Source organism: Streptantibioticus parmotrematis (assembly GCF_019890615.1).
GTDB classification, from domain to species: Bacteria; Actinomycetota; Actinomycetes; order Streptomycetales; family Streptomycetaceae; genus Streptantibioticus_D; species Streptantibioticus_D parmotrematis.
Genome location: NZ_JAINVZ010000012.1, coordinates 1 through 57671 on the forward strand (window position 1 = coordinate 1; position 57671 = coordinate 57671).

The window sequence follows — 57671 nt, forward strand, 5'->3', positions numbered from 1 at the left end:
CGGGCGCGCGCCCCCCCCCCCCGCCCCCCCCCCCCCCCCCCCGCCTCACCCGCGCCGCCTGAAACCCCCAACCCGCTGACAGAACTGACACAACCCCCCACCCGGGCCGCTGACCTGCACAAACACCCAAGATCACGACTGTGACAAAACCTCCGGAAACTCTGACAGAACCCCGGCCCTCGGTCACCACCACCGGTTGACACAACCTCCGCCTGGAGGTTCTGTCAGAGTTTTTTGAGGTTTTGTCACGACACCCGAAACCACCAAACCCGCAGGTCAACCCGCCTTCGGCGAGGTTGTGTCAGTTCTGTCAGCCAAACCAGGGTTTCCGGCACGCCCCTCCGCCCGAGGAGACACCGTGCCCACCGCACAGCCCAAGATGCTGAAGCTTCCCGAAGTCCTCGCCGAACTCGACATGTCCCGAGCCGCCTTCTACCGCATGCGCGCTCGCGGCAAGGGGCCGCGGACCGTGAAGTTGCCGAACGGCCAGATCCGCGTACGCCGGTCGGAACTGGACCGGTGGCTTACCGCCCACGAAGAACTCATCGCCTGATCACACACGTCACGGGCCCCGCACCATCCTGCGGGGCCCGTCCTTGTCGAAGGAACCACGTTGCTGACCTACGACGTGCGTATCTGGGGTATCCGGAAGCGCAATAGCAAGTCCGCCCCGTTCCAACTCCGCTGGCTCGTCGGTGGCGAGCGTCACCAACAGCCTTTTTCCACGAGCGCCCTTGCTGACGGCCGCCGCGCCGAACTCAAGGAAGCGGTGCGAAGGGGAGAGCAGTTCGACACCGAGACCGGCCTGCCGGTCTCGGAGCTGCGTGAGCGGAACTCTCCGACCTGGTACGAACACGCCTGCGTTTACGCCATGATGAAGTGGCCGAAGGTCGCCGCGAAGCACCGCGCCAACATCGCCGAGGCGCTCGCGACCGTCACGCCGACCCTCGTGGCTCCCGCCAAGGCGAACCCACCGCCTCGGATGGTCCTTCGCCAGGCTCTCCTGTCCTGGGCCTTTCAGGCTGCTCGCGATGAGCACGGCCAACCGATCCGTGACGACGACGGAGTTCCGGTACCGCGAAAGGACCGCCAGGAGCCGCCACTGGAAATCGCGGAAGCACTCGCGTGGATCGCCCGGAACTCCCTCAAGGTGGCCGACCTCAATGACTCGGACGCGCTGCGCCGCGCACTCACCGCCTTGTCACTCAAGCTCGACGGCACCCAGGCCGCAGAGAACACCGTGAGGCGAAAGCACACGGTGTTCAGCAACGCCCTCCGCTATGCCGTCGAACGCGACCTCCTGAAGGCCAATCCGTTGGCCCGGATCGACTGGGAGCCACCCGCCACGGATGACGAAGTGGACTTCCGCTACGTGCCGAATCCACGGCAGATGAAGGCCCTGCTGGAAGGGGTCCGGGAACAGGGAGCACGCGGAGAGCACCTGTACGCGTTCTTCGGGTGCATGTACTACGCCGCCATGCGCCCGTCCGAGGTCTGCCAACTCGTGAAGCGGGACTGCAAACTCCCCGAGACCGGCTGGGGCGAACTCATCCTTCACAAGAGCCGTCCCGAGGTGGGCGCGGCCTGGACGGACGACGGCACGTCCTACGAGATCCGCGGACTCAAGCGCCGGGCCCGGAAGTCGACGCGCCCGGTTCCGATCCCGCCTGTCCTGGTGGCCATGCTGCGCGACCACTTGAAGACGTACGGGACCGCGCCAGACGGACGCCTCTTCACGGCCGTTGAAGGTGGCCGCGTCCGGTCGACCGAGTACACCGAGGTCTGGCAGGAAGCCAGGGTGCACGCGCTGCCGGAGGAGGAGGTGGCCACTCCGCTGGCGGACGTTCCGTACGCCGCGCGGAAGGCCGGCATCTCCCTGTGGATCAAAGCGGGGGTGGATCCGGTGGAGGTCGCACGCCGCGCGGGTCACAGCCTCGCCGTGCTCTACAAGTTCTACGCGAGGATCCTCCGCGGCTGGCAGGAGCGCTCGAACGAACTGATCGAGGGCGAGTTGAACGGAGGGGAGTAGTCGCAGGTCGGCCAGGCTCGGAAGCTTGGCCGCAGGTTGGCCGCACACGCTGATCCACGGCGGGATACGGGCGGTACGAGGTGAGACAATGAGCAGGTGGGCGGGGGTCCCGGATTGCTCCGGGACCCCCGCCCACCTGGCAAAACGTCTACCTGCGCGGAGGGTGTGGGATTTGAACCCACGGTGGCGTTGCCGCCACGACAGTTTTCAAGACTGTTCCCTTAGGCCGCTCGGGCAACCCTCCCCGTTCCGGACGTGCCGGAACGGGGACAGCCTAGCCGGTTCGGGCGGGGTCAGTCGCTGTCGCCTTTGCGCTCGCCGAGGGTGACCGTGGTCGTGCTGGTCTTGCCGCCGCGCTCGTACGTGACCTGGACCTGGTCGCCCGGGCGGTGCTGCCAGATCGCGCCGATCAGGGTCGGGCCGCTGTCGATCAGTGTGTCGCCGAACTTCGTGATGACGTCGCCCGGCTTCAGGCCCGCCTTGTCCGCCGGACCGCCCGCGGTGATCGCGGAGCCGCCGTTCGCACCGCTGGTGGAGATCTGCGCGCCCTGGCCGTCGTAGTTCATGTTCACCGACATGCCCATGATCGCGTACACCGGCGTGCCGGTCTTGATCAGCGTGTCGGCCACGTAGCGGGCCTCGTCGATCGGGATGGCGAAGCCCAGGCCGATGCTGCCGGACTGGGTCGTCGTGCCGCCGCCGAACGGGTCGCTGCTGCCGCTGTTGGTCGACTGGATCGCGGAGTTGATGCCGATCACATCGCCGCTGGCGTTCAGCAGCGGACCGCCGGAGTTGCCCGGGTTGATCGACGCGTCCGTCTGGAGCGCGCTCATGTACGACGAGGGCGAACCCTGGCCGTCACTGGAGGCGACCGGGCGGTTCTTGGCGCTGACGATGCCCGTGGTGACCGTGCCGGACAGGCCGAAGGGCGCGCCGATCGCGATCGCGGAGTCGCCCACCGCGACCTTGTCGGAGTCGCCGAGCGGCAGCGGCGTCAGCTTCACGCCGCCCGCGTTCTTCAGCTTGACCACGGCGACGTCGTAGCCCTGGGCGCGTCCGACGACCTCGGCGTCGTACGTCTTGCCGTTGGAGAACGTGACGGTGAGCTTGCCGCCGTTCGCCGCCGGGGCGACCACGTGGTTGTTGGTGAGGATGTGGCCCTGGGTGTCGTAGACGAACCCGGTGCCCGTGCCGCTCTCCTGGCTGCCGCTGGCGTTGATCGTGACGACGCTGGGCAGCGCGCGGTTCGCTATGCCGGCGACCGAGGTGGGCGCGCGGTTGAGGTCCTTGGGGTTGGCGCCGGCTGACACCGTCGTGTCGCCGTTGCGGTTCGCCGCCCAGTAGCCGATGCCGCCGCCGACGCCGCCCGCGACCAGCGCGGCCACGATGACCGCGGCCACCAGACCCGCCGCGCCGCGCCGGGGCTTCGGCTCGGGCGAGGGGTTGAGCGCGTAGGCGCCGTACGGGGCCTGGGGGCCCTGCGGACCGCCGTCGTACGGCCCCGCGGGGGCGACGCCGGGGGCCGGGGGCGCGGAGAAGGCGGACGGCCGCACGGGCGGCGTCTGCGCCGTCGGCGCGCCGGCCGGGTCCTGCGGGGCGTTCGCGTACGGGCCGCCCTCGGGAGTGCCGGTCCCGGGGGTGCCGGTCCCGGGCGCGTTCGCGGCGGGGGGCGTCGGCTGCCCGTCGGGGACAGTGGGCATCTGAGCGGTCTCGCGAGGCTGCTCCGAGACGCCCGGCTCGCCCTCCGCGGGACGGGCCGTGCCGTCCTGACCGGAGGCCGGGAGGCCGCCCTCGTTCTCGGTGCTCACAGCTGTGTCTCCTCGAAGATGCGCGATCGGTCGGTGAGTTGGGACGGTACGGGACGGCGTGCGGGGCACACCGTCCCGGGGGAAAGGTAGCCGTGGACAGCTTTTCCCACGGGGTGTCGGACCACCGTAAGCAGGGCGCGCGCCCTCGGCCCGGTTCTTTTAGATCAGGCAGTTCGGGCATACCAGATATCTCGGGCAAGTCGCGCGTGTTCGGGCTGCGCCCGGGTCCGTCCGGCGGTGGCACCATAGCCCGGTGAGCTATGCGTACGCCGCCGGGGAGGCCCTGCCCGCCGCCGCCATCCAGGTCGTCGCACACCGCGGCGCGTCCCAGGAGGAGCCGGAACACACCCTGGCCGCCTACCGCAAGGCGATCGAGGACGGCGCCGACGCGCTGGAGTGCGACGTACGGCTCACCGCGGACGGCCACCTGGTGTGCGTCCACGACCGCCGCGTCAACCGCACGTCCAACGGCCGCGGCGCGGTCTCCGCGCTGGAACTGTCCGAACTCGCCGCCCTCGACTTCGGCTCCTGGAAGGGCGGCTCCGACGGGACGACGGACGACCTGACGGACGGCGGCGACGACGACGGCGACGACGGCGAGACGCCGGACTGGGAACGCTGGACGGCCGACCCGGCGGAACGCAGCTCCGTCCTGACCCTGGAACGCCTCCTGGAACTCGTCGTGGACGCCGACCGCCGGGTCGACCTCGCCATCGAGACCAAGCACCCGACGCGCTGGGCGGGGCAGGTCGAGGAACGGCTGCTGGAGACGTTGCGGCGCTTCGGCCTCGACCGCCCGGGCGGCGGCGAACGGTCCGGCGAACGGTTCGGCGAACGCTCCGGAACGCGGCCCGAGGTGCGGGTGATGAGCTTCTCGCCGCGCTCCCTGCGCCGCGTCCGCATGGCGGCGCCCACACTGCGGACCGTCTATCTGATGAGTTACGTACTGCCGCGTTACCGGGACGGACGGCTTCCGGTCGGCGTCGGCATCGCGGGCCTCGGCGTTCGCGTGCTGCGCGCCAACCCCGGTTACGTGGCGCGACTGCGCAGGGCGGGACACCGGGTGCACGTGTGGACCGTCGACGAGCCGCGCGACGTGGAGTTGTGCGTACGGCTCGGCGTCGACGCGATCATCACCAACCGCCCGAAGCAGGTGCTGACCCAACTCGGCCGCACGGCTTGACCGCGCCGCACGGCTTGACTCCGCTGCCCGCCGCCGGTGCCTGCTGCCGGCCGTTCATCGCCTGCCACCCGCTGTCCGCCGTTCATCGCCTGCCGCCTGCCGCCCGTCGTTCATCACCCGCCTCCCGCCGATTCCCTTTTCCTTCCGTGGGGCGAGTCCGTTTTCCCTCCGTAGGGCGACTCCGTTTTCCTTCCGCTTCGTGCCGCGGGAGCACTCCGGCGCGTTCGGTCGTGTTCGGCCGGTGAAAGTGCGCCAACGGAATGTGAATGGCCTGTTTCCGGTCGAGTCCCCCGGGGCATCCAACTCGTGGCGTGGGGTGAAGGAGGTAGCGGGGGTGGCGTTCGTGGTAGCCGAAGAGGTGCCGACGTCCTCGGCCATGGCTCTGCCCCATGGCCCGGCGGGCGTGGGGCACGCGCGACGACGACTGCGCGAGGAGCTGTGCCGTCGTGGCGCGCCGGACACGGTCGTGGACGACGCGGTTCTGATCATTTCCGAACTGCTCAGCAACGCGTGCCGGCACGGCAGACCGATCGACGACGGCGACCGGGAGCCGGGGATACGGGCCGCGTGGCGGTTCGACGGCGACGGCCTGCTCACCCTTGAGGTGACCGACGGCGGCGGTCCGACCCGTCCCCTGCCGTCCTCCCCCTCCCTGACCGCGCGCGGCGGCCGCGGTCTCGGCATCGTCGGCACGCTGTCACTCGACTGGGGCGTCAAGGACGCACCGGGCGAGGTGACGGTCTGGGCGGTGCTCCCGGTGCGCGGCCGTCACGCGCGGCGTGAAGGCGTCGCCCCGCGCGGGGTGTCGTCGCTGCTGGGCGCGGTCCCGGCGGAGGCGCTGCCGGAGGCGGACGGATTCGCCGACGCGGAGCTGTTCGGCACGGCGGTCGCCGACGCGCTGCCGCGCTTCGGCGGATTCCTCGACGATCTGGGCTGACCCGGCCACGACCTGGGCCGACCCGGACCCGACTCAGGACCGGGCCACGCCCGGAGGCCGCGAGCGGCACGCTCCCGCCTCCCGGCCACCGGACCGCGTCTGCGTCGTACGGGCCCCGCGGAGCACTAGGCTCACGCCGACACGTAACGCTCACGCGGGAGACACCCAGTCATGGCCAAGAAGCGCACCCACACCAAGGACCGCAGTCCGGCAGCCCAGCGCGGTGACGGCCGGATTCCGGTCGTCGGGGCGCGCGAGCCCTGCCCCTGCGGTTCCGGCCGCCGCTACAAGGCCTGCCACGGCCGCGAGGCCGCGCACGCCGTCACCGAGCTGGTCCGCCGCCCCTTCGAAGGGCTGCCGGGGGAGTGCGACTGGGTGGCGCTGCGCGAACTGGTCCCAGCGGCCACCGTCGAGCTGACGCTGAAGGACGCGCTGCCCGAGGGCGTGCCGTCGGTGACGCTGGCGACCGTGCTGCCGATGGCGTGGCCCGCGTTGCGCCGCGACACCGGCGAGGTGCTGCTCGGGCTGCAGAACGACACCGCCTCCGGTGACCTCAGCCGCGACCTCGGCGGCACGCTGCGCCGCGCGCTGACCGCCGAGTCCGGCCATCCGGTCGAGGCCGGTCGGCCCGACCCCGCCTCGCCCCGGTTGCAGGATCTGCTGGACACCTCCGTGCCGTTCACGCCGCAGGTGCACACCGGGTTCGAGTTCTGGCTCGGTGGTCCCGAGGAGGCGGCGAACGCGACCGGCGAGGTGGCCGCCTCCCTGGAGCGGGCGAACGAGGCCGCGCTGCCGACCGTGCGGCTGACCGGAGTTGACGCCGCGTACTGGTGCGCGACGCCGGAGAAGAACCACCTGCGCTGGGTCATGCCGCAGCCCGAGGAGCAGCTGCTCGACGCACTGGCCCGGCTGCACGTGGCCGGCGCGTCCTCGCTGGGCGACGACACCCGCCTGGTCGGCTCGTTCCGGGCGCACGGCCTCATGGTGCCGGTGTGGGACCTGCCGGTGAGCACTCGCGCGGACGAGATCGAGAAGCCCGCCGCCGCCTTCCACGAGCGGCTCGGTGAGGCGCTGGGCTCGACCACCGCGCTGACCGCCGAGGAGCGGCGGGCCCGCAGCGGCCTGGCGAACCGGCAGATCACCTTGAGCTGATCGCCTTGAGCCGATCACGCTGGGCCTGAGCCGATCACCTTGAGCCGATCACGCTGAGCCGGTGACCCTGAGCCGATCACGCCGAGCCGGTGACCCGGAGCCGGACCGCCGGGGGCGCATCACGTCCACCACGACGTGATTCCCGTCACAGGGCGTCAATTTCCCCGTCGAATACGGTCTTTGGGGTCGTCGGCGAATTTGCGAACGGCCCATCTCTTGTTACCGTTGATTGGAGCCCGGTCGCTGGTGCATCCCCCGTCGCCAGCGACCGGGCCTTTCCATGTCCGGGCGCGTTGGACCGTACCAGCGGTCGCGCCGGTCCCGGAACCGGAGTTCACAGCATCGGCACAGGTCATGCCCCCGGTGGGCGCGCGGTGACCGTGCGGGGCCTGGCGGTGGTGCGCGGCGGCGCCGAGCGGGAGCATCGCGGCCAGTGCCACGACGCTCGCCAGGGCGGTCATGCGCAGATGCGGCGCCTGTTCCACGGTGACCACCTGCCCGGCCTCAGGGGGAGCTTGGTGATCAGAACATAACGGGCACGACCCCGCCGTTCCGCCGATCATCACGCCGCCGCCCCGCGCCGCACCGGCTCTCACACTCGTACGAGTGAATCGTCAGTACGCGAGGCGGTTCTCGTCCGGCTCCCGGGTGCCCGCCGCCACCAGGCTGTCGACGACGACCTCGATCCTCGGCAGCCATGGCGCGGAGCCGCCCGGCCCCGGCTGCGGGGCGCGCTCCCAGCCGACGCCGCCGGAGGCGATCCGCGACGGCGGCAGCACCAGGTAGCCGCCGCGTCCGTGGTACCGCAGCGAGGAGGGCACCCACTCGTGCCGGTCGAGCAGCTCGCCCAACTCCGCCAGCTCATAAGGCGCGACGAGCAGCGCGCAGCGGGTGGGCGTGGCGACGACCGGGCCGAGCCGCACCCCCATCCGCTCCAGGGCGCGCAGCGCGCGGACCCCGGCGGTGGCGGGCAGGCTGACCGCGGAGACCGTCCCACCGGTGGCCAGCAGTACGGGCGCGTCGGGCCGGCGGGTCCACCACCACTCGACCATCCGGGCGTCCGTGGTGGCCGCCAGCAGCCCCGGGTCGTGCGGGTGCGCGCCGGGGACCGCGCAGTCAGGGTGCGGGCAGGCGCAGACGTGCGCGGGCGGGCCGTCGCCCGGCGCGTCCGGCGTCGCGTCCTCCTCGGGCGGATAGGCGGCCGTGCGCTCGCGCTCCGCGCCGCGTGCGCCGAGGGCCTCCGCGCGCCGGTCGAGCCCCACCCCCGGCAGTACCGGCCACTGCCACCGCGTGGCGCACAGCAGCGCCGTGTCCAGCGGCTGCGACCCCTTCTGCCGCCTGGACCCCATGAACCACCTGCGTCGCCTTCCGAGGATCTCGCGCATCAGCGCTCGTTCCTTTCCGTGAACGCTTGGATCTGCCCGTTACCGCTAACCAGTACCGCGACCAACCAGTACCGCGACTCCCCCATGAGGGCAGCACACCGCCGTGCAAGGCAGCGCATCACGCCGTGGCCCGGGCGTGAAACGTGGCGGGGGGTGGCGCTCACATGGCTCTTGACTCTCAGTGGCGCTGGATCGTCCATGGTTCCGCAGGTGTAGCGGGCCCCGCCTCGCCGCCAGTGAACCGGCCGTCTTCGTGTAGGACGCGCGGGCCGGGCAACGGGTTCCTGCCACTTGGCCGCCGCTTCGGTTCCGCGGCGCAAGCCCGCCCGTACCGGCGCGGAATGCCCGCCGGTCCGGCCGGGGCGGCCGACCGGGGTGCCGGAACAAGGACCGGACCGGTCGGGTGGCCTCGCTGCCTGTCCCACCTCGTACGTACCCGCCGACGCGGATATGACGCGCTGTCGAATGCCCTCAGTCGACCGCGAATTGACGTCTGAGGAGGCTGTTTTCGGTCATCGTACGCCTGTTGGCGCCCAGATCGCCCCCGAGGCGCGTGGTGTGCGAGACACCCCTGTGGCTACCTGCGCAATCCTGGACATGTCCTCTTCCATGCGTGTACAAGGGAGGTATTGATAGCGGCGCAACATGACATGGGGGTTTGCGATGCTATTGACGGAAAAGGGCAGTTCGCCGACGACCCCGACCGGCGCCTTGAAATGCCGTGAAAACAGGAGAAATCCGGGCATCCCGTGTGGTGTGCGGATTCATCCGGGAAGTCCCCGCTCATGACCGCGGCCCGCCTTCCGAAAGTGGCCGGAATCGACCAGGCCATTAGCGATGTCGCAGACACTGACGCGCGTGCGAAGGCGCAGCGGCCCGATCACGAGGCCGGTTCCCCGGCCGACCCCGTCCCCGCACCGCCCCCCTCCGCCGCGACGGCCAGCGGAACCGTCCTGGTCACCCGCACCGTGCCGGCCCCGGGCGGCAGTGCCGGGGCGCTCGACGACTTCGCGGAGATCGTCCGCCCGTTCGAGCAACTCGCCGTGATCCAGGACCGGCTGGCGTCCTGGGTCTCCGACCTCACCACCCTGCACGAACTGACCGAGCGGCTCACCGCGACCACCACCCTCGACGCCGCACTGCACGAACTGCTGCGCACCGGCGCGAGCCTGGTGGGCGCCCGCCGCGGCCTCGTCGTGCTCCACCCCTCCGACGGGCTCGGCCCGCGCACCTCGCTCGGATTCGGCCTGCTCCGTTCCGACCTCGGCACCATCGAGACCGTGCCGCCCGACTCCGCCGTCCACGGGCACCTGCTGGACAGCGCGGCCGACGACGCGCCCGACGAGATGATCCACCCGGACCTCGCCGACGAGCAGGGGCTCGACGCGCGCCACCGCGAGGTCGCCGCGCAGCTCGGCTTCGCCGCCAGCTACGGACTGCGGCTGGCCACCGCCTCCGCGCGCCTCGGCGCGGTCGTCTGGCTCTACGACGAGCCCGCCCGGCCCACCGACCGCCAACGCCACCTGGTGGGCCTGTACGTGCGGTACGCAGCCGAGCACATCGCCCGCCGGCTCGACCTGGCCAGGGCGCTGTCCACGGTCGCCGTCCTGCGCGAGGAACTGCTGCCCAGCAGGCTGCCCCGGGTGCCCGGAGTGCGGATGGCGGTGCGGCACCGCACGTCCGCGCACGGCGGCGGCGACTGGTACGACGCGCTGCCGCTGCCCGAGGCGGCGCTCGGGCTGTCGGTCGGCAGCGTGACCGGCTCCGGGCCGAGCGCGATCGCCGCGATGGGCCGACTGCGCGCGTCACTGCGGGCGTACGCGGTGATGGAGGGCGAGGACCCGGTCGCCGTGCTGTCCGACCTCGAACTGCTCCTGCGCGTCACCGAACCGGCCCGGAGCGCCACCGCGCTGTTCGCCTACGTCGAACCGGCCGCCCGCAGGCTGCTGCTGGCCGGAGCCGGGCACTGCCCCCCGCTGGTGGTCGGCGAGCGGCGGGCGGAGTACGTGGAGACCACGCTGTCCGCGCCGCTGGGGATGCTCAGCTGCTGGGAGGCGCCCAGCGTGGAGTTCACCGCGGCCCGTGGCGAAACCGTCCTGCTCTACACCGACGGGCTGCTGCACCGCACCGGCGAACCGGTCGACCGGGCCTTCGCGATGCTGCACGCCGCCGCGGCCAACGCCCCGCGCTCCGCGCTGGAGGACCCCGAACTCCTCGTCGACCACGTGCTGCGCGCCTGCCTGCCGCCGCGCGACGACGCGGATGCCCGCGATCCGCTGGGCGGTGCCACGGGCGAGGACGACGTGGTGCTGCTGGCGGCGCGGTTCGACTGAGCCCGGCCGCACAAGAACTCAGGGCGCCGCCGCCCCCGAGCCTTGTCGTCCCTGGTGGGAAGCGGTTTCCGGAGAGTTATCCACAGGGCCGGCAAGGGGCTTCTCGTACGCGCTTACGATGGGGGCGTCTAGTGCGAGGAGGCATTGACGTGGCTGAGGACCGAGCCCAGGAGACTCCGGAGACCCCGGAGGGCGACGAGCCCATCAAGCAGCGCAAGAACGGCCTGTACCCGGCCGTCTCCGACGAGCTGGCGGCTTCGATGAAGTCGGGCTGGGCGGACACCGAGCAGCGCGACCTGGAGCCGATCGCCCAGGCGCCGCACACCGCGCGTCGGCGCGCCGCGCTGTCCGCGCGGTTCCCGGGCGAGCGGCTGGTGATCCCGGCGGGCAACCTGCGGACCCGGTCCAACGACACCGAGTACCCCTTCCGCGCCTCGTCGGAGTACGTGCACCTGACCGGTGACCAGACCCACGACGCCGTGCTGGTGCTGGAGCCGACCACGACCGGCCATGACGCGACCGCCTACCTGCTGCCGCGTTCCGACCGGGAGAACGGCGAGTTCTGGCTCGACGGCCAGGGCGAGCTGTGGGTCGGCCGCCGCCACAGCCTGGCCGAGGGCGCGCAGCTGCTCGGCATCCGCTGCGAGGACGTGCGCACCCTTCCTGAGCGGCTCGCCGCCGCCACCGGTCCCGTCCGCGTCGTACGCGGCCAGGACGAGGGCATCGAGGCGGCGCTGACCGACAAGGTCACCGCCGAGCGCGACGAGGAATTCAAGACCTTCCTGAGCGAACTGCGCCTGGTCAAGGACGAGTGGGAGCTCGGCGAGCTGCGACACGCGGTGGACTCCACCGTTCGCGGCTTCGAGGACGTGGTGAAGGTCCTGGACCGCGCCGAGGCCACCTCCGAGCGGTACATCGAGGGCACCTTCTTCCTGCGCGCCCGCGTCGAGGGCAACGACGTCGGCTACGGCAGCATCTGCGCCGCCGGCCCGCACGCCACCACGCTGCACTGGGTGCGCAACGACGGCCCGGTGCGCTCCGGCGACCTCCTCCTGCTGGACGCGGGCGTGGAGACCACCTCCCTCTACACCGCCGACGTCACCCGGACGCTGCCGATTTCCGGCACGTACACCGACCTCCAGCGCACGATCTACGACGCGGTGTACGAGGCGCAGGAGGCCGGCATCGCCGCCGTGCGCCCCGGCGCGAAGTACCGCGACTTCCACGACGCCGCGCAGCGCGTGCTCGCCACCCGCCTGGTCGAGTGGGGCCTCGTCGAGGGCCCGGTCGAGCGTGTCCTGGAACTCGGCCTCCAGCGCCGCTGGACCCTGCACGGCACCGGCCACATGCTCGGCCTCGACGTCCACGACTGCGCCCGGGCGCGCACCGAGTCGTACGTGGACGGCACCCTGGAGCCGGGCATGGTGCTCACCGTCGAGCCGGGGCTGTACTTCCAGGCCGACGACCTGACCGTCCCGGCCGAGTACCGCGGCATAGGCGTCCGGATCGAGGACGACATCCTGGTGACGGAGGACGGCAACCGCAATCTGTCCGCCGCCCTGCCCCGCCGCTCCGCGGACGTCGAGGCCTGGATGCGCGACCTGCGCGCCTGATCCCCGGGCCCCCGCGCAACGGGCCGGACCGCCGCCGCCTTCGGGCATCGCGCGGTCCGGTCCGCCGCGCGTCAGGGCGCCTCGGCCGGACGGCGGAACGTCTTCGTCAGAACGCCTCGACCGGGCGGCGGAACGTCCTCGGCCCCGCGCGTCAGGACGCCTTCAGCAGCGCCCCGTCGCGCCACTTGAGCACCTTGTCGAAGCTCACGACCGCGCCGCGGCCCGGGCGGTTCTGGAACTGCACGTGGTCCACGAGCGCCTCGATGAGGAACATCCCCCGGCCGTGCTCGGCCTGCTGGGGCCTGCTGGGCAGCGCCCGCACCGGACGCCGCTCCAGGCTGGGGGTGAACCCCGGGCCGGAGTCGATCACCTCGATGCGGCAGCGGTCGCCCTCGATGTGCGCGGTGACGCGGTAGTCGCCGCCGCTCGTCCCCGCGTGCTCGACGGCGTTGGCGCAGGCCTCGGACAGGGCGACGCACAGGTCGTAGGAGATGTCGGGGTCGACGCCCGCGGTCTCCATGGTGCCCAGCAGCAGTCGGCGGGCGAGCGGCACGCTCGCGGCCTCGCGCCGCAAGTGCAGAGACCACCAGATGCTCATGCTCCAGCCTCCCGAGCCCAGCTCGACATACGGTTACGTATTGCCGCGAAGGCCACCCGGTAAGCGTGGTGTTGACGGGATGCCGCTCATTCGGCGGATGCGTGGGCCCGGCGTACGGGAGTAAAGGGACACCGCACGCGCACCCGCGCGAGCCGGGCACCCTGCCGTAAGGGGGCCTGGGGGCGGGTGGGATGATGACGCCCGCCATGTCTGCCCCCTCGCGCGCCGCCGCCGATCTGCGACTGATGAGGGCCGCGGTGTTCGCCGCGGTCTGCGTCACGCTGTCCGCGGCCGGGCACGCGATGGCCTCCGGCGGGCCGATACCGCTGTGGACCCTGCTGGCCGGCTGGGCCGCGGTGTTCGCCGTGGCCGCCTCGCTGGCCGGGCGGGAACGCTCGCTGCCCGGGATCGCGGCACTGCTGCTCGTCGGCGAACTGGCGTTGCACCTGCTCTTCAGCGCCGGCCAATGGTGCGCCGCGAGCGCGTCGAACGCGGTCGGCACGGGCGGGGGCCAGTCGCAGCGGGTGATGGCGCTGGCCGCCCGGCTGGTCTGCCACGCGCAGGGGCTGCGCCTGACGCCCGATGACGCGGAGCGGCTGCTGCGGCAGGCCGGGATCGACCCGTCGTCGGCGCTCCCCTCACCCCCGGCCATGCCCGGTATGCCGTGGATGTCCATGGCGCCCGGAGGTTCGGGCGCGCACGCGGCGTGCGGGATGTGGACGCCGTCGATGCTGCTGGGCCACCTCGCCGCCGCGGTCATAGCCGGCTGGGTGCTGCGGCGCGGTGAGGCCGCGTTGTGGCGCCTGGTGCGGCTGGCCGCCTCCGGTGCCGCCGGTGCGCGGGCCGTGCTGCCGCGGCTGCGCGACGCGTTCGCCGCCGCGGCCGCGCTGGCCGCGCTGCTGGCGGGCCTGTTCGCCGAACGCCGCGCCGCTCGCGTCCGCGCCGCGGGGGAGACCCCGCGCCGCCCGCGTTCCGCGGCGCTCCAGCACACGGTGATCCGGCGCGGACCACCCGCCATGGCCCTCGCGGCCTGAGCGCAGCCGCCCGCGGACCCGTACTCCACCCGATCGGTGCGAGTGACGACGTACGTCCTGGGGACCGGCCGCCGCACTCGCCGCGCGCCTCGTGCCACCCAGGAAACCCGTCACCCACGACCCGTGGAGTCCGTTCCCCATGAGCATTCCGCGCACCCGCGCGTTCAAGCGCCTCTCGGCCGTCGCCGCGGCCACCGGCGCGACCGTCCTGCTGGTCGCCGCCCCCGCGTTCGCCCACGTGACCGTCTCGCCGACGACCGCGCCCAAGGGCAGCTACAGCACCGTGGCGTTCAAGGTCCCGAACGAGGAGGACAACGCCGACACCACCAAGCTCCAGGTGTTCTTCCCCGCGGACGAGCCGCTGGCCTCGGTGGAGGTCCAGCCGGTGCCGGGCTGGACGGCGACGGTCACCAAGACCAAGCTGGCCAAGCCGATCACCACCGACGACGGGCAGGTCACCGAGGCGGTGTCGTCGATCACCTGGAGCGGCGGCGCGATCAAGCCGGGCGAGTTCCAGCAGTTCCCGGTCGCTCTCGGGCCGCTGCCGACGAACACCGGCAAGCTCACCTTCAAGGCGTTGCAGACCTACGGCACCGACCAGGTCGTGCGCTGGATCGACATCCCGCAGGCGGGCCAGGCGGAACCGGCCCACCCCGCGCCGACGCTGACCCTGACCGCCGCCGGATCCGACGCGGCCGCCACCGCGCCGGCCGCGCAGACCACCGCCGCCAAGCAGGGCTCCGGCTCCGGCGGCAGCGACGACACCGCCCGGACACTGGCCGTCGTGGGCATCGTGCTCGGTGCGGCGGGCGTCGGCTACGGGGTCTTCGCCGGTCGACGACGCGGCGGCGCGGGCCCGGACTCCGGCGCCGGGACCACCGCCTGACCACGCCGCCGGACCGGGCGGTGCCGTCGTCGGACCCGATGGTCCCGTAGCGCCGCCCGACCCTCCGTCGGCCGAACCGGTCCGCGCGAGCCCCTCGCTCCGTACGGGGAGACCCGCCGTGCGACGCTCGCGCGGACCGGCCTCACGCAGCCTCCCACCTGGGGAAACACCTGATGCTCTCTTCTTCCGCCTCCCGTAGGACCCGATCCGCCTCCCGCGAGGCCCGTTCCACCGCCCGTGGATCCCGTTCCACCACTCGTGGATCCCGTTCCACCGCCCGTGCGCCGCGGCTCGTCGCCGGGGCGGCGCTGGTCGCCGCCGCCGCGTTCACGCTGACCGCGTGCGGCGGGTCGAACGACGCCGACCAGCCGGTGGCCCAGGTCTCGGCGTCCGCCACCTCGGCGGCCGTCAGCCTCGACCAGCCCTTCGCCAAGCCGAACCTGACGCTGACCGACTCCGACGGCAAGCCGTTCGACCTCGCCAAGGAGACCGCGGGCAAGCCGACGCTGCTCTACTTCGGCTACACCCACTGCCCCGACGTCTGCCCGACCACGATGTCCGACATCGCGGAGGCCAAGCGCAGCCTGCCCCAGGCCGAGCAGGCCGAGGTCCGGGTGGTGTTCGTGAGCACCGACCCGACCCGCGACACCCCGCAGCGCCTCAAGGCGTGGCTCGGCGCGCAGGATCCCAGCTTCATCGGGCTGACCGGCGACTTCTCCACCATCCAGGCCGCCGCCCGGAGCCTGGGCGTCGCGGTCGAGAAGCCGGTGAAGCAGAAGGACGGCAGCTACGCCGTCACGCACGGCGCGGAGGTCTTCGCCTTTTCCCCCAAGGACGGCAAGGCGCACTTCCTCTACACCTCCGGGGTCAGCGTCAGCGACTACGAGCAGGGCCTCAAGGCGCTGGTGAAGGGGGGTGTCCCGTCGTGAAGCAGCAGTCCGAGCGGCTTTCGCAGCAGTCCACGCCCGGCCGTCTCCCGCGACGCCTCCGCCCGAGGCCCGCGCTCGTCACCGCCGTCGCGGGCAGTGCCCTGTGCGCACTCGCGCTGAGCGCCTGCGGCGGGCCCGCCTCCGCCGACGCCGAGCCCAAGCTCGCCGTCAGTGGCGCCTACGTGCCCCAGCCACCGATGGCCGACATGGCGGCCGGCTACTTCACGGTGACCAACACCGGCGGACGCGCCGACGCGCTCACCTCCGTGACCAGCGACGCCGCGTCCAGCCTCACGCTGATGCGGACCACGTCGGACGGCGAGATGCAGGGCGTGAAGTCCCTGCCGATACCGGCGAACGGCAAGCTCACCCTCAGCACCGGCGGCAACCACCTGATGCTGATGGGCCTCAAGCGCAAGCCGACCGCGGGGCAGTCCGTCACCTTCGAACTGCACTTCGCCAAGTCCGCCCCGCTGTCGGTGCGCGTTCCCGTGGAGCCCGCGACGTACCAGCCGAAGGGCTGAGCCGATGTCCGCCAACGGGTTCCCCCGAACGCGGGCAGGGGCGCCGCCGCGGCGCCCCTCGCTCGTACGGGCGTCGTCGCGCCGCGCGTCGCTCGTACGGGCGTCGTCGCGGCGCCTACTGCTGGTGGCGGGCGCGCTGATCGCGCTGGTGCTGGGCGCCGCCGTGCCCGCCTCCGCGCACGCCGCGCTGCTGAGGTCCGACCCGGCCGAGGGTTCGGTGGTCAAGACCGCTCCGGCGAGCATCACGCTGGGCTTCTCCGAGGGCGTCCTGCTCTCCGACGACTCGCTGATCGTCTACGACCCGTCCGGCAAGCAGGTGCAGCGCGGCACCGCGCACCACGCGGGCAGCGCGCCCGACACCGCGACCGTGGCCCTGCGCCCCGGGCTGCGCGACGGCACGTACACCGTGGCGTGGAAGGCGGTCTCGGCCGACACCCATCCGGTCGGCGGCGCCTGGACGTTCTCCATCGGCGCGCCGTCGAAGACCTCGGCGATCCCCAAGGAGCAGCAGGCGGGCGGCGGTCCGGCCGGCGCGCTCTACGGGATCGCGCGCTACGTGGCGTACGCGGGCTTCGCGCTGCTGGTCGGTGCCTGCGCGTTCCTGACGCTGTGCTGGCCGCGCGGCGCCGGGCTGCGGGTCATGCAACGGCTCACGGTCGGCGGCTGGGCGGCGCTCGCGCTGGCCACGATCGCGTTGCTGCTGCTGCGCGCTCCTTACGTCAACGGCGGCGGCATCGGCGGGATCTTCGACCTGGGCGCGCTGCGCTCGTCGGTGGAGACCAAGGAGGGCGCCGCGCTCGTCGCCAGGCTGCTGCTGCTGGCCGCGGCGGCGGTGTTCCTGGCGGTGCTCTTCGGGCCGTACGCGCGCCGCGAGGACCCGGAGGAACGGCGTGACCTGGCCTTCGGGCTCGGCGCGGGCGGCGCGGTGGTCGCGATCGGGATCGCGGCGACCTGGTCGGCGGTCGAGCACGCCTCGGTGGGCATACAGCCCGCGCTGGCCATGCCGCTGGACGTCGCCCATCTGATCGCGATGGCCTTCTGGCTGGGCGGACTCGTCACGTTGAGCGTGGCGCTGTACCGCGCGGGCGCCGGTGGCCTCGTGATCGACCGGGCCGCGGTGCGGCGCTTCTCGCGGATCGCCTTCGGGTGCGTGTGCGTGCTGGTCGCGACGGGCGTCTACCAGTCCTGGCGGCAGGTCGGTTCCTGGCACGCGCTGTTCGGCACGTCGTACGGGCACTGGCTGATCGTCAAGGTGTCGCTGGTCGCGGTCATGGTCGCGGCGGCGGGCTTCTCCCGGCGGTGGACCGGACGGCTGGCGGGACGGGCGGAGGCTTCGCAGGCGTCGGCGTCCGCCACATCGGCAGCCACGAAGTCGGCAGCCACGAAGTCCGTGGTCGCGAAGTCGTCCGCGAAGCCCGCGAAGCCGAAGGCCGCGAAGGCGCTCGCAGGCACCGGCGGCCCCGCGTCCCCCGCCGACGACCCCGTACGGGCCGCCCAACTCGCGCGGCAGAACGCCGCCGTCGCCGGGGCCGCGGCCCGCAAGCGGCGCGACGCCGATCCGGCCCGCACCGGCCTGCGCCGTTCCGTCCTGCTGGAGGCGTCCGTCGCCGTGGTCGTGCTGGCCGTCAGCACCGTGCTGAGCGGCAGCCAGCCCGGCCGGGCGGTCGAGGAGCAGGCCGCGGCGACCGGCGGCGCGGGACAGGCCGTGCCGTCCAACGGCGGCCAGGTCTTCGCCCAGCTCCCCTTCGACACCGGCGGGGTGAAGGGCAAGGGCGACGTGGGCGTCCACATCGAACCGGCCCGCACCGGCAGCAACCAACTCCACCTCACCGTCACCGACCCGGTCGGCAATCCGGAGAACGTGCCCGAGGTGGACCTCAATCTCACCCTGACCTCGCGCGGCATCGGGCCGCTGCCCGTCAAGCTCCGGCAGACCGGCACCGGCGCGTGGACCGCGGTGGGACTCCAGCTGCCGATGCCCGGCGCATGGCAGCTCGCCGTGACCGTACGCACCTCGGCGATCGACGAGGTCACCGTGACGAAGAATGTGGCGATCGACTGATGAAGAGCGAGAAGAAGCAGCGGCAGGCACCCCGGACCGACGGGAACCGGCCCGAGGGCAACGGGACCGAGGGGAACCGGCCCGGCGCGGACCAGTCCCGCGCGGACCGGGAGGGCCGGGACCGGTCGGACCGGGACCGGTCGGGCATCTCGCGCAGGCGGCTGCTGGGCACGGCCGGTGCGACGGGGGCGGCCGGTCTGGTGGTCGGCGGCGCGGGCGGCGCCTTCGGCGGTTACGTGGCGCGGGCCGACGACGGCGCGGCGCTGACCTCGGTCGGCGCGAACGCGATCCCGTTCCACGGCGCCCACCAGGCCGGGATCGTCGACCCGGCGCAGGCGTTCGGCCATCTCGCCGCGTTCGACCTGGTCGCCGGGGCGGGCCGCAAGGAGGCGGTCGCGCTGATGCGGCGCTGGTCGCGGGCGGCGGAGGCGATGACGGCGGGCCGCACGCCGGACGACGACGACCAGGTCGCGCTGGACGCCGGGCCCTGCTCGCTGACGGTGACCTTCGGATTCGGGCGGTCCTTCTTCGGCAAGGCGGGACTGGCCGACCGGGTGCCGTCGGCGCTGGTGACCATGCCTTCGTTCACCCAGGACGCCATCGACCGGGCGAACAGCGACGGCGACCTGTGGATCCAGATCGGCGCCGACGACGGACTGGTCGCCTTCCACGCGCTGCGCGTCCTGCAACGCGAGGCCGCCCCGGCGGCGAAGCTGCGCTGGCAGATGAACGGCTTCAACCGCACCCCGGGCGCGACGGCGAAGCCGAGGACGGTGCGCAACCTGATGGGGCAGATCGACGGCACCAACAACCCCAAGCCCACCGACAAAGCCTTCGCCGCCCAGGTCTTCGCGTCCGGGGGCGCGGGCGCCGACGCGTGGATGGACGGCGGTTCCTACGCGGTGGTGCGCCGGATCCGGATGCTGCTGGACTCCTGGGACCAGCTGCCCACCCAGCGGCAGGAAGAGGTCATCGGGCGGCACAAGGCGTCGGGCGCGCCGCTGTCCGGCGGGACCGAGACCACGCCGGTCGACCTGGACAAGATCGACCCGGACGGTTCGCTGGCCGTCCCCGGGGACGCGCACATCCGGGTGGCGGCGGCGCAGTCCAACGGCGGCGCGGCGATGCTGCGGCGCGGCTTCTCGTACCACGACGGCTACGACGCGGACGGGACGCCGAACGCGGGGCTGCTGTTCATCGCCTGGCAGGCGGATCCGTCGAACGGCTTCATCAAGGTGCAGTCGAAACTGGACGGCGGCGACGGCCTGTCCCGCTTCATCCGCCACGAGTCCAGCGCCCTGTTCGCGGTCCCGGGGGGCCCGGCCTCCGGCGAGTACGTGGGGCAGCGGCTGCTGGAGTCGTGAGGGCGGCGCGGGCGGTACGGGCGCAGGGCCGCGCGGGAGGCCGGGGCAGTCGGGGTGGCCGGGGTGGCCGGGGTGGCCGGGGTGGCCGGGGTCGCGAGAATCCCCCGTGCGCTCCAACCACCCCGCGCGGTCCGTCCGGTCATGCGTAAGGTGGCGGTATGACGCCCTCGTCCGCCTCCCGCTACACGTACCTCGGCCCCGAGGGGACCTTCACGGAGGCCGCCCTGCGGACGCTGCCCGAGTCCGGGACGCGGGAACTGGTCCCGATGGTCTCCGTCCCCGCCGCCTTCGACGCCGTGCGGGGCGGCGAGGCCGCCGGCGCGTTCGCCGCCATCGAGAACTCCGTCGAGGGCGGGGTCAACGCGACCCTGGACGAGCTGGCCACCGGCGCGCCCCTGATGATCTACCGCGAGGTGCTGCTGCCGATCGCCTTCGCGCTGCTGGTCCGGCCCGGGACCGCGCTGGCCGACGTCAAGACGGTCACCGGGCACCCCGTGGCCCAGCCCCAGGTGCGCAACTGGCTCGCCGCCCACCTCCCGGACGCGGTGTGGGAGTCCTCCGCGTCCAACGCGGACGGCGCCCGGCAGGTGCAGGAGGGCCGCTACGACGGGGCCTTCGCGGGCGAGTTCGCCGCCTCCCGCTACGGGCTCGAACCGCTGGTCTCCGAGATCCACGACACCGCGAACGCCCAGACCCGCTTCGTGCTGGTCGGCCCGCCCGGGCGCCCTGCCGCGCCGACCGGGGCCGACAAGACCTCGGCGGTCGTGTGGCTGGGCGACGACCACCCCGGAGCGCTGCTGGAACTGCTCCAGGAGTTCGCGGTGCGCGGGGTGAACCTGATGCGCATCGAGTCCCGCCCGACCGGCGGCGGCCTGGGCCGCTACTGCTTCTCCGTCGACGCGGAGGGCCACATCACCGACCGCAGGGTCGGCGAGGCGCTGATGGGGCTGAAGCGGATCTGCCCGAAGGTGCGGTTCCTCGGCTCCTATCCGCGGGCCGACGAGATCCGCCCGCAGGTGCGGCCGGGCACGACGGACGCGGAGTTCACCGAGGCCGCGGACTGGCTGGGCCGCGCGCTGGACGGCCGTATCTGACCGGGGGGCGTCGCCCGAGACGTCGCCCACTGCGGTGTCCGGGCCGTCGCCACGGCGGTCTCCAGGACGTCGCCCCCGACCGCGTTCAACGCCCCGCGTTCAAACCTCCTCGTCAACCCCGTGCGTCGGCCCCCGTTGTCCACCAAGTTATCCACAGGCCGTGTCCATCCTGGGGACAAGTCGACATGGCGTCACGCCGTTCCGGAGTCGCCCAGTCGACAAATCGCCCCAACCCCCGCACGTCAGCCCACATCTCCGCAAGGCCTCACCTGTCACCCCAATTCCCCCGCTCCACTCCACCGAGGGAACACATCTCACCCGAAAGTGAGTGTCAAGCGTGGGGAAGCCGGGAATCATTGGCCCCGCACTTCCTCTTTCGCGGAATGATCGATTCCGACATCCACAGTCCGTACACACACCCTGTGGACAACGAATGCACAATCCCCAGCCCCTGTGGATAACTCCGCCGTCTCGCCGCCTCAACTCCCGCTTCCCGTACGGGAGATGACACCATAGGGGGATGGTCGGAATTCGGTTGACCATCGCCCATTCCCGCCGATCCGGCTTTTTCCCGAACCGATTGTCAAAACCGGCAAAACGTCCCATACGAGACGTAACTTGTCGCGTGCCTCATCCCTCGCCCGGTAGCCTGTCACCGTGATTGACCTTCGCCTGCTCCGTGAGGACCCCGACCGTGTGCGCGCCTCCCAGCGCGCCCGTGGAGAGGACGTCGGCCTCGTCGACGCCCTGCTCTCCGCCGACGAGCGGCGCAGGTCCTCCGGCACCCGCTTCGACCAGTTGCGCGCCGAGCAGAAGACCCTCGGCAAGCGCATCCCCAAGGCCACCGGCGACGAGAAGGCCGAGCTCCTCAAGCGCGCTTCCGAGCTGTCCGCCGAGGTCAAGGCCGCCGACGCCGAGCAGGACGAGGCGGCCGCCGAGGCCCAGCGCCTGCTGCTCGCGCTCGGCAACGTCGTCCACCCCGACGTCCCCGTCGGCGGCGAGGAGGACTTCACCGTCCTGGAGACGGTCGGCACCCCGCGCGACTTCGCCGCCGAGGGCTTCGAGCCCAAGGACCACCTGGAGATCGGCCAGGGGCTCGGCGCGATCGACATGGAGCGCGGCGCGAAGGTCTCCGGCTCGCGCTTCTACTACCTGACCGGCGTCGGCGCCCTGCTGGAGCTGGCCCTGGTCAACGCGGCGATCGCGCAGGCCACCGAGGCGGGCTTCACCCCGGTGCTCACCCCCGCGCTGGTCAAGCCGCGCGCGATGGAGGGCACCGGCTTCCTCGGCCAGGCCGCGGAGAACGTCTACCACCTGGAGAAGGACGACCTGTACCTGGTCGGCACCTCCGAGGTCCCGCTCGCCGCGTACCACATGGACGAGATCCTCGACGCGCGTCAACTCCCGTTGCGCTACGCCGGGTTCTCCTCCTGCTTCCGCCGCGAGGCCGGCACGTACGGCAAGGACACCCGTGGCATCTTCCGGGTCCACCAGTTCGAGAAGGTGGAGATGTTCTCCTACGTCCTGCCCGAGGAGGCGGAGGCGGAGCACCAGCGGCTGCTGGCCTGGGAGAAGCAGTGGCTTTCCGCGCTCGGGCTGCCGTTCCAGGTGATCGACGTGGCCACCGGCGACCTGGGCGCCTCGGCCTCGCGCAAGTTCGACTGCGAGGCGTGGATCCCGACGCAGGGCAAGTACCGCGAGCTGACCTCGGCCTCGAACTGCAACGAGTTCCAGGCCCGCCGCCTGTCGGTGCGGGTGCGCGAGGACCGCGACGGCAAGCAGGTCACCCGCCCGCTCGCCACCCTCAACGGCACCCTGTGCGCGCTGGCCCGCACGATCGTCGCGGTGCTGGAGAACCACCAGCAGGCCGACGGCTCGGTGCTCGTGCCCGAGGTGCTGCGGCCCTACCTGGGCGGCCGTGACGTCCTGGAGCCGGTCGCCAAGTGACGGCTGACGCGCGCTCCTTCCCGTACCGGCTGGTCGCCACCGATCTGGACGGCACGCTGCTGCGGGCCGACCACACGGTCTCGGAGCGCTCGCGCCGGGCGCTCGCCGCGGTCACCGCGGCGGGCGCAGCGCACATCATCGTCACCGGCCGCCCGGTCTCCCGTACCGCGCACGTCTTCGAGGCGCTCGGCTACCGGGGGCTCGCGGTGTGCGCGCAAGGGGCCCAGGTCTACGACGCGGGCACCCGCACGCTGCTGACCTCGGTGACGCTGGACCGGCGCACCGCCGCGGTGGCGCTGGCCAAGATCGAGGCGGCGACCGGGCCGCTGGCGGTCGCCGCGGTACGCGACGGGCTCGACGGGGCGTTCCTGGTCGGCCCGGGCTACCGGTTCACCCCCGAGCTGCCGGTCGTCGAGGTGAGCGACACCGCTCAGCTGCTGGCCGAGCCGATCAGCAAGGTCTTCATCCAGTGCCCCGGCATGGACGACGACGCCCTCGCGGAGGCGGCCGGCGCGACCGTCGGCGGTCTGGTCGGCGTGGTCATGGCGGGTGCGGGCCTGGTCGAACTGCTGCCGCTGGGCCTGACGAAGGCGACCGGCCTGTCGCTGGCCGCCCGCAGGCTGGGCGTCACGGCGGCGGGGACCATCGCGTTCGGGGACATGCCCAACGACATCCCGATGTTCGGCTGGGCGGCGCACGGCGTGGCCATGGCCAACGCGCACGAGGCGCTCAAGGCGGTCGCCGACGAGGTGACCGCGTCGCACGAGGAGGACGGCATCGCCGTCGTGCTGGAACCTCTGCTGGGCTGAGAGCCCGTTCCACCCCTGAAATACCCGGCGGGCGGTACTCCTTGGTCCGATACCATGTCTACATTCCGTAGACGAAATCCTCACGCTCAGTAGCGACTTGGGAGCACCAGGCAATGGCCCGACAGCTGATCACCAGCGCCCTGCCGTACATCAATGGCATCAAGCACCTGGGCAACATGGTCGGGTCCATGCTCCCCGCCGACGTCTACGCACGCTACCTGCGGCAGCGCGGCGAAGAGGTCCTCTACATCTGCGCCACCGACGAGCACGGCACCCCGGCGGAGCTGGCCGCCAAGGACGCGGGCCTGCCGGTCGCCGAGTTCTGCGCCCAGCAGCACGAGGCGCAGAAAGCGATCTACGAGGGTTTCCAGCTCTCCTTCGACTACTTCGGCCGCAGTTCCTCGCGGCAGAACCGTGAGATCACCCAGGAGTTCGCCCGCGAGCTGAACCGCAACGGGTTCATCGAGGAGCGCGCGATCCGCCAGGTCTACTCCCTGGACGACGAGCGCTTCCTGCCGGACCGCTACATCGTCGGCACCTGCCCGCACTGCGGTTACGACAAGGCCCGCGGCGACCAGTGCGAGAACTGCACGCGGGTGCTGGACCCGACCGACCTGATCGAGCCGCGTTCCGCGGTCAGCGGCAGCAGCCGCCTCGAAGTGCGCGAGACCAAGCACCTGTTCCTGCTCCAGTCCAAGCTCCAGCCCGAGGTCGAGGCGTGGCTGGCGGGCAACGGCAGCAAGGACTGGCCGACGCTCGCCTCGTCCATCGCCCACAAGTGGCTGACCGAGGGCCTCCAGGACCGCGCCATCACCCGTGACCTGGAGTGGGGCGTGCCGGTCCCGGCCGACGAGTGGCCCGAACTGGCCGCCGAGGGCAAGGTGTTCTACGTCTGGTTCGACGCGCCCATCGAGTACATCGGCGCCACCAAGGAGTGGTCCGACCTCGAACCGGCCTCCCGCGACTGGCGGTCGTGGTGGTACGAGGCGGACGAGTCCGTGCGCTACACGGAGTTCATGGCCAAGGACAACGTCCCGTTCCACACCGTGATGTTCCCCGCGACGCAGCTGGGCACCCGGGCGCCGTGGAAGAAGGTCGACTACGTCAAGGCCTTCAACTGGCTGAACTACTACGGCGGCAAGTTCTCCACCTCGCAGCGGCGCGGCATCTTCACCGACGCCGCGCTGGAGCTGCTGCCCGCCGACTACTGGCGCTACTTCCTGATCGCCAACGCGCCGGAATCCGACGACACCAGCTTCACCTGGGAGTTGTTCTCCTCCTCGGTCAACAAGGACCTCGCCGACACCCTCGGCAACTTCGTCAACCGGGTGCTGTCGTTCTCCCGCAAGCGCTTCGGCGACGAGGTCCCGGCCGGCCACGCGGCGGGCGACGCCGAGCGCAAGCTCGGCGACGAGGTCGCGCGGCTGCTCGGGGAGTACGAGGAGCACATGGACTCCCTCCAGTTCCGCAAGGCCGCGCAGGCGCTGCGCGCGCTGTGGAGCGCGGGCAACGCCTATCTGGAGGAGAAGGCGCCCTGGCTGGAGATCAAGACCGACCAGGACGCGGCGGCGCTGACGCTGCGCACCGCGATGAACCTCATCCACCTGTACGCGATCCTCTCCGAGCCCTTCATCCCCGCCTCGGCGAAGGCGATGCGCTCGGCGTTCGCGCTGGACGGCGACACGGCGAGCTGGGTGACCGCCGATCAGGCCCGCGCGCTGGACGCGGTCCCGGCGGGCACGGCGTTCACGGTGCCGCCGGTGCTCTTCGCCAAGATCACGGAGGAGGACCTGGAGTCCTACCGCGAGCGCTTCGGCGGCGCGGAGGAGTCCCCGGCGGCGTGACCGTGCGGCCCGCCTGCACGGGCCCGGCGGCGTGACGGCTGCGGCCCCGCGGTTCCCGCCCTCCATTACATAGGTTAGCCTTCCCTAACTTAGGGAGGGCTGACCTTGTCTGTGCGGGAACTCGCGCCGTCCGCGCGCCCGGCACCGCCGCCGGGCCGCGGCGGCACCGGGCCGATCGGCGGCAACGCGCTGCGCGCCGGCGGCCTCGTCGTGGCGCTCGGCGCGCTCGTCGTGGTCGCGCTGCTGAGCGTGGCGGTCGGCTCGAAGGGCATCCCGCTCGGCACCGTCGTCCACGAACTCCTGCACTACGACGGCTCCGACGACGGCGTCGTCATCCGCGGCCTGCGGGTGCCGCGCACCCTGCTGGGCATCGCGGTCGGCGCGGCGCTGGGCCTGGCGGGTGCGCTGATGCAGGCGCTGACCCGCAACCCGCTGGCCGATCCCGGCGTCCTGGGCGTCAACGCGGGCGCCTCCGCCGCGGTGGTCGCCGCCATCGAACTGCTCGGCCTGCGCTCGCTGTCGGCGTACGTGTGGTTCGCGCTGGCGGGGGCGGCGGTCGCGTCGGTGCTGGTGTACGCGTTGGGCTCGCGCGGGAGGTCGGCGGCGACCCCGGTGCGGCTGGCGCTGGCGGGGGCGGCGATCAGTTCCGTGCTGGGGGCCGTCGTCAACTGGCTGGTGCTGATGGACCAGACGGCCTTCGACGACTTCCGCTTCTGGTCGGTCGGCGCGCTCGCCGGGCGCCCGTTGTCCGTCCTGACCCAGACCGGCCCGTTCCTGCTGGCCGGCGCGGTGCTGGCGCTGAGCCTCGGACGGCCGCTGAACGCGATGGCGCTCGGCGAGGACTCGGCCCGCGCGCTCGGCGCCCACACCGGGCGGACCCGGGCGCTCGCGGTGCTCGCCGTCACCCTGCTGTGCGGGGCGGCGACGGCGGCGGCCGGACCGATCGCCTTCGTGGGCCTGGCCGTTCCGCACGTGGCCCGCACCGTCACCGGGCCCGACCAGCGCTGGCTGCTCCCGTACTCCGCCGTGCTGGCCGCGATCTGGCTGCTCGCCTCGGACATCCTCGGCCGGATCATCGCCCGCCCCGGCGAGATCGAGGTGGGCATCGTCACCGCGTTCGTCGGCGCGCCGGTGCTGATCTGGCTGGTGCGGCGGTCGCGGGGGGCGCGGCTGTGAACGAGTGGGCGAAGGGCCCGGACGGGAGACGGCGGGCCGTGCGGGTTCGGGGGCCGCGGGGCGGTGAGGTGTCGTTCCTGCTGGACGGGCGGGCGTTGCTGGTGTGCGGGGTGCTGGTCGCCCTGACCCTCGCCACGGCGGCGGTCAGTCTCAGCACGGGGGAGTTCCGCATCCCGTTGCCCGAGGTCGTGCGGACCCTCACCGGGGGCGGGACCAGCGCGGACCACTTCGTCATCGACACTCTCAGGCTGCCCCGCCTGCTGACCGCGGTCCTGGTCGGCGCGGCGCTGGGGGCGGGCGGCGCGGTCTTCCAGTCGCTGTCCCGCAACCCGCTGGGCAGCCCCGACGTCGTCGGCTTCGACACCGGCGCCGCGACCGGGGCGCTGCTGGTCATCCTCGTCGCGCACGGCTCCCGCGCCGAGATCGCGGCGGGCGCGGCCGTCGGCGGGGTGGGCACCGCGCTCGCCGTCTACCTGCTGGCGATGCGGCGCGGGGTGCAGGGCGCGCGGCTGGTGCTGATCGGCATCGCCATCGCCGCGATGCTCGGCTCCGTCAACTCCTACCTGCTCAGCCGAGCGGACGTCTCCGACGCGCAGACCGCGTACCTGTGGCTGATCGGCAGCCTCAACAGCAGCGACTGGCCGGGCGTGACCGCGATCGGCGTGACGCTCGCGGTGCTGCTGCCCGCCGCGGTCCGGCTCGGGCGTGGGCTGAACGCGCTGGAGATGGGCGACGACCTGGCCTGCGCGCTGGGGGTGCGGCCGGAACGCGTGCGGTTCGCGGCGGTCGTGGCGGGGGTCGGGCTGACCGCCGTGGCGACCTCGTGCGCGGGTCCGATCGCGTTCATCGCGCTGTCCGCCCCGCAGATCGCCCGCCGCCTCACCGGTGTCCCCGGTCCCAACGTGCTGCCCGCCGCCCTCACCGGCGCCCTGCTGCTGTCCGCCTGCGACTGGATCGCCCAACAGGGCTTCACCGGAACGCAGTTGCCGGTCGGCGTGCTCACCAGTGTGGTCGGCGGCGGCTATCTGGCCTGGCTGCTGGCCCGCGAGTGGCGCGGAGGCCGCGGATGAGCCGCCTTCCCTCGCCGCCGGACGCCGTACGCGGCCTGTTAACGAGCCGCCCGCGCTGACCCCCTCTTCTCTTCCATCCCTCACGGAGCATCCTCATGAGCGCCACCCTGCTGTCCAGACCCGACGCCGCTTCCCTCCGCACCGACGCCGAATTCCGCCGTATCACGGCCGAGTTGACCCGCCGCGGCTTCCTCGGCGGCCTGGCGACCAGCGCCGCCCTCGTCGGCCTCGCGGGCTGCGGCACCTCCACCGGCCACGGCGGCGCCCCTGCCTCCGGCGGCCCCTGGAGCTTCACCGACGACCGCGGCACCCGCGTCGACCTGCCCGCCCGCCCGAAGCGCGTCGCGTTCCTCACCGACTCGGTGACCGCCGCGCTGTGGGCCGCCGGAGTGCGCCCGGTCGCCGCGTTCGACAGCGGCCAGGGCATCGTCCCGGCGGTCGGCCTGAACCTCGCCGCCGACAAGTCCGTCATCCAGATCGGCAACAAGGACAACGAACTCGACACCGAGGCCCTCGTCTCCGCCCGCCCCGACCTGCTGATCGACGCGATCCAGGCGGACGGCACCCTCCAGACGCTCAGCGGCAACCCGAAGATCAAGGACCTCGCGCCGGTCGTCGGCATCGACATGTACCAGCCGGTCGAGCACATCGTCGGCCAGGCCGACCGCCTTACCACCGCGCTCGGCGCCACTCCCGCCGACGCCGCGGCCCACCGCGCGTACCAGGCCGCCCAGGCCAAGCTGCGCGCGGCGGTCGCCGCCAACCCCGGCCTGCGCGTCGGCTTCGTTTTCGACCTCGGCCCCAACGGCATCGGGGTGATGAACCCGGCGACCTGGGCGGTCCTGAAGACCGTCAAGGCGCTCGGCATGAAGCTCGTGCCGGTCGCGGGCGGCAAGGACAACACCTACAGCCAGGCGGTCAGTTGGGAGAACGTCACGGGCATCCCCGCCGACCTGATGGTCTGGGCGGTCAGCGACCCGCTGCCGACCGAGCCGGTGTGGAAGCGCGTCCCCGCGGTCGCGGCCGGGCAGTTGTGGAAGCCCGACATCCGTTCCTGGTACGCGTACTCCTGGGCCAACTTCGCCACCCTCCTGGAGGGCCTGGCCGAACACGTCGCCTCCGCGAAGCCGGGCGTCGGCCCGAAGGGCTCCGTGGCGTGACCACGCAGGCTTGAAGACGGCTGCATCGAGCCCTCCGGCGGCGTTCGGTCCGGACGCCGCCGGGTCCGCCACCGCGCGTAGGATCGGCCCACATGACATCCAAAGTGCTGATCGCCGGAGGCGCTGGGTACATCGGGAGCACCATCGCCTCGGCGCTGGAGGACGCGGGCACGACCCCGGTGATCCTGGACAGCCTCGTCACCGGGCGCCCGGAGTTCGCGGCCGGACGGCCGTTCTACGAGGGCGACATCGCCGACGGCGCGCTGGTCGACCGGATCTTCGCCGAGCACCCGGAGATCTCGGCGGTGGTGCACTGCGCGGCGCTGATCGTCGTCCCCGACTCGGTCGCCGATCCGATCGGCTACTACGACGCCAACGTCGTGGCGAGCCTCCGGTTCGTGCGCCACCTGCTGCGCAACGGCTGCCACCGCATGGTCTTCAGCTCCTCCGCCGCCATCTACGCCGCCGCCGACGACCTCACGGTCGACGAGGGCTCGCCGCTCGCGCCACAGAGCCCGTACGCCAGGACGAAGGCCGTCTGCGAGGAGATGTTCGCCGACATCGCCGCGACGCAACCACTGCGAGTGCTGTCGCTGCGCTACTTCAACCCCGTCGGCGCCGACCCGAAGATGCGTACCGGCCTGCAACTCCCGCGTCCCACCCATGCGTTGGGCAAGATGATCGAGGCGTACGAGCAGGGCGTGCCGTTCCTGATCACCGGGGACGACTACCCGACGCCCGACGGCACCGGCATCCGCGACTACGTCCACGTCTGGGACCTGGCAACGGCCCACGTCTCCGCGATCGACCGCTTCGACGCGATCCTCACCGGCGACGTCACGTCCACCGCGATCAACCTGGGCACCGGCAGCGGCACGACGGTTCGCCAACTCCTCGACGCGTTCAACCGCGTGGCCGACGCCCCGATCGCCTCGCGGACGGCCCCGCGCCGCCCCGGTGACGTCGCGGGCGCCTGGACCCGCACGGACCGCGCGCACCGGCTGCTGGGCTGGCGGCCGTCCTTCACGGTGGAGGACGGCATCCGCGACTCCCTCCACTGGTCCCCCCTCCGCCCGAGCCGCCTCCCCGGCAGCTGACCCTCCGGGAATCGCTTGTCACCCCCTTGCTTCCGACAACGACTTCGTCAATGTGGGTTGTTGCCGGAGACAAGGGGGTGACAAGCGATGTGGCGAGGGTGGGAACCGGCGTGCTCGTGGGCAGGCATCGGGGCGGGGTGACGTTCGGGAGGGCTCGTGGCGGCGTACGACGGGATCGCAGACTGGTACGAGAACGAGTTCCTGGGGCGCGGGCCCTCGGGCGAGGGGGACGGGCATCCGCTGGGGCTCGGGCCGCTGCTGGGCGGGTTGCTCGGTGAGGGCGACGGCACCTGTCTGGAGATCGGCTGCGGGACCGGGGTTCACGCGCGATCCGTAGTGGAGTTGGGGTGGACGCCGGTGGGCGTCGATCTGTCCGCCCGCATGCTGCGGTACGCGGGCGGGCGGCTGCCGATCGTGCTGGGGGACGCCGCGCGGCTGCCCGTGCGCGACGCCTCCGTTCCGGCCGTGATCGCGGTGATGGTCCACACCGACCTGCCGGACTACGCGGCGGTGCTGCGGGAGGTGGCGCGTGTGCTGCGGCCCGGCGGGCGGTTCGTGCACGTCGGGGTGCACCCCTGCTTCTGCGGCGGGTTCGCCGACCGCGCCGACCCGGACGCCGTCGTCGTGCGCCCCGGGTACCTGGACGGGCACTGGACCAAGGAGTCGTGGACGGACGCGGGCCTGCGGGACAAGGTCGGCGCCAGTCACTGGCCGTTGCCCGCGCTCCTGACGGGGTTCGTGGACGCGGGGCTCGTCCTCGAACGGTTCGCCGAGGGCGGCGCGCCCACCCCGGCTGTCCTCGGCGTTGTGGCGACCAAGCCGGATCGCGTGGGCTGAACGACCACCGAGGCGGGGCTAGGCGCGGGCCGGGCCGCGTGCGAGGCGGCGGGTCAGGAGCGCGTACAGGCCGGCCGTCAGCAGGATGCCGACCGGCAGGGACAGGTCGATCCCACCCGCCGCCCGCGCCACCGTGCCGGTGTAGACGGTGGTGGCCAGGCACTGCGACGCCGCCCCGGCGCCGATGACCAGGGCGACGGCGCCCGCCCAGTTGACGCCGCCGGAGTACCAGAACGGGCTGCCGGGGGACTCGTCGGTGAGCGCCCGGCCGTCGTAGCGGTTGCGGCGCAGCAGGATGTCGGTGGCGTAGACGGCGATGGACGGCCCGAGGAGCGCCACCATCAGCTGGAGCATGTTGTCGACGGTGTCGAGGAAGTCGGAGACGAACAGCGCGTACAGGGTGAGCGCGATGCCGAGCGTGCCGTCCAGCGCCACGCTGCGCGACCTGCGGATCCGCATCCCGACCGCTTGCAGGGCGAGGCCCGAACTGTAGGCGGTCATCGCGTTGTTGGCGACCGCGCCCAGGATGATGGCGAGCAGGAAGACCGGGTGGAACCAGCCCGGCGTGATCGTCTCCAGCGCGGTCTGCGGGTCGGTCATGTCGATCGCGGTCCCGGCCAGCGCGCCCAGCGCGGTGAACAGCACGCTGGGCACGAACGCCCCCAGCGCGGTCCAGCCGGCCACCGCCCGGGACGAGGTGGCGGACGGCAGGTAGCGGGAGAAGTCGGCGCTGTTGCTGTACGACAGTGGTGCTGAGGCGACGACGGCCACCCCGGCGGCGAGCGTGGCCCACAACTCGGTGCCGTGCAGGCCGTGTTGGGACCGGTATCCCCAGTGGGTGTGCGCCAGCACGTATCCCGCGAGCACCACGAACGCCACGGTCAGCGCCAGCGACAGCGGCGGGTACAGCCGCACGATCGTGCCGTGCCCGTAGACGCTGATCGCCAGCGTCGCCACCGCGATGGCCACCGTGACGGCGAGCTTGGTCCCGGTGCCGGGGTGGACGCCGAGCTTGGCCAGGAAGCTGAACGCGGCGAGCGCGGCGGCGGCCCAGTTCAGCGCGAGGTAGCAGACGCTGACGAACCAGCCGGTCAGCGCGATGTTGGCGCGGTTGCCGCGGATGCCGAACATCGCCCGCGTGATCACCTCGCTGGGAGTGCCGGACGCGGGGCCGCTGATGGCGAGCAGGCCGACCAGCAGCCAGGCGAGGTTGCCCACCACGACCACGGTGAGGGCCTGCCAGAGGGTGAGGCCCATCAGCACCAGACCGCCGCCGACGACCAGGTTGAGGTAGCTGACGTTGGGTGCCGCCCACACCGCGAACAACTGGCGTGCGGTGCCGTGGCGTTCGGAGGGCGGGATGAAGTCGATGCCGTGGACCTCAACGCCGCCGGCCCGGTCGGTCTCCGGTCGCGCCGGGAGGACGGCCGGCGGTTCGGTGCGCGGGGGCTCCGGGGTGGTGGGTGCCATGGGGCCTCCTGGGGGCGGCGGGGACCGGCGGGTTGTTTATTGGTCGCACAGCCAATAGCATCGCCGGTATGCCGTCAAGTACTTCCGCTACTTCCGCCAAGCGGATCAGGAAATCCCCCGCGGCCCGCCGGACCGAGATCGTCGGCTCGGCCCGGGCCGTGGCACTGGACGAGGGGCTGGAGTCGATCACGCTGCGACGCATCGCCGACGACCTCGGGGTCCAGCCCGGTCTGATCAGCCACTACTTCCCGGCGGTGGAGGAACTCGTCGCCCGGGCCTTCGGCGAGGCGGCGACGGCGGAACTGGACAAACTGCTTCCGGGGACGGGGACGGGGACGGGGACTTCGGACGGGGGCGACTTCGGGGGCGGTGACGCGGCCGGCGTCGGCGCTGACAGGGGCAACGGCGACGGCTCGGACGACGCGGGCGGGCCCACGGACGGGGCCGGACCTACGGACGCCGACGCACCCACGGACGGGATCCGGCTTCCCGGACCGGACCGTCCCGCGGTCGGGGTGGAGGCGCCACCCCTCGACCGCCTCGCCGCCTTCTTCGCCCAGACCACCGGCGAGGAGTACGACGCCATGAGCCGCCTCTGGCTCAACGCCCGCTACCTGAGCCGCCACCGCCCCGCCCTGCGCGAACAGGTCCTCAAGCAGGAGGAGTTGTGGCGCGGCCGCCTGGTGGAGGTCATCGGGGCGGGCGTCGAGGAGGGCGTGTTCACCACCGCCGACCCCCTGATCACCGCGATCCAGATCCTCGTGGTGATGGACGGGCTCGCCGCCCACGCCAACACCGACCGGGGGGAGCGCCCCGCCGCGGTGAACGACCTCGCCGCGACGACGGCGGAACGCGAACTGGGCCTGCCGCGCGGCACGCTCGCGGAACGGGCGCGGGCGATGACACTGGACGCGATGGCACCAGACGCGATGGCACCGTACACGGCGACAGCGTGACGCCCTCCCCCTGACCGCGCGCCGCCCTTCCACCCCCGCGCCCGCGACCCCCGTGCCCACACCCCCGTACCCCCCAAGGAGCCGACCGTGTCCCCCGAACTCGTCCTGCTCTCCGCCCGGTTGCTCGACCCCGTCACCGGCGCGTTCCTGCCGCACACCGCGCTGGCCGTGGCGGACGGGCGGATCGCGGCGCTCGGGGACGACCGCGAGATGCGGGCGCTGGCCGACGCGCGCACCACCGTGATCGACCTCAGGGGCGCGGTCGTCACCCCCGGCCTCGTCGACGGCCACACCCACCCCGTCACCGGTGCCGAACGCACCCGGGGCGCCGACCTGTCCGGCTGCCCGGACCTGCCCGCCGTCCGGGCCACGCTGGAACGCGAGGCCGCCGCGCTGGCGCCCGGGGAGTGGCTGCGCGGCTGGGGACTCGACCCCAACGTCTTCGGCGATCAGCCGGTCGCCGCCGCCGGACTCGGCGAGGTCTTCGCCCGCGTCCCGGCCGCCGTCGACCTCTTCGACGCGCACTCGATGATCGCCAGCCCCCGCGCGCTCGAACTCGCCGGTGTCGACGGGCCGCGCGACTTCGGCCAGGCCTCCGAGGTGGTGTGCGACGCGGAGGGGCGGCCGACCGGGCTGTTGCTGGAGGACGCCGCGTGCGCGCTGGTGGAACGGGTCGCGCCGCAGCCGGACGCCGACGAAGTGCGGGCCCGCGCCGCCGAGGTGCTGCGCGGCATGGCGGCGAGCGGCCTGACCGGCACGCACGCGATGGACGCGGGCGGCGAGACCCTCGCCGTCTACACCGCGCTCGACCAGGACGACGCGCTCGACCTGCGCATCCGCGTCGCCCCCTGGTGCCAGCCGGACACCGGGGCGGAGGGGCTGGAGGAGCTGGTACGGGCGCAGGGCCGCGGCGGTCGGCTGTGGCGGATCGACGGCGTGAAGCTGTTCATGGACGGCACGATCGACAACGGCACCGCGTGGCTCGAACACCCCGACTGCCACGGCCAGTCCACCCACGCCTTCTGGCCCGACCCGCAGGCGTACACCCGCACCGTCGACCGCCTGCACCGGGCCGGGGTGCCCACCGCCACGCACGCCATCGGGGACGCGGCGGTACGGCACGCGCTGGACGCGATCGAGAAGGCCAGGGCCGGCCGGCCCGCGGCCACCCGGCACCGCGTCGAGCACATCGAGACCGTGCCGGACGACACCGTCGAGCGGTTCGCCGCGCTGGACGTCATCGCGTCCATGCAGCCCACGCACTGCTGCGAGTTCACCCGCGCCGACCACACCGACAACTGGTCGCGCAGGCTGGGCGAGCCGCGCGCGTCGCGGGCCTGGCGCTGCCGCGACCTGTGGGACGCGGGCGCCACCGTGGTCCTCGGCTCCGACTGGCCCATCGCGCCCTACCCGCCGCTCGCGGTGATGGCCGGTGCCCGCCACCGCCGCCCGGCCCGCGACCTGACCCAGCCGCCGCACGGCCCGGGGCAGGCGCTCACCCCGCTGGAGGCGCTCCAGGCGGTCACCGTCAACCCGGCCAGGGCGGCGGGCGAGGAACACGAGGCGGGCCGCATCGCTCCCGGCCACCGCGCCGACCTGACGGCCTTCGCCGACAACCCGCTCACCGTCCCCGACACCGACCTCGCCGCCCTCCCGGTCCTCCTCACCGTCCTCGCAGGCCGCCCGACCCACCGCGCCCCGACGCTCTGAGGTAGCTTGCGCGGCAAGGGAGTCGCGTCGCGGCAGGGCGGCCCCGGCGGTGCCGGACGGCGGGGGTGGCATGGAACTGGAGCCTCGGCGGCTTGTCGTGTTGTGTGCGGTCGCGCGGGCGGGTGGGATCGCGGCGGCGGCGCGGCTGCTGGACCTGACGCCCTCCGCCGTGTCGCAGGCCGTGCGGAAGCTGGAGGACGCGGCGGGCGTGCCGCTGCTCGACCGGTCGGGCGGCCGCGCCGAACTGACCGTCGTCGGGGCGCGGTTGGCGGAACGCGGCGCCCGGATCGCCGACGAAGTGGCCGCGGCGGAACGCGATCTGACCGGCACCGGGGACGGGCCCAGGGGCCCGGTCGCCGTCGGCGCCACGGCCGCCGTGCTCTCCTCGCTCGCCGCCCGCGCCGTCGCCCAGGCCTCCGTCCGCCACCCCGGACTGCGTCCCGCGCTCAAGGAAGTCTCCGGCGCGGAAGGACTGCGCGAGGTGCGCCGGGGCACGCTGGACCTCGCGGTGCTCACCTGCGACGGCGAACACCGGCCCGAACCGCCGGACGGCTGCGGCCTGTCGGTGCTCTTCCGCGACCAGTACCGCCTGGGCGTCCCCGCCGCCTGGCCGCAGCCCGCCCCGGACGACCCCGCCTCGCTCGGGGACCTGCCGTGGATCACGGCGCCCGAGGACTCCGCGCGCGGCAGGGCCCGCGCCCGGCTCGCGGCGCGGCACGGCTGGGGCCCGCCGCCGGTGGCGCACGAGGCGGCCACCTGGTCGGCGGTCTCCGCCATGACCGCCGCCGGACTGGGCGCGGTCGTCCTGCCGACGGCGGTGGCCTCGCGCACACCGGGCCTGCGGATACTGCCGGCCGAGGTCCCGGGCCGCTACGAGGCGGTGGTGGTCCACCGCACCACGCCCTCGGGTCCGCCGCCCCCCGTGCTGGCGGTGATGGGCACGCTGGCCGCGACCGTGGCCGGGGTGGCGGAGGAACTCTTCGACGCCGGTCTGCTGGAGGTCGAACCGACGGTGTTCCGGACCTTGGACTGACCTGAGGGGAACGCGTTCAGGGCGCGGGCCGCCGGGCCAACTCGCCCACACCGGACAGGAATCGGCGCACCGCGGCCGCCTCCGTGTCGTCCATGCCGCGCAGCAACTCCACCGTGCCGCCGATCAACGGACCGAAGAACGACTCCCCGAGCGCGACCGCCGCCGCGCTCACCCGCAGCCGCACCCGCCGCCGGTCGGCGCGGTCCCGTACCCGCTCGACGTGACCGAGCCGTTCCAGACGGTCGATGACGGCGGTCGTGCCTGCGGAGTTGAGGCCGAGTTCGGCGCCGAGCAGGCCCGGGGTGGCGGGCGTGCCCGCGCGTTCCGCGTCGAGCAGGCAGATCAGGGCGCGCACGTCGGTGCCGTGCATGCCGTGGCGACGCGCGAACTCGGCCTGCGCCAGCACCAGTTCGACCGTCACTTGGCGCAGCAGGTGGACGGTCTCCAGATCCGTGTCGCGCCCGCCGCCGCTCGCCGCCTCCATCGTCCGCGCCTCCCCTGTGTCCTCGTTCGCGCGTACTCTCTCGCTCAACGAGATTATCGCTCAGCGAGCTTTCTGCTCAACGAAGCCCGAACGAAGCCCGAACCAAGCCCGACGAAGCCTGATGAAGCCTGATGAAGGGAACGGCGGACCATGGCCGACATGACGACGGAGCGGTTCCTCGCGGCGTACGACGAGGTGCTGGCCGGATGGGGCGACGGCCTTGAGACGATCGACGTCCCGACGCCGTACGGCACGACCCGGGTCAACGCGCTCGGCGCGCCCGCCGCCCCGCCGCTGCTCCTGCTGCCCGGCGGGAACGGCGCGACCTCGGCGTCGTGGTACGCGAACGCGCCGGTGTGGGCCCGTACCCACCGCGTGCTCGCCGCCGACCTCGTGGGCGCCCCGGGCCGCAGCGTGCCCGGTGCGCGGCCGGTGCGCGGCCGGTGCGCGGCGTCGACGCCCTCACCGGCTGGCTCGACGCCCTCACCGAAGGGCTCGGCCTGCGGTCCCTGACGCTGGGCGGCCACTCCTACGGGGGCTGGATCGCGCTGCATTACGCGCTGCGGGCGCCGCGTGGACGGGTGGAACGGCTGGTGCTGATCGACCCGACCCAGTGCTTCGCGGGCTTCCGCCCCGGCTACCTGGCCCGCGCCCTGCCGATGCTGCTGCGGCCCACCCCGCGCCGGGTGCGGTCCTTCCTGGCCTGGGAGACGCGCGGCGCCGCGCTCGACCCCGGGTGGCTGCGGCTCCAGGAGGCGGCGGCGGGCTTCCCGGCGGCGCGTCCGGCGACCGGCCCGCGCCCGGAGGCCGAAGGGTTCCGGGCGCAGACGCTGGTGGTGCTGGCCGGGCGGGGCCGGGCGCAGGACCCGGTGCGCGCGGCGAGGGGCGCGACCCGCGCGTTGCCGCACGCCGAAGTGGTCACCCTCCCCGACGCCACCCACCACACTCTCCCGCACCACGCCCCGGCCGCCCTCGACGAGGCGGTGAGCCGCTTCCTGACGGGGAGTGCGTGACCCCGCCCCAACGCCCCAACCCGCGAACGCCCCAACCCGTGAACACCCGAACCCCCGAACACACGGAAAGCGGGCCCCGGGGTCAGCACGATCCCGGAGCCCGCCCGCTTCTCACCGCGCCAGGCGCAGGCGCCTACTTCTTCTTCTCGTCCTTCGCCGCCGGCTTGCGCAGGCTCAGGTGCAGCTCCCGCAGCCGGTCCTCGCCGACCGTGCTGGGCGCGCCCATCAGCAGGTCCTGCGCGGTCTGGTTGAGCGGGAACGCGATCGTCTCGCGGATGTTGGGCTCGTCGGCCAGCAGCATCACCATGCGGTCGACGCCCGGGGCGATGCCACCGTGCGGCGGGGCGCCGAAGTGGAAGGCGCGCAGCATGCCGCCGAACTCCTGCTCCACCGTCTCGCGCGAGTAGCCCGCGATCTCGAACGCCTTGTACATCACGTCCGGCTCGTGGTTGCGGATCGCGCCGGAGGACAGCTCGACGCCGTTGCACACGATGTCGTACTGCCAGGCGAGGATGTCCAGCGGGTCCTTGGTCTCCAGCGCTTCGAGACCGCCCTGCGGCATGGAGAACGGGTTGTGGCTGAACTCGATCTTCCCGGTCTCCTCGTCCCGCTCGAACATCGGGAAGTCGACGATCCAGCAGAAGCGGAAGACGTTCTCCTCGAACTGCCCGGCGCGCTTCGCCGCCTCGACCCGGACCGCGCCCATGATCTTCGAGACCTCGTCGAACTCGCCCGCGCCGAAGAAGACGGCGTGCCCGGGCGCGAGGCCGAGGGCGTCGGTGAGCTTCTTGACGTCGTCCTCGGTGAGGAACTTCGCGATCGGGCCGCTCAGTTCGTTGCCCTCGCCGACCCGGACCCAGGCCAGGCCCTTGGCGCCCTGCGAGACCGCGTACTCGCCGAGGCCGTCGAAGAACTTGCGCGACTGGCCCGCGGTGTCCGGCACCGCCAGCGCCCGCACGTGCTTGCCGGCGAACGCCTTGAAACCGGAGTCGGCGAAGACCGCGGAGACGTCGACCAGCTCCAGCGAGGTGCGCAGGTCCGGCTTGTCGTTGCCGTACTTGAGCATCGACTCGCGGAACGGGATGCGCGGGAACGGGGAGGTGACGTGCCGCCCGCCGCCGAACTCCTCGAACAGGTCGGTCATCACCTTCTCGATGACCTGGAAGACGTCCTCCTGCTCGACGAACGACATCTCGACGTCGAGCTGGTAGAACTCGCCCGGCGAGCGGTCCGCGCGGCTGTCCTCGTCGCGGAAGCACGGCGCGATCTGGAAGTAGCGGTCGAAGCCCGCGATCATCAGCAGCTGCTTGAACTGCTGCGGGGCCTGCGGCAGCGCGTAGAAGGTGCCGGGGTGGACGCGCGAGGGCACCAGGAAGTCGCGGGCGCCCTCCGGCGAGGTGGCCGACAGGATCGGGGTGGCCATCTCGTTGAAGCCCAGGTCCGTCATCCGCCGCCGGATCGAGGCGATCACGGCCGAGCGCAGCATGACGTTGCGGTGCATGCGCTGGCGGCGCAGGTCGAGGAAGCGGTTGGTCAGCCGCATCTCCTCGTTGGCGTTGTCCTCGGGGAAGACCGGGAAGGGCAGCGGGTCGGCGGCGCCCAGCACCTCGACCGCGGTGACCTCGACCTCGATCCCGCCGGTCGGCAGCTCCGGGTTGACGTTCTCCGCGCTGCGGGCGACCACCCGGCCGTCCACGCGCAGCACCGACTCCTTGGACTGCCGGTCCAGCGCCTCGTAGGCGGGGGTGCCCGGGTGGGCGATCAGCTGGACGACGCCGTAGTGGTCCCGCAGGTCGATGAAGAGGATGCCGCCCAGGTTGCGCCGGTTGTGCAGCCAGCCCGACAGCCGTACCTCAGTGTCGACGTCGGTGGCGCGAAGCTCACCGCAGGTGTGGGACCGGTACCGATGCATCGTCCATCCAAGTCGTGGGGTCGCGGGCCGAGCGGTGCGGCCACTCGCGGAACTCCCGCAAGGGTACCGCCCGGCCCCCGCGCCCCACGCGGCCGTTCCCGGCACCCGGCGCCGCCCGGCCGCCACGGGGACGGCCCGGCACCGCGTGCGCGATCACCACGGACCAGTACATACTGGGCGAATCCTCATCAAAGTAGGGAACGATGCACACGGAGGGCGCCACCCCGCCGCTCGGGGCCCAGGACGTGCTGGCGGCCGTCGGCACCGGACTTTGGCGTTGGGACAACTCCACCGGCACGGTCGCGCTGGACGAGCAGGCCGCCGAGCTGCTGGGCCTGCCGCCCGGTCCGCGCACCGTTCACTCGTCCGTGGTCCGCGGGCGGCTCAACGCCGAGGACTACGTCGACCTCAACTCCGCCGTCTCCCTCGGGCTCGCCGAGGGCACCGTCGCCGAGGCCCGGCTGCGGGTCGTCGGGGACGACGGCAAGGTGCTGCGGATGCTCCACACCCGGCTGCGCTGGCTGCGCGACGACTCGGGCCGCGAACCCACGCTCGCGGTGGGCACGCTGTCCGAGATGCCGGAGCGGGGCCGCTTCCGCCGCGCCACCGACGTCGAGCGGCGCTCCCGGGAGGCGTTCCTGCTGGACGCCGGGCGGGCGCTGGCCGAGGCGGACTCCACCGCCGAGGTGCTGCGGGTCGCCGCCTCGCTGTCGATGCCCGGCTTCTCGCCGGACGGCCTCGCGGTCTTCGCCCGGGAGGGCGAGCGGCTGCGGATCATCGGCCACCACGGGCACCGGCAGGGCGACGAGCAGCCGTTCCTGGAGATGCCGATCGGCACCGACTACCCGGCCGCCCTGGTCACCCGCACCGGCCGGGCGATCTACCTGCCGAGCCCCGAGACGTACAAGGAGCGCTTCCCGGCCACCTGGCCGCTGATCGAGCCGCTCAACCGCTCCTCCTGGGCGTTCCTGCCGCTGGTGGTCGCGGGGCAGACGATCGGCGCGTGGCTGGCCGCGTTCCGCGACCCGGTCGCGTTCACCCCCGACGAGCGCTCGGTGCTGACCACCGTGGCCCGGATGCTCGCGCAGGCGCTGTCGCGCGCCCACCTCCAGGAGTCCGAACGCGAGCTGTCCGACGGCCTCCAGCGCACGATGATGCCCACCCACAAGCGGGACATCGCCGGGATGACGCTGGCCGCCCGCTACGTGCCGACCGGCGGCGGCCTGCAGATCGGCGGCGACTGGTACGACGTGATCGACCTGCCGTCCGGCCGCACCGCGCTGGTCATCGGGGACGTGCAGGGCCACGACGTGCGGGCGGCGGGGCTGATGGGCCAGCTGCGCATCGCGCTGCGGGCGTACGCCTCCGAGGGCCACCGGCCGGACGCCGTGCTCTCGCGCGCCTCCCGCTTCCTGGCCGGGCTGGCGGCGGGCGACGAACGGGACCGGGCCGAGCGGGAGCGCGCCGCGCGCGGCGGCGGGGGCCTGGAGAGCGGCGACCTGGACGACCAGCGCTTCGCGACCTGCTTGTACCTGGAGGTCGACCCGGCCACCGGCATGCTCGACATCGCCCGCGCCGGCCACCCCGACCCGGCGATCCGGCTCGGCGACGGGACCACGATCGTGCGGCACACCCCCGGCGGGCTGCCGCTGGGCGTCGACCCGGACGCCGACTACCCGACGACCAGCATCGCGCTGGACGCGGGCGAGGTGCTGCTGGTGTGCACCGACGGGCTGCTGGAGACCGGCGGCCACGACCTGGACAGCGGCTGGCAGCGGGTCATCGACGTGCTGTACGGGGGGCCCACCGACGACCTGGAGGCGCTCGCCGACGCGCTGATCGCCGCGGTGCACGGCCCGCCCTCGCACCACACCACCGGCCCGCTCGCCGACCGCCGCGAGGACGACGTGGCGCTGCTGCTCCTGCGGCGCGGCGACGCGGAGGACGGACTGGCGTTCCCGCCCCGGCGCACGGTGCTGACCATCGGGCAGGACGAGCCCCGGCAGATCAGGGGCGCCCGCGACGAGGTGCGCTCGGTGCTGCACGACTGGGACGACCCGGAGCAGGTGGACGCCGCGGTGCTGCTGGCGTCCGAGGTGATCACCAACGTGCTGGTGCACACCGACGGGGACGCGCTGATGACGCTGGAGGTGCTGGGCCGCCCGCTCTGCCGCCGCCTGCGGATCGAGGTGGCCGACGCCAGCGACGAGATGCCGCACGTCAGGACGCCCGGCGAGCTGGCGTCCTCCGGCCGCGGCCTGGTGATGATGGACGTCCTGGCCGACGCGTGGGGGGTGCGGCCCAGGGGCCAGGGCAAGTGCATCTGGTTCGAGCTGTACGAGCAGGACGGCAACGGGACGGGGGAGCCCGGTGACGGGGACGCGGTGGGCGGGTCGGCGGGCGGCGCGGCGCCGATGGCCGTGCCGCCCTCTCCCCCCGACGTGGGCTGACCCCGTCGGGGGCTCGTTCAGTCGCCGCGGGCCTCTCAGTCGCCGCGGGCCTCCGCCGGGACCGTGCCGAGGCGGCCCGCCTGGAAGTCCTCGAACGCCTGGGCCAGCTCGGCGTGCGAGTTCATCACGAACGGCCCGTAGTGGAACATCGGCTCCCGGATCGGCAGCCCGCCCAGCAGCACGACCTCGAAGTTCGGGCTGCGCGACTCCTGCGTCTCGTCGGCCCGCAGCGTCAGCGCGTCGCCCGCGCCGAACACCGCGGTCTGCCCGGTGCGCAGCGGCCGGCCGGCGGTGCCCGCGGTGCCGCGTCCGGCCAGCGCGTAGGCGAGGCCGTTGAAGTCGGCCCGCCACGGCAACGTCAGCTCGGCGCCGGGGTTGATCGTGGCGTGGATCATCGTGATCGGGGTGTGGGTGATGCCGGGGCCCTGGTGGCCGTCGATGTCACCGGCGATCAGCCGCAGCAGCGCGCCGCCGTCGGAGGAGGTCAGCAGCTTGACCCGGCCGCCGTCGATGTCCTGGTAGCGCGGCGGCATCATCTTGTGCTCGCGCGGCAGGTTCACCCACAGCTGGAGGCCGTGGAAGACGCCGCCGCTGACCACCAGCTCCTCCGGCGGGGCCTCGATGTGCAGCAGTCCGCTGCCCGCGGTCATCCACTGGGTGTCGCCCCCGTTGATCACCCCGCCGCCGCCGTGCGAGTCCTGGTGCACGAAGGTGCCGTCGATCAGGTAGGTGACGGTCTCGAAGCCGCGGTGCGGGTGCCACGGGGTGCCCTTGGCCTCGCCGGGCGCGTACTCCACCTCGCCCATCTGGTCCATCATGATGAACGGGTCGAGGTGCTGGTAGTCGATGCCGGCGAACGCCCGGCGGACGGGGAAGCCCTCGCCCTCGAAGCCGCTCGGCGCGGTCCCGACCCCCAGCACCGGGCGGGCGGTCGCCTCGGCGGGCGCCGCGACGCGCGGCAGGGTCAGCGGGTTCTCTACGGTCACGGCGGGCATGACGACCTCCTCGATCGTTCGGCGTCCAACTTAGTTGAAAAGTGAACGACCAACAAGGCGTACGTATTCCGTTCCCCCTCGTGGCGTACGGACGCGTGGCATGCGAACGCGTGGCGTACGGACTCGTGGCGTACGAAGGGGAACCGCGGGCCGGTTCAGGGCGGGGCGGGCGCGGGCGGCGGACCGCTCAGCCGTACATCCTGCGCATCGCGAAGTCGACCATCTGTTCGACCGCCTTGGCGTCGAAGACCATCCGGTGGTCGCCCTCCATGTCGAGGACGAAGCCGTACCCGGTCGGCAGCAGGTCCAGCACCTCGGCCCCGGTGATCACGAAGTACTTCGACTCCTTGCCCGCGTACCGCCTCAGCTCCTTGAGCGAGGTGAACATCGGGATCACCGGCTGCTGGGTGTTGTGCAGGGCGAGGAAGCCGGGGTTGTCGCCGCGCGGGCAGTAGATCTTCGAGGTCGAGAAGATCGACTGGAAGTCCTCGGCGGACATCGACCCGGTGGTGAACGCCCGCACCGCGTCGGCCAGCGAGGGCGGCGAGGGCTCGGGGTAGAGCGGAGGCTGGGGTCCGTAGCCCCCGGTGCCGGGTGCCCCTTGCATTCCGGGCATCCCGGTGGGCGGGGCGGAGCCGCCCGCGGCGTTCTGGTCGTAGCCGTACACGCGCTACAGCGTAACGAGTGTCATAGCGGGCCATAGGGGTTGCCTTTTATTACCGGCCGGTAGCATCATGGGAACAGTTAGTCGGTACCAGCCAGTAATGGGGTCACGCCCCTCTAGCAACGGAGCCTTCGAGATGGGCCACTACAAGTCGAACCTGCGCGACATCGAGTTCAACCTGTTCGAGGTCCTCGGCCGCGAGACGATCTACGGCACGGGCCCGTTCGCCGAGATGGACGTGGAGACCGCCAAGAGCGTCCTGGCCGAGATCGCCCGGCTGTCGGAGAACGAGCTCGCCGCGTCCTACGCCGACGCCGACCGCAACCCGCCGGTGTTCGACCCCGAGACCAACACCGCGCCGGTCCCGGCCGCCTTCAAGAAGTCCTTCTCCTCCTACATGGACGCCGAGTGGTGGCGCCTGGGCATCCCGGAGGAGATCGGCGGCACCACCGCGCCGCGCTCCCTGCTGTGGGGCTTCGCCGAGACCATCCTCGGCGCGAACCCGGCGGTGTGGATGTACGCCTCCGGCCCGGCCTTCGCCGGTGTGCTCTACGAGGAGGGCACCGAGGAGCAGCACAAGATCGCGCAGCGGATGACCGACAAGCTGTGGGGCTCCACCATGGTGCTCACCGAGCCCGACGCGGGCTCGGACGTCGGCGCCGGCCGCACCAAGGCCGTCCAGCAGGAGGACGGCAGCTGGCACATCGAGGGCGTGAAGCGCTTCATCACCTCCGGTGAGCACGACATGTCCGAGAACATCGTGCACTTCGTGCTGGCCCGCCCCGAGGGCGCAGGACCCGGCACCAAGGGCCTGAGCCTGTTCATCGTGCCGAAGTACGACTTCGACTGGGAGACCGGCGAGCTCGGCGAGCGCAACGGCGTCTACGCCACCAACGTCGAGCACAAGATGGGCCTGAAGGCCTCCAACACCTGCGAGATGACCTTCGGCGCCAACCACCCCGCCAAGGGCTGGCTGCTCGGCGAGAAGCACGACGGCATCCGCCAGATGTTCAAGATCATCGAGTTCGCCCGGATGATGGTCGGCACGAAGGCCATCGCCACCCTGTCCACCGGCTACCTCAACGCGCTGGAGTACGCCAAGGAGCGCGTCCAGGGCGCCGACCTCGCCCAGTTCATGGACAAGGCCGCCCCCCGCGTCACCATCACCCACCACCCCGACGTGCGCCGCTCGCTGATGACGCAGAAGGCGTACGCGGAGGGCATGCGCGCGCTGGTCCTCTACACCGCGACCGTGCAGGACGAGATCCTGGTCAAGGAGGCCGCGGGCGAGGACGCCTCCGCCTCGCACCGCCTCAACGACCTGCTGCTGCCGATCGTCAAGGGCTACGGCTCGGAGAAGTCCTACGAGCAGCTGGCGCAGTCGCTCCAGACCCTCGGCGGCTCCGGGTACCTCCAGGAGTACCCGATCGAGCAGTACATCCGGGACGCCAAGATCGACACCCTCTACGAGGGCACCACCGCCATCCAGGGCCAGGACTTCTTCTTCCGCAAGATCGTCCGCGACCAGGGCCAGGCGCTCACCGTGCTGTCGGAGGAGATCAAGAAGTTCCTGGCCGACGCGGCCGGTGGCGAGGAGCTGGCCGGTGCCCGCGAGAAGCTGGCGCAGGCCGCGGTGGACCTGGAGGCGATCGTCGGCAAGATGCTGACCGACCTGGCCGCCACCGAGCAGGACGTGAAGTCCATCTACAAGGTGGGCCTGAACTCCACCCGCCTGCTGATGTCCTCCGGTGACGTCGTCGTCGGCTACCTGCTGCTCAAGGGCGCCGCGGTGGCCAACGACAAGCTCGCCACCGCCAGTGAGAAGGACAAGGCGTTCTACCTCGGCAAGGTGGCGGCCGCGAAGTTCTTCGCCGAGACCGTCCTGCCGGGCGTGGGCCTCCAGCGCGCGCAGGCCGAGTCCGTCACCAACGAGCTGATGGAGCTGCCCGAAGAGGCGTTCTGACCCCGCTCGGGCACCTTCCGCTACCGCGTCACGACGGCCCGTTCCCGCTTCCGGGGGCGGGCCGTCGCCGCGTCCTGAGCCACTCCCGCCACTTCTATGCTGGGGACCATGACCCCTCGATTCGACCGTGCCCACACCGATGACCTGATGGCCTTCGTCTCCGCGAGCCCGACGCCGTACCACGCGGTGGCGAGCGCGGCCGCACGGCTGGAGAAGGCCGGGTTCCGGCAGGTCGAGGAGACGGACGCCTGGGACGCGTCGACGGGCGGCAAGTACGTGCTGCGCGGCGGCGCGATCATCGCCTGGTACGTGCCGGAGAACGCCCGGCCCGAGACCCCGTTCCGCATCGTCGGCGCCCACACCGACTCGCCGAACCTGCGGGTCAAGCCCCACCCCGACAGCGGCGCCCACGGCTGGCGCCAGGTCGCCGTCGAGATCTACGGCGGCGTGCTGCTCAACTCCTGGCTCGACCGCGACCTGGGCATCGCGGGACGCCTCGCGCTGCGCGACGGCTCCACCCGGCTGGTGAGCGTCGAGCGGCCGCTGCTGCGCGTGCCGCAGCTCGCGATCCACCTGGACCGCCAGGTCAACGAGGGCATGACGCTGGACCGCCAGCGCCACCTCCAGCCGGTCTGGGGCCTCGGCGACGTCGAGGAGGGCGCCCTGATCGGCTTCCTCGCCGACGAGATCGGGCTCGACGCGGACGAGGTCGTCGGCTGGGACCTGATGACGCACGACGTCCAGCCTCCCGCCTACCTCGGCCGTGACCGCGAACTGCTCGCCTGCGCCCGGCTGGACAACCTGCTGTCGGTGCACGCGGGCACCGCCGCGCTGGCCTCCGTCGCCGGGACCGGCGACCTGCCGTACATCCCGGTGCTGGCCGCGTTCGACCACGAGGAGAACGGCAGCCAGGCTGCCACCGGCGCCGACGGACCGCTGCTCGGCACGGTGCTGGAGCGCTCGGTCTTCGCGCGCGGCGGCGGCTACGAGGACAGGGCCCGCGCCCTGGCCGGCACGGTCTGCCTGTCCTCCGACACCGGCCACGCCGTTCACCCCAACTACGCCGAGCGGCACGACCCGGGCCACCACCCGATGCCCAACGGCGGCCCGATCCTCAAGGTCAACGTCAACCAGCGCTACGCCACCGACGGCGCCGGGCGCGGGGTGTTCGCGGCGGCGTGCGACCGGGCGGGCGTGCCGTGGCAGTCGTTCGTCTCCCACAACGCCATGCCCTGCGGCACCACGATCGGCCCGATCACCGCCGCGCGGCACGGCATCTCCACGGTGGACATCGGCGTCGCGATCCTGTCCATGCACTCCACCCGCGAACTGTGCGGCGCGGACGACCCGTTCCTGCTGGCGCGGGCGCTGCGCGCGTTCCTGGAGAGCTGAGCCGAGGGTGGAGTTCGGTCTGCTCGGCCCGATCACGGTGCTCACCGGGTCGGGGGAGGTCCCGCTGGGCTCCGCCAAGCGCCGCACCGTGCTGGCGTCGCTGCTGCTGCGGCCCAACACGGCTGTCTCCGTGGGCCAGTTGACCGAGACGCTGTGGGGCGACGAGCCGCCCGAGCACGCCCGCACGGTCATCCAGGGCCACGTCTCGCGGCTGCGCGCGGTGCTGACCGCCTCCGGCGCCGACGCGTACGGGATCGAACTCGCCACGCTCTCCTCGGCGTACGCGCTGCGGCTGCCGGAGGAGCTGATCGACGCGCACCGGTTCGCCGAACTCGTCACACTGGCGCGCCGTCAGCACTCCGCGCAGGACGCGGTGTTGCTGCTGCGCGAGGCGCTCGACCTGTGGCGCGGGCCCGCGTTGACGGGTGTCGTGACGACGCCCTCGCTGGGAGCCGCTGCGCACGCGCTGGAGCAGCAGCGGCTGACCGCGGTCGAGGCGCTGGGCGAATCGCTGTGCGCGCTGGGCGAGTTCGACCGCGCGGCGCAGGCGCTGCGGGCGGAGGCGGTGGCACACCCGATGCGGGAGGCGCTGATCGCGGCACTGATGGGGGCGTTGTTCCGGTCGGGGCGGCAGTCGGAGGCGATCGACTGGTTCCACCGCACGCGGCGGCTGCTGGCGGACGAACTGGGGATCGACCCGGGGGAGCGGCTCAGGAGGGTCTACGGGGAGATTCTGCGGGCGGAGGAGGAGCGGGCGGGGGCGGAGGGGGTCGCGGTTGCGGTTGCCGTTGCGGAGGTCGGATCGGGGGAGGGGCTTGCGGAGGTCGGATCGGGGGGCGGGGCTTCGGGGGACGAGGTCCCGGAGGTTGGATCGCGGGACGGGGTCGCTGGGGGCGAGGTGACGGAGGTCCGATCGGGGGGCGAGATCGCTGGGGATGCGGTGACGGAGGTTGGATCGCGGGGTGGGGTGGCGGACGTAGCCGCCTCGTACGTTCCGCGTGAGCCGGCGGCTCCCGTCGTGCCGCTCGCGCGGACCATCCCGTACCCCCTGAACCTACTGCCGCGGCTCCCCCACCCCTTCACCGGCCGCCGGGCCGAACTCGCCGTGCTGGACCGCCTCGCCGGGCTGGCCGAGCCCGCGCCGCCGTCCCCGTTGATCCTGCTGACCGGGCCCGCGGGCTCCGGCACGTCCGCGCTGGCCACGTACTGGGCGCACACCCGCGCCGACGCCTTCCCCGACGGCGTGCTGTACGCCGACCTGTCCACGCCGGACGCCCAACCCCCGTCCGTCCTGCGGGACTTCCTGCTCACCCTCGGCGTCCCGCCCGACCGCCTGCCGGGTTCGGTCCCCGGCGCCGCCGCGCTCCTGCGCTCCCTGACCGCGGGCCGCCGCCTGCTCACCGTGCTCGACGGCGCCGCCGACTCCGCGCACGTGCGCCCCCTGCTGTCGGCTGGCGGCGGCTGCGTGACGCTGGTGACCGGCCACGTCCGCCTCGACGGCCTGATCGTCTCCGAGAACGCGTCACTCCTCCCGCTGCCACCCCTGCCCGGGCCCGACGCCCTCGACCTGCTCGCCGCCCTCCTGGGCCCCGACCGCACCGCCGCCGAGCCCGACGCGACCCGCGAACTCGCCCTCCTCTGCGACCACTTGCCGCTCGCCCTGCGCGTCGCCGCCACCCGGCTGCGCGCCCACCCGGCCCACCCGCTCGCCGACCTCGTCACGGAACTACACGACGCATCACGGCGGTTGGAGCTGCTGTCGCTGGAGGACGTCGGCGTGACCGGCGCCCTCGCACCCGCCCTCGCCCGGCTCTCCCCGGCCGACGCGGACCTGCTGCGCGCCCTCTCCACCGGTGAGGCCCGCCACGCGGACCCCGCCGCGCTCGACCGGCTGGCCGCGCTCCACCTCGTACACCGCACGCCCGAGGGCGACCGCGCCGTGCCGCCCCTCGTACGGCTGCACGCGCGCGGGCCGTCCGGGGCGGCCCGTTAGCCATCCGTTAGGGGCGTTCCCCGGCGGCGTTAGCGGAACGCCAGCCCGCCCGGGCAGAGTCTTCATCAGGAAAGAAACCTGCTGAACACCGCGTGGAGCGACTGACCACCGCACGAAGCCGCGCGCACCTTTTCGGGGAGAACACCATGCCGAAGTCCGCCTCCGCCCGCCTGATCACCCTCGCGACCGTCACCGCGGCCGCCGCGCTGTCCCTGACCGCCTGCGCGGGCGGAGGCGGCGTCAAGGCCAGCGGCCCCGGCGTCTCGGTGGCGCCCTCCGCGTCCACCCAGTCGACCGGCCCCACCACGACGGGTACGGGCACCACCGGTACCGGCGGCACCACGGCCAGCGACACCGCGGACCGCACGACCACGGTGAAGCCGGGCCAGGGCAGCGCCCCTTCCCGTAGCCACACGGGCACGGGAACGACCTCGGCCTCCGGCCTCGCCACCTGCGGCACCTCGTCCATCCGCGTCACCGTGCAGCGGGTCACCCGTCCCATCAACCACGTCGTGCTCCAGGCGACCAACACCTCGTCGCGCGCCTGCGCGCTGTACGGCTACCCGGACCTGAAGTTCAGCGAGCACCAGCAGGCCGTCACCGCCGTGATGGACGGCAGCCAGCCGCAGGCGGTCGTCACGCTCGCCCCCGGCGCGAGCGGCTACGCGTCCGTCATGACCGAGGGCGAGGACACCTACCCGACCGAGCGGGTCTCGGTCATCGGCGTCTACCTCCAGGACCGCTCGGGCGCCGCGGGCGGCCGCCTCGACGCGAAGGTCCCCGGCGCGCCGCTGTACGTGGAGGAGGAAGGCGCGGCCGTCTCGTACTGGCAGCCCACCCTGAGCGACGCGCTGACCTGGTAGCCCCCGCCCGTCACGAAGGCCTCAGCGACCGCCGTTCTCCCCGCTGAGGCCTTCAAGCCGTTCCAGGCCAGGCGCGCAGCGCGTTCCTCCGACCACATCGGAAGCTCACTCGGCGTCCATCCCCGCCAACACCAGCGGGAGCCTGCTCGCGCCGCCTTCCACCACCCGGACCGGTACGCCCCAGTCCTGCTGGTGGACGTGGCACGCGGGATATTCGTTGGCCGGGTCGTCGTCGCAGGACGCGGCCATCGCGGAGACGTGCAGGACGCCCTCGCCGACCTCCGCGTTCAGCGTCAGCTCGCGCGTCAGGTCGGTGCCCGTTCCCTCGCCGGAGGCGAGCAGCTCCGGCGGCGTCGAGCTGACCAGCAGGCGGGTCGAGGGGCCGTAGCGGGTGTCGAGCTTCTGCCCGGCCGGCGCGCTGAAGACCACGTCCAGCCGCAGCGCCCCCGGCGCCACGTCCGTCGCGGGCCGTTGCGTGCGGTGCGCGGCGGACTCCACCCGTACCGCCTCCTCCGGCAGCCGCAGCCGGGTCAGCCGGTGCCGCGCGGACTCGACCACGACCACGTCGCCCTCGACGACGACCGCGGCGGACGGCTCGCGCAGGTCCGTCGCCAGCGTCGTCACCTCGTCGGACGCCGGGTCGTAGCGGCGCAGCGCGTGGTTGTAGGTGTCGCTCACCGCGACCGACCCGTCCGGCAGCGCGGTCACCCCCAACGGGTGCTGGAGCAATGCCTGTTCCGCCGCGCCGTCCCGGTGGCCGAAGTCGAACAGCCCGGTGCCGACCGCCGTACGGATCTCGTAGCCGTCGTCCGCCTTCGCCACGTACCGCAGCGCCGAGGTCTCGGAGTCGGCGACCCACAACCGCGTCCCCGCCGCCGCGAGCCCGGACGGCTGGGCGAACCACGCCTCTCGCGCCGGACCGTCCACCAGGCCCTCGTTGGTGGTGCCCGCCGCCACCGCGACCGTCCCGGCGGCCGGGTCGTACGCCCACAGCTGGTGCGTGCCCGCCATCGCGATCCACACCCGCTCGTCCCACCACGCCACGTCCCACGGCGAGGACAGGTCCACCTCGCGGGCCGGGCCGGAGGTCGGCGACCCCTGCCACCACTGCCTTCCGGTCCCGGCGAGCGTCGTCACCTCACCCGTGGCGAGGTCCACCCGGCGCAGCGCGTGGTTGACCGTGTCGGCGACCACCACCGAGCCGTCCGGCAGCAGTGCCAGCCCCTGCGGCTCGCTGAAGCGCGCGGTGTCCGCCGGGCCGTCGGCGAAGCCGCGCGTCCCCGAACCGATCCCCCGCACGACGGTCTCGCCGTCCGCGTCCAGTTCGACGAGGGCGTGCCGGGTGGAGTCGGAGACCAGGAAGGTGCCGCCGGGCAGGGCGAGCGCCTTGCCGGGGAAGCGCAGGCTGGTCGGCTGCGGCTCCGGCGGCACGTACGGGCCGTCGCCGCGCCGCAGCGTGCCCTTCGCGGCGTGTTCCGCCTCCAGCTCCTCGACCAGCTTCTCGATGGCGTGCGCGTGGCCCTCGCCCGCGTGCTGGGCGACGACGTAGCCCTCGGGGTCGATGACGACGAGCGTGGGCCAGGCGCGGACCGCGTACTGCTTCCAGGTGGCCAGCTCCGGGTCGTCCAGTACGGGGTGGTGCACCCCGTAGCGCTCGACCGCGTCGACGACGGCGGCGTGGTCGGCCTCGTGCACGAACTTCGGCGAGTGCACGCCGACGATCACCACGGTGTCGCGGTGCCGCTCCTCCAGCTCCCGCAGCTCGTCCAGGACGTGCAGGCAGTTGATGCAGCAGAACGTCCAGAAGTCCAGAACGACGATCGACCCGCGCAGTTCGCCCAGGCTCAGCTGCTTGCCGCCGGTGTTGAGCCAGCCGCCGGCGCCGGTCAGCTCGGGGGCGCGCACGCGGGCGCGGGACGGGCGGGGGGTGCCGGGCGAGACGTCGTTCATGCCCACAAGGGTGCCACCCGCGGTAACCTCCCCGCCCCCGCCCCGCCCCGCCCTGTGAGCGACGCCACGCGGCTGCGGGTCGGGGTGGGTACGCGGTGAGCGCGGCGGGCGGCGCGGTCGGGAGGGGCGCGTGCTCAGCCGCGTATGGCGGCGGCGCGCCGCTCCACCTCGTCGACGAACCAGGGCGGGACCTCCCCGGTGGCCCGCAGATGCCGCCGTTCCTCCGCCGACAGCCGCTCGGCCGCCTCGTCGACCGCCAGGGCGTAGTCCATCTTCCGGTCGCTCATCGCGGAACGCCGCACGTCCCCGCCGAGCCCCGTCGAGGTCGGCCCTCCTCCTCCGGCCCGCGCGGAGGCGAGCACGCTGAACCACCCGAAGAACCCGAGCTTGCGGCTGCGTTTGTCGACGTGATCCCGCACAGCGAGCCAGCACAGCCGCTCGTCGGTGACATTGGGCACCCGCTGGTTGTCCCCCATGGCCGTCTCCCCCCGGTAGGCCGGGCACACGACGCGTGCGCCCAATGGGAACTGTACGACGGGTAGTTGACGGGGGAACGGGAGCCGGGCGGGCAGGGCGGAGTTCGACTCCGCCGATAACGAAGCAGCTCAGCAGCGCGCGGGCCACCTGGGGCGGTGCGGTCGGGGGGCGCACTCAAGCCATCGCCGCCGTCACGCGGCCATGATGTGGTCATGACGCCCACGTCCTCCGAACGCCCGTCCCGTCGCCGTTGGCGCTTACCGGAGCCGCCCCTGACCACCGACGACATAGGTGTGGCCGCCCTGCTGTTCCTGTTCGAGGCGTTCGTCTACGTGGGCCGGATGATCGGTTACGGGATGACGCCGGATCCCGACGGGAGCGGCGCGGAGGATCACGCCGCCGCGGTGTGGACCGCGTGGTTCCTGGCCGCGTCGCTCCTCTTCACCGCGGTCGCCGCGTTCTTCAGGGCCAGATTCTGCGCGGTGAGCCAGGCGTTCGCCGTGGCGATGCTGACGATCTTCCTGGCCGCGTCGCTCCACACCCCGCAGCAGCCCCACCCGCAACCACCGCCGGTCATCTATTCCCCGTGCTACAGCGGCAGTGGGACGTGCCATTGAGGTGGGTGCCCAGGAGAGACCCGTCAAGTGGGCAGGCCGGGCTTCCCATCAACCCCATCACGGACGCACGGTGACAGGACTGGACTCCTTCGAGTCTGTCCTTCCCAGCGCGCTGCGCGTCGCGTGTGCGGTCGGCCCCCGTGCTGGCTGGCAGGGGCTCCATCGGCTCATCCTGTCCTTGTACCGCCTGCCCGGACGTGAGCGCCGTCGTGGCCCGTGTCTCGTCACGCTGACGCGAATCGTTCCGGCCCGCGCCCGCCTCTGGAGCGTTCTGAGATCCTGGAGGCCGATCGAGAGGGGCCGCGGGCATGGAGTGGAAGACCCATGGCGAGCGACAGATCTACACCAACAAGTGGGTGAATCTGTGTCTGGTCGACGTTCAACAGCCTGACGGACACCGATGGGAGTACCACGTTGTGCGTCTGCGGCATCTGGCCGTGGCCGCCGTGGTCAACGACCGCCGAGAGGTCCTGATGATGTGGCGGCACCGCTTCATCACCGACTCCTGGGCGTGGGAGCTGCCCATGGGCCTGGTCGAGGAAGGCGAGACTCCGGAGGAGGCGGCGGCCCGCGAGGTCCTGGAGGAGACGGGCTGGCGACCCGGCCCCGTCAAGCCCCTGATCTATGCCGAGCCCGCCAACGGCATCACCGACTCACAGCACCACGTCTTCCGAGCGGACGGCGCGACCTACGCAGGACCGCCCACGGAGAGGAACGAGTCCGACCGCATCGAGTGGGTTCCCCTCTCCGCGGTCCGGGGGATGATCGACCGTCGCGAGATCGTGAGCAGTGGCTCGCTCGTGGGTCTCCTGTACCTGCTCATGGACGAGGCGTTCCACTGACTGGCGGGAGGAGCTCCCGGAGCCGCGCCTCGAAGGCCAGGGCTGAGGGGTCTCGCCTGTACGGGGCCAACTGGCCGTAGAACTCTCTGAGGTGACCCGATACCCGCTCGGACACCACGGCCGAAGCCGATTCGAGCGCTTCCGCGGCGGTGTGACAAGCCTGGTCGAGCTTGCCGTACTTCCCTGCTGTCTGGCACGGCAAAGCCCCCTGCCGGGGATCCCGGAGGGGGCTTTGATCTGCTGTGCACTCGGCAGGATTCGAACCTGCAACCTTCTGATCCGTAGCTAAACAGAGATCGGTCATCAGCGGTCATACAGGCGGTCGGAGGGGTGCTAGTAGGTACTGCTGGGTGTAGCCGGTTGCTGTGGTTGCTGTACTTCGCTGCTGTACCGCAACGGGCCGTGATCAACCCGCACCCTCCCGTCTTCCTATACCCACCACTCGCCCTTGCTCCCATCCCGTCCGCCGTCGACCCACACACCGTGGAGCGGGCGTGGTTCAGGGCGTCAAGGTGGAGCGCGCCACTGTACGAACGACCTTGACGCCCTGGGCCGCGTCTGCTCGGCTCTGCCTGGGTCGATGGTGGACGGGATGGGAGCTCCCCGCATCAGCCACGCTCGGCCGGTACTCGGCAACGGCGCCCCCTGCCATCCCGGAGTCGGCCGATCCCTCGCCGAAGGCACGTCCTTGACCTTGACGCTTCGTACGGTGCTCGACTCATGGCCCCGGCCCATCCTCGTGGGCGGGCGTAGGCGCAGCCGGGGCGGAGCGGGCCGGAGGCAGGAGCGTCGCCCCGAGCGGAGCCGGTAGCCCGCCCGGCGGAGCGGAGCGCAGCCGGGGCTTGATGAGGTAGAGAAACCTGTAACAGCTCTACGGCTGGGGCGAGACGAAGCAAATCGCTTGGATAGCTTCGCCGTCGCCGAAGTGGTGAGTGGTCTCGCCGATCCTGTTCCAGCCGAGCCGCTCGTATAGACGGATCGCGGCGGCGTCCTTCGTCATTACATCGAGGACCAAGCGGAGTTCGTTCGCCCGCGCATACCGCATGGCCTCCTCCACAAGGCGCTTTCCGGTGGCGTTCTCCCGCGCCGCCCGAACCACGAACAGCCTCGCCAGAACGGCCACCCGAGCCTCGTCCTCTCCACTCTGTTCAATCCACAGAGAGACCGCGCCTTCCCCTCTCGGCTCCATCAGCGAGACGTGACCAGTGATCGAACCACCTGACTCGGATACCCAGGCAGCGAGCGTGTCCTCAGAGCTGAGCCAAGCCTGTGGCTCTTCGACGCCCTCCACCGGATAGCCATCGGTCTCGTGGACTTCGACCAAAGCCTTCGCAGCACCGGCCAGATCAGTCGGTTCGAAAGGGCGCACGACGACGGAACTCACCTGACAAGTCCTCACTTCTCGACGGGCATTTCGTAGAGCAAGCCGGTTCTGTCGGCACGGTGGACGTAGCGCGACACCTCGAAGGGAACCCCGTCTTGGTCGCAGCTCGTGTGGAGAACTTCCAGCACAGGAACGCCTGGCAGGAGGTCAAGGGCTCGCGCCTCGTCGGGGGTCGGCATGCGGGCGCTGATCTCGTCTCTGACGGTGGTCATGATGTGGCCCAAGTCTTCGAGACGGCCGTAGATGCCGTCCTTCCCCGTCTTGGCCTGCATGAGCAAGGTCCCTTGAGCTTCCTCCCAACGCAGATATGTCGAGACGATCTGCACGGGTTCGTCGTTCGCGAAGTAGTGGTTCTCGCGGTGGACCACGCTCTCCTCGTCTGCGGGCACCTTCAGCCGCTCAGCGATGTCGGCTGGCGGCGTCTCGCGCGCGATCGATGGAACATCGATCCTCGGGATCTTTCCCTGGCGCTGGCACTCCAGCCGGAACGGCGTAAGACCGGTGGCACGGTTCTTGATCGAGTAGCGGTCACTCCCGAATCGGAAGAGCCGCTGAGGCTCACGCACGAAGACGCCCTTGCCGTGCTTGGCGGTGACAAGGCCCTGCTCCGCAAGCAACCGGACAGCCTCTCGGGCCGTGTTGCGGGCTGCGCCGTACTCCTCTGCGAGGGCCCGCTCCGACTTCAGCTTGTCCCCGCCTCGGAGTGCTCCACTCTCGATCTGACGGCGGAGATCTTCTGCGATACGCCTGCTCGGAGGCGGTGAAGGGGGCGGGGTGGCCTGCGTCATGCCTCCACTCTAGCAACTGGCTCAAGCCAGATGCTTGACCCATGGCGCGGCACTGTGCTCAACTGGCTTAAGCCAGTAAGTGGCTCAAGCCAGTTGGGCGCTCCCTTGAGGTGCGTCCCCAACCGCAGGAGAGACGCAATGCCGTCCTTCAAGATCGACCTTTCGACCGCTGTCGTGTTCGTGGCGACTGCGCCGGAACCGAAGATGGTCAACAAGAAGACTGGGGAGCGTGCGGTGGACCGGGAGACCGGTGCGGACCTTTCGACTGTGGGTCTGCTGATCTCGGATGAGGGGGAGGGGAACCTCTACCAGGTGACCATCCCGGAGACCGGGTATCAGGACGGACTGACGCCCGGCACGCCGGTCAAGGTCACCGGTTTGAAGGCGCGGGACTGGGAGAACGAGTTCAACGGGCAGAAGCGCCACGGGATCTCGTTCCGTGCGATCGCGATCACAGCCGGGGTCTGATCATGTCGGATCTGTCGCTGTGGCTGGACGGTGCGGGTGCCTTAGTCGGCGTCGGTGGTCTGGGTGTCGCGAAGGTTCGGGCGCCTCGCCTGTACTGGGCGACGGTGGGCCTGCCGGTGACGTGGGGGCGGTTCTCGCTCTCGTACCGGGCGACGATGGATGTGTGTGGTCTGACGGTGCAGCCGTCTGGTCTGCGGGCGTTCATGTCGCGTCGGATCGCCCGTGGTGAGGTGCAGCCGGTTCCGCCGAAGATTCGCCGGGTGCGGGGCACCTCGACGGGTCTTCGGGTCACGCTCCGTCTCCCGGCTGGTCTGGAGCCTGCCGACATCGCCGCCGCTTCCGAGCGTCTGCGGCATGCCTGGGGTGTTCACGCGGTGCACGTGATCCCGTCGAAGCCGGGCCATGTGGAGCTGCGGATGACCGGCTATGACGTGCTGCGCCGGGTGCGGATGCCGAAGAAAGCTGCCCCGCACGACCTGGTGGTTCCGGTCGCGCTGCGGGGCGACGGCACGGCGTATGTGCGGAACTATCGCGAGATCCCGCACGCCCTGACTCTGGGGGCGAACCAGTCGGGCAAGTCGATGTATCAGCGCAACCTGATCAAGGGTCTGGCTCAACTGCCGCTCGCGCTGGTGGGGATCGACTGCAAGCGCGGTGTCGAACAGTCCCGGTACGCGGCGCGTCTGTCGGCGCTGGCCACGAATCCCGACGATGCCGCTTCCCTGATTGACGTGCTGGTCGCGGAGATGGAAGACCGCTTCGATCTGCTCGCCAAGTACGGCGTCTCGGATCTGTGGGAGCTTCCCGGGCATCTGCGCCCGGCGCCGGTCGTGGTGCTGGTCGATGAGATCGCGGAACTGTTCCTGATCTCCTCGAAGAAGGATGAGGACCGGCGCGAGCGGATCGTCACCGGTCTGATCCGCCTGGCCCAGTTGTCCCGCGCGGTCGGCATCTACCTGGAGATCTGCGGCCAGCGCTTCGGCTCCGAGTTGGGCAAGGGGGCCACGATGCTCCGTGCCCAGCTCACCGGGCGTGTGGTGCACCGCGTGAACGACAAGCAGACCGCTGAAATGGGCCTGAGCGACGTGGCCCCGGAGTCCGTTCCGGCCGCGTGCACGATCCCCGCCGACCGCCCCGGCCTGGCCGTGGCTGCGGACGCTTCCGGGGGCTGGGGCCGGATCCGTACACCGCTCACGTCGGTGGAAGAAACCGCCGCCGTGTGCCGGGAGTTCGCCCATCTGATCCCGGACCTCCCGGCCCTGGAGCCGTTCCGCCCGGTAGTCCGGCCCGTCCCCGTCCCGGCGTCGAGTATTCCGCCGATGCCGACCAGGGCGCCGGCCATTCCCTGACCCACCCCGCACCACGGTCGGCGTGAC

The 57671-nt window shown here is 72.3% G+C and carries 46 protein-coding genes, 1 tRNA gene and 2 pseudogenes; 35 read left to right on the plus strand and 14 right to left on the minus strand.

The genetic code is table 11. The features are described 5' to 3' along the window. The first annotated feature begins 379 nt into the window (after positions 1-379). On the plus strand, positions 380-553 hold the full coding sequence (locus tag K7472_RS18190; protein ID WP_222979671.1) for a helix-turn-helix transcriptional regulator: 174 nt from the start codon (positions 380-382) through the stop codon (positions 551-553). 60 nt (positions 554-613) lie between these two features. Further along, on the plus strand, positions 614-2029 hold the full coding sequence (locus K7472_RS18195; RefSeq protein WP_222979363.1) for a tyrosine-type recombinase/integrase: 1416 nt from the start codon (positions 614-616) through the stop codon (positions 2027-2029). A gap of 157 nt (positions 2030-2186) precedes the next feature. Here the strand turns inward: K7472_RS18195 and K7472_RS18200 are convergent. Together K7472_RS18200 and K7472_RS18205 are read right to left on the minus strand one after the other, a co-directional pair. After that, positions 2187-2273 (minus strand) — tRNA-Ser (locus K7472_RS18200). 49 nt (positions 2274-2322) lie between these two features. Then, positions 2323-3837 (minus strand): S1C family serine protease, encoded by a 1515-nt coding sequence (locus K7472_RS18205; protein WP_308013970.1) that lies wholly within the window; start codon positions 3835-3837, stop codon positions 2323-2325. Between the two features lie 253 nt (positions 3838-4090). On the opposite strand from K7472_RS18205, the gene K7472_RS18210 reads away from it, so the two are divergent. The 3 genes from K7472_RS18210 (at position 4091) to K7472_RS18220 (ending at position 7109) form a co-directional block, all read left to right on the plus strand. Continuing rightward, positions 4091-5020, plus strand: a complete 930-nt coding sequence (locus K7472_RS18210) for a glycerophosphodiester phosphodiesterase (RefSeq protein WP_222979365.1) — start codon at positions 4091-4093, stop codon at positions 5018-5020. Positions 5021-5267: 247 nt separating this feature from the next. Continuing rightward, positions 5268-5957, plus strand: a complete 690-nt coding sequence (locus K7472_RS18215) for an ATP-binding protein (protein WP_222979367.1) — start codon at positions 5268-5270, stop codon at positions 5955-5957. 171 nt (positions 5958-6128) lie between these two features. Continuing rightward, complete coding sequence (locus tag K7472_RS18220; RefSeq protein ID WP_222979370.1) at positions 6129-7109, plus strand: DUF5926 family protein; 981 nt, start codon at positions 6129-6131, stop codon at positions 7107-7109. A gap of 614 nt (positions 7110-7723) precedes the next feature. Here K7472_RS18220 and K7472_RS18225 read toward each other — a convergent pair. Further along, positions 7724-8494, minus strand: a complete 771-nt coding sequence (locus K7472_RS18225; RefSeq protein WP_222979372.1) for a bifunctional DNA primase/polymerase — start codon at positions 8492-8494, stop codon at positions 7724-7726. A 785-nt stretch (positions 8495-9279) separates the two neighbouring features. Here K7472_RS18225 and K7472_RS18230 point away from each other — a divergent pair. Continuing rightward, positions 9280-10827: a PP2C family protein-serine/threonine phosphatase gene (locus K7472_RS18230; protein ID WP_222979374.1), complete on the plus strand. Its 1548-nt coding sequence runs from the start codon at positions 9280-9282 to the stop codon at positions 10825-10827. Positions 10828-10976: 149 nt separating this feature from the next. Beyond that, positions 10977-12440 carry an aminopeptidase P family protein gene (locus K7472_RS18235; RefSeq protein ID WP_222979375.1) on the plus strand — a complete coding sequence of 488 codons (1464 nt, stop codon included), beginning with the start codon at positions 10977-10979 and terminating at the stop codon, positions 12438-12440. A 151-nt stretch (positions 12441-12591) separates the two neighbouring features. Here K7472_RS18235 and K7472_RS18240 read toward each other — a convergent pair whose 3' ends face one another. Then, a complete protein-coding gene (locus K7472_RS18240; RefSeq protein ID WP_222979377.1) occupies positions 12592-13038 on the minus strand; it encodes an ATP-binding protein in 447 nt (148 codons plus the stop codon). 206 nt (positions 13039-13244) lie between these two features. Between K7472_RS18240 and K7472_RS18245 the strand changes: the two genes are divergently transcribed. The 15 genes from K7472_RS18245 to K7472_RS18315 all read left to right on the plus strand — a co-directional run bounded on the left by K7472_RS18245 (position 13245) and on the right by K7472_RS18315 (position 30871). Next, positions 13245-14072 (plus strand): hypothetical protein, encoded by an 828-nt coding sequence (locus tag K7472_RS18245; RefSeq protein ID WP_252395840.1) that lies wholly within the window; start codon positions 13245-13247, stop codon positions 14070-14072. A gap of 139 nt (positions 14073-14211) precedes the next feature. Then, positions 14212-14958, plus strand: a complete 747-nt coding sequence (locus K7472_RS18250) for a YcnI family protein (protein WP_222979381.1) — start codon at positions 14212-14214, stop codon at positions 14956-14958. 173 nt (positions 14959-15131) lie between these two features. Next, on the plus strand, positions 15132-15887 hold the full coding sequence (locus K7472_RS18255) for an SCO family protein (protein WP_222979382.1): 756 nt from the start codon (positions 15132-15134) through the stop codon (positions 15885-15887). Beyond that, positions 15884-16411, plus strand: coding sequence for a copper chaperone PCu(A)C (locus K7472_RS18260; RefSeq protein ID WP_222979383.1), 528 nt, complete (start codon positions 15884-15886; stop codon positions 16409-16411). The genes K7472_RS18255 and K7472_RS18260 overlap by 4 nt, the downstream gene beginning before the upstream one ends. Positions 16412-16415: 4 nt before the next feature. Further along, positions 16416-18473, plus strand: a complete 2058-nt coding sequence (locus K7472_RS18265) for a copper resistance CopC/CopD family protein (protein WP_222979384.1) — start codon at positions 16416-16418, stop codon at positions 18471-18473. Then, positions 18473-19837, plus strand: coding sequence for an iron uptake transporter deferrochelatase/peroxidase subunit (efeB, locus tag K7472_RS18270; protein WP_222979385.1), 1365 nt, complete (start codon positions 18473-18475; stop codon positions 19835-19837). The genes K7472_RS18265 and efeB overlap by 1 nt, the downstream gene beginning before the upstream one ends. Positions 19838-19995: 158 nt before the next feature. Next, the gene (gene pheA, locus K7472_RS18275; RefSeq protein ID WP_222979386.1) at positions 19996-20931 is read left to right on the plus strand and encodes a prephenate dehydratase; all 936 of its coding nucleotides are present in this window, start codon (positions 19996-19998) and stop codon (positions 20929-20931) included. Between the two features lie 657 nt (positions 20932-21588). Continuing rightward, the gene (serS, locus tag K7472_RS18280) at positions 21589-22878 is read left to right on the plus strand and encodes a serine--tRNA ligase (protein WP_222979387.1); all 1290 of its coding nucleotides are present in this window, start codon (positions 21589-21591) and stop codon (positions 22876-22878) included. After that, positions 22875-23687, plus strand: a complete 813-nt coding sequence (locus K7472_RS18285; RefSeq protein ID WP_222979389.1) for an HAD family hydrolase — start codon at positions 22875-22877, stop codon at positions 23685-23687. Before serS ends, K7472_RS18285 begins: the two co-directional genes overlap by 4 nt. Positions 23688-23800: 113 nt before the next feature. Next, complete coding sequence (gene metG / locus K7472_RS18290) at positions 23801-25531, plus strand: methionine--tRNA ligase (RefSeq protein WP_222979391.1); 1731 nt, start codon at positions 23801-23803, stop codon at positions 25529-25531. A 99-nt stretch (positions 25532-25630) separates the two neighbouring features. Then, entirely contained in the window at positions 25631-26707 is a 1077-nt protein-coding gene (locus tag K7472_RS18295; RefSeq protein ID WP_372457994.1) for a FecCD family ABC transporter permease, read from the plus strand. Between the two features lie 38 nt (positions 26708-26745). Beyond that, the gene (locus K7472_RS18300; RefSeq protein WP_308013972.1) at positions 26746-27777 is read left to right on the plus strand and encodes a FecCD family ABC transporter permease; all 1032 of its coding nucleotides are present in this window, start codon (positions 26746-26748) and stop codon (positions 27775-27777) included. A 95-nt stretch (positions 27778-27872) separates the two neighbouring features. Beyond that, entirely contained in the window at positions 27873-28937 is a 1065-nt protein-coding gene (locus K7472_RS18305; RefSeq protein ID WP_222979395.1) for an ABC transporter substrate-binding protein, read from the plus strand. A 92-nt stretch (positions 28938-29029) separates the two neighbouring features. Next, positions 29030-30034 (plus strand): UDP-glucose 4-epimerase GalE, encoded by a 1005-nt coding sequence (gene galE / locus K7472_RS18310; RefSeq protein WP_222979396.1) that lies wholly within the window; start codon positions 29030-29032, stop codon positions 30032-30034. Positions 30035-30190: 156 nt separating this feature from the next. After that, positions 30191-30871: a class I SAM-dependent methyltransferase gene (locus tag K7472_RS18315; protein ID WP_222979397.1), complete on the plus strand. Its 681-nt coding sequence runs from the start codon at positions 30191-30193 to the stop codon at positions 30869-30871. 18 nt (positions 30872-30889) lie between these two features. On the opposite strand, the gene K7472_RS18320 is transcribed toward K7472_RS18315, so the two are convergent. Further along, the gene (locus K7472_RS18320; protein WP_222979398.1) at positions 30890-32341 is read right to left on the minus strand and encodes a purine-cytosine permease family protein; all 1452 of its coding nucleotides are present in this window, start codon (positions 32339-32341) and stop codon (positions 30890-30892) included. A gap of 68 nt (positions 32342-32409) precedes the next feature. Between K7472_RS18320 and K7472_RS32725 the strand changes: the two genes are divergently transcribed. From K7472_RS32725 to K7472_RS18340, 3 genes are all read left to right on the plus strand, one after another. Next, positions 32410-33297 carry a TetR family transcriptional regulator C-terminal domain-containing protein gene (locus K7472_RS32725; RefSeq protein ID WP_252395841.1) on the plus strand — a complete coding sequence of 296 codons (888 nt, stop codon included), beginning with the start codon at positions 32410-32412 and terminating at the stop codon, positions 33295-33297. A gap of 87 nt (positions 33298-33384) precedes the next feature. After that, entirely contained in the window at positions 33385-35007 is a 1623-nt protein-coding gene (locus K7472_RS18335) for an amidohydrolase (RefSeq protein ID WP_222979399.1), read from the plus strand. Positions 35008-35077: 70 nt separating this feature from the next. Then, complete coding sequence (locus tag K7472_RS18340) at positions 35078-36040, plus strand: LysR family transcriptional regulator (protein ID WP_222979400.1); 963 nt, start codon at positions 35078-35080, stop codon at positions 36038-36040. 16 nt (positions 36041-36056) lie between these two features. On the opposite strand, the gene K7472_RS18345 is transcribed toward K7472_RS18340, so the two are convergent. After that, positions 36057-36524, minus strand: a complete 468-nt coding sequence (locus K7472_RS18345; protein ID WP_222979401.1) for a MarR family transcriptional regulator — start codon at positions 36522-36524, stop codon at positions 36057-36059. A gap of 150 nt (positions 36525-36674) precedes the next feature. On the opposite strand from K7472_RS18345, the pseudogene K7472_RS18350 reads away from it, so the two are divergent. Then, positions 36675-37537: pseudogene (locus K7472_RS18350) on the plus strand (alpha/beta fold hydrolase). Positions 37538-37670: 133 nt separating this feature from the next. On the opposite strand, the gene aspS reads toward K7472_RS18350, so the two are convergent. Further along, positions 37671-39449 carry an aspartate--tRNA ligase gene (aspS, locus tag K7472_RS18355; RefSeq protein WP_222979403.1) on the minus strand — a complete coding sequence of 593 codons (1779 nt, stop codon included), beginning with the start codon at positions 39447-39449 and terminating at the stop codon, positions 37671-37673. Between the two features lie 203 nt (positions 39450-39652). Here aspS and K7472_RS18360 point away from each other — a divergent pair, with 203 nt between their 5' ends. After that, positions 39653-41899 carry an ATP-binding SpoIIE family protein phosphatase gene (locus K7472_RS18360; RefSeq protein ID WP_222979405.1) on the plus strand — a complete coding sequence of 749 codons (2247 nt, stop codon included), beginning with the start codon at positions 39653-39655 and terminating at the stop codon, positions 41897-41899. A gap of 35 nt (positions 41900-41934) precedes the next feature. On the opposite strand, the gene K7472_RS18365 is transcribed toward K7472_RS18360, so the two are convergent. Beyond that, entirely contained in the window at positions 41935-42894 is a 960-nt protein-coding gene (locus K7472_RS18365) for a pirin family protein (RefSeq protein ID WP_222979407.1), read from the minus strand. A 187-nt stretch (positions 42895-43081) separates the two neighbouring features. Beyond that, positions 43082-43561, minus strand: a complete 480-nt coding sequence (locus tag K7472_RS18370) for an SseB family protein (protein ID WP_222979409.1) — start codon at positions 43559-43561, stop codon at positions 43082-43084. A gap of 133 nt (positions 43562-43694) precedes the next feature. Here K7472_RS18370 and K7472_RS18375 point away from each other — a divergent pair, with 133 nt between their 5' ends. The 4 genes from K7472_RS18375 (at position 43695) to K7472_RS18390 (ending at position 49769) form a co-directional block, all read left to right on the plus strand. Further along, positions 43695-45521: an acyl-CoA dehydrogenase gene (locus K7472_RS18375; RefSeq protein ID WP_222979411.1), complete on the plus strand. Its 1827-nt coding sequence runs from the start codon at positions 43695-43697 to the stop codon at positions 45519-45521. A 108-nt stretch (positions 45522-45629) separates the two neighbouring features. Continuing rightward, positions 45630-46913 (plus strand): M18 family aminopeptidase, encoded by a 1284-nt coding sequence (locus tag K7472_RS18380; RefSeq protein ID WP_222979415.1) that lies wholly within the window; start codon positions 45630-45632, stop codon positions 46911-46913. Positions 46914-46920: 7 nt separating this feature from the next. Then, the gene (locus K7472_RS32730) at positions 46921-48906 is read left to right on the plus strand and encodes an AfsR/SARP family transcriptional regulator (RefSeq protein WP_308013973.1); all 1986 of its coding nucleotides are present in this window, start codon (positions 46921-46923) and stop codon (positions 48904-48906) included. Positions 48907-49052: 146 nt separating this feature from the next. Beyond that, positions 49053-49769, plus strand: a complete 717-nt coding sequence (locus K7472_RS18390; protein ID WP_222979416.1) for a DUF4232 domain-containing protein — start codon at positions 49053-49055, stop codon at positions 49767-49769. Positions 49770-49874: 105 nt separating this feature from the next. Here K7472_RS18390 and K7472_RS18395 read toward each other — a convergent pair whose 3' ends face one another. Continuing rightward, positions 49875-51719: an NHL domain-containing thioredoxin family protein gene (locus K7472_RS18395; protein ID WP_222979418.1), complete on the minus strand. Its 1845-nt coding sequence runs from the start codon at positions 51717-51719 to the stop codon at positions 49875-49877. A gap of 134 nt (positions 51720-51853) precedes the next feature. Continuing rightward, positions 51854-52195 (minus strand): hypothetical protein, encoded by a 342-nt coding sequence (locus K7472_RS18400; protein ID WP_222979420.1) that lies wholly within the window; start codon positions 52193-52195, stop codon positions 51854-51856. A 213-nt stretch (positions 52196-52408) separates the two neighbouring features. Here K7472_RS18400 and K7472_RS18405 point away from each other — a divergent pair, with 213 nt between their 5' ends. Both K7472_RS18405 and K7472_RS18410 read left to right on the plus strand, forming a co-directional pair. Then, the gene (locus K7472_RS18405; protein WP_222979422.1) at positions 52409-52813 is read left to right on the plus strand and encodes a DUF6234 family protein; all 405 of its coding nucleotides are present in this window, start codon (positions 52409-52411) and stop codon (positions 52811-52813) included. A gap of 308 nt (positions 52814-53121) precedes the next feature. Then, the gene (locus K7472_RS18410) at positions 53122-53655 is read left to right on the plus strand and encodes an NUDIX hydrolase (protein ID WP_222979424.1); all 534 of its coding nucleotides are present in this window, start codon (positions 53122-53124) and stop codon (positions 53653-53655) included. Here the strand turns inward: K7472_RS18410 and K7472_RS32735 are convergent. From K7472_RS32735 to K7472_RS18420, 3 genes and pseudogenes are all read right to left on the minus strand, one after another. Beyond that, positions 53633-53830: pseudogene (locus K7472_RS32735) on the minus strand (hypothetical protein); the annotation flags it as partial. The gene K7472_RS18410 and the pseudogene K7472_RS32735 overlap by 23 nt on opposite strands. 696 nt (positions 53831-54526) lie before the next feature. Continuing rightward, on the minus strand, positions 54527-55039 hold the full coding sequence (locus K7472_RS18415; RefSeq protein ID WP_222979426.1) for a GNAT family N-acetyltransferase: 513 nt from the start codon (positions 55037-55039) through the stop codon (positions 54527-54529). Between the two features lie 11 nt (positions 55040-55050). Then, on the minus strand, positions 55051-55827 hold the full coding sequence (locus K7472_RS18420; RefSeq protein ID WP_222979428.1) for a GntR family transcriptional regulator: 777 nt from the start codon (positions 55825-55827) through the stop codon (positions 55051-55053). Positions 55828-55965: 138 nt separating this feature from the next. On the opposite strand from K7472_RS18420, the gene K7472_RS18425 reads away from it, so the two are divergent. Then, positions 55966-56295, plus strand: coding sequence for an SCO3933 family regulatory protein (locus tag K7472_RS18425; RefSeq protein ID WP_222979430.1), 330 nt, complete (start codon positions 55966-55968; stop codon positions 56293-56295). A 2-nt stretch (positions 56296-56297) separates the two neighbouring features. Next, a complete protein-coding gene (locus K7472_RS18430; protein WP_222979432.1) occupies positions 56298-57644 on the plus strand; it encodes an FtsK/SpoIIIE domain-containing protein in 1347 nt (448 codons plus the stop codon). The last annotated feature ends 27 nt before the right edge of the window (positions 57645-57671 follow it).

Coding starts and splice junctions, on each gene's coding strand:
- K7472_RS18345 (WP_222979401.1), bottom strand. CDS start 36,524: ATGGAGGCGGCGAGCGGCGGCGGGCGCGACACGGATCTGGAGACCGTC.
- K7472_RS18250 (WP_222979381.1), top strand. CDS start 14,212: ATGAGCATTCCGCGCACCCGCGCGTTCAAGCGCCTCTCGGCCGTCGCC.
- K7472_RS18245 (WP_252395840.1), top strand. CDS start 13,245: ATGTCTGCCCCCTCGCGCGCCGCCGCCGATCTGCGACTGATGAGGGCC.
- K7472_RS18320 (WP_222979398.1), bottom strand. CDS start 32,341: ATGGCACCCACCACCCCGGAGCCCCCGCGCACCGAACCGCCGGCCGTC.
- galE (WP_222979396.1), top strand. CDS start 29,030: ATGACATCCAAAGTGCTGATCGCCGGAGGCGCTGGGTACATCGGGAGC.
- K7472_RS18225 (WP_222979372.1), bottom strand. CDS start 8,494: ATGCGCGAGATCCTCGGAAGGCGACGCAGGTGGTTCATGGGGTCCAGG.
- K7472_RS18395 (WP_222979418.1), bottom strand. CDS start 51,719: ATGAACGACGTCTCGCCCGGCACCCCCCGCCCGTCCCGCGCCCGCGTG.
- K7472_RS18255 (WP_222979382.1), top strand. CDS start 15,132: ATGCTCTCTTCTTCCGCCTCCCGTAGGACCCGATCCGCCTCCCGCGAG.
- K7472_RS18365 (WP_222979407.1), bottom strand. CDS start 42,894: ATGCCCGCCGTGACCGTAGAGAACCCGCTGACCCTGCCGCGCGTCGCG.
- K7472_RS18220 (WP_222979370.1), top strand. CDS start 6,129: ATGGCCAAGAAGCGCACCCACACCAAGGACCGCAGTCCGGCAGCCCAG.
- K7472_RS18390 (WP_222979416.1), top strand. CDS start 49,053: ATGCCGAAGTCCGCCTCCGCCCGCCTGATCACCCTCGCGACCGTCACC.
- pheA (WP_222979386.1), top strand. CDS start 19,996: ATGACGCCCTCGTCCGCCTCCCGCTACACGTACCTCGGCCCCGAGGGG.
- K7472_RS18405 (WP_222979422.1), top strand. CDS start 52,409: ATGACGCCCACGTCCTCCGAACGCCCGTCCCGTCGCCGTTGGCGCTTA.
- K7472_RS18230 (WP_222979374.1), top strand. CDS start 9,280: ATGACCGCGGCCCGCCTTCCGAAAGTGGCCGGAATCGACCAGGCCATT.
- K7472_RS18375 (WP_222979411.1), top strand. CDS start 43,695: ATGGGCCACTACAAGTCGAACCTGCGCGACATCGAGTTCAACCTGTTC.
- efeB (WP_222979385.1), top strand. CDS start 18,473: ATGAAGAGCGAGAAGAAGCAGCGGCAGGCACCCCGGACCGACGGGAAC.
- K7472_RS18360 (WP_222979405.1), top strand. CDS start 39,653: ATGCACACGGAGGGCGCCACCCCGCCGCTCGGGGCCCAGGACGTGCTG.
- K7472_RS18420 (WP_222979428.1), bottom strand. CDS start 55,827: ATGACGCAGGCCACCCCGCCCCCTTCACCGCCTCCGAGCAGGCGTATC.
- K7472_RS18430 (WP_222979432.1), top strand. CDS start 56,298: ATGTCGGATCTGTCGCTGTGGCTGGACGGTGCGGGTGCCTTAGTCGGC.
- K7472_RS18425 (WP_222979430.1), top strand. CDS start 55,966: ATGCCGTCCTTCAAGATCGACCTTTCGACCGCTGTCGTGTTCGTGGCG.
- K7472_RS32725 (WP_252395841.1), top strand. CDS start 32,410: ATGCCGTCAAGTACTTCCGCTACTTCCGCCAAGCGGATCAGGAAATCC.
- metG (WP_222979391.1), top strand. CDS start 23,801: ATGGCCCGACAGCTGATCACCAGCGCCCTGCCGTACATCAATGGCATC.
- K7472_RS18265 (WP_222979384.1), top strand. CDS start 16,416: ATGTCCGCCAACGGGTTCCCCCGAACGCGGGCAGGGGCGCCGCCGCGG.
- K7472_RS18400 (WP_222979420.1), bottom strand. CDS start 52,195: ATGGGGGACAACCAGCGGGTGCCCAATGTCACCGACGAGCGGCTGTGC.
- K7472_RS18380 (WP_222979415.1), top strand. CDS start 45,630: ATGACCCCTCGATTCGACCGTGCCCACACCGATGACCTGATGGCCTTC.
- K7472_RS18305 (WP_222979395.1), top strand. CDS start 27,873: ATGAGCGCCACCCTGCTGTCCAGACCCGACGCCGCTTCCCTCCGCACC.
- K7472_RS18410 (WP_222979424.1), top strand. CDS start 53,122: ATGGAGTGGAAGACCCATGGCGAGCGACAGATCTACACCAACAAGTGG.
- K7472_RS18240 (WP_222979377.1), bottom strand. CDS start 13,038: ATGAGCATCTGGTGGTCTCTGCACTTGCGGCGCGAGGCCGCGAGCGTG.
- K7472_RS18190 (WP_222979671.1), top strand. CDS start 380: ATGCTGAAGCTTCCCGAAGTCCTCGCCGAACTCGACATGTCCCGAGCC.
- K7472_RS18340 (WP_222979400.1), top strand. CDS start 35,078: ATGGAACTGGAGCCTCGGCGGCTTGTCGTGTTGTGTGCGGTCGCGCGG.
- aspS (WP_222979403.1), bottom strand. CDS start 39,449: ATGCATCGGTACCGGTCCCACACCTGCGGTGAGCTTCGCGCCACCGAC.